The organism is Pantoea eucrina (assembly GCF_002095385.1).
GTDB classification, from domain to species: Bacteria; Pseudomonadota; Gammaproteobacteria; order Enterobacterales; family Enterobacteriaceae; genus Pantoea; species Pantoea eucrina.
Genome location: NZ_MIPP01000001.1, coordinates 230180 through 276365, shown reverse-complemented (window position 1 = coordinate 276365; position 46186 = coordinate 230180). Strand labels below are relative to the sequence as shown.

Here is a 46186-nt window from a genome sequence, read left to right as displayed (position 1 = left end):
CTGGCGTCGCTGCTGCGCGCTCAGGCGGCACGACACGGCTGCGCGCAGAGCGCACAGCCTTTTCATCCGCACGTTACCCTGCTGCGCCACGCCACACAGCGCATTGTGCTGCCGCCGCGCGGGTTTCACTGGCAGATGGAAGCGACCCGGTTTGCGCTCTGTTCATCGCTCTTTTCCCGCGGCCGTACGCGCTACAAAACCGTGGCGCGCTGGCCGCTCACTTCAGCCTGAGGATCCACCATGCAGTTTACTCTGCCGCTTAAGCCGGCTCGTCTGGTGGCGCGCTACAAGCGCTTTCTGGCTGACATCGTGACGCCTGAGGGCGACCTGCTGACCATCCACTGCGCCAACACCGGCGCCATGACCGGCTGCGCCACGCCCGGCGACACGGTGTGGTACTCCACGTCAGCCAGCACGACGCGCAAATATCCGCACAGCTGGGAGCTGACAGAGACGCAGTCGGGCCACTGGATCTGCGTTAATACGCTGCGCGCTAACCAGCTGGTGCAGGAGGCGCTGCAGCAGCATATTCCGGAATTATCCGGTTACACCCACTGCCGCAGCGAAGTGAAATATGGCACGGAAAAAAGCCGAATTGATTTCCTTCTGCAGGCAGAGGGCAGATCAAACTGCTATATTGAAGTCAAATCCGTCACCCTTTTACAGAATGGTAAAGGCTACTTTCCGGATGCGGTGACGGTCCGCGGACAGAAGCATCTGCGCGAACTCAGTGCAATCGCGGCAGAAGGTCATCGGGCCGTTTTGTTGTTTGCTGTTCTGCACACGGGGATTGAGGACGTTTCCCCGGCGCGCCATATCGACGCGCACTACGCAGAACTACTGGTACAGGCACAGCGCCGTGGCGTAGAAGTGTTTGCGTATCAGGCCACGCTTTCTCCTGAGCAGATGCAGCTCTCCCGACCGCTGCCGGTGGCAGCCTGCGCTGAGCTGTCATAATAGTGGCGATAAACTGTGTCAGGATGGAGCCGGAGGCGCGCTAAATACGCTTTTACTCACAGGCTTGTCAAGGTGTGTTCAGGAATAATTGCCAACCTTGATTGCTTCTGCTATTTATAGCGGCCTGTTTTTTTCCCTGATGGGAATCGATAAACCCAGAGCAGACAGGCCAGCCGTGCAGCAATCCTGCCGGGCAGTCTGAATCGCAACGGGTAGTGCGTGTTATCCAGGAGAAACAACATGCAAGAAGGGCAAAACCGTAAAACATCGTCCCTGAGTATCCTCGCCATCGCAGGTGTGGAGCCGTATCAGGAGAAACCGGGCGAAGAGTATATGAACGACGCCCAGTTAGGCCACTTCCGTAAGATTCTGGAAGCCTGGCGCAACCAACTCAGGGATGAAGTAGACCGTACTGTGTCACACATGCAGGACGAAGCTGCTAACTTCCCCGATCCGGTTGACCGTGCAGCGCAGGAAGAGGAGTTCAGCCTGGAACTGCGTAACCGCGATCGCGAGCGTAAGCTGATTAAGAAGATCGAGAAGACGCTGAAAAAAGTGGAAGATGACGACTTCGGCTACTGTGAATCCTGCGGTGTTGAAATCGGTATCCGCCGTCTGGAAGCGCGTCCGACTGCCGATCTTTGCATTGACTGCAAAACGCTGGCTGAGATCCGCGAGAAGCAGATGGCTGGCTGATGTCCATCCGCCTGTTCTCACCGCACAGCAGGGAAAATCAATCTTTCCCCGCCGTGCGGTGTATCTTCCAGTGACACCCTCTGCTATGTCCTCCTGTATTGGTCGCTTCGCCCCTTCGCCCTCCGGCGATCTTCATTTTGGTTCCCTGATTGCTGCACTCGGCAGTTATCTCAGCGCGCGTGCGCAGCAGGGCCGCTGGCTGGTGCGTATTGAAGATATCGATCCGCCACGTGAAGTACCGAGTGCTGCCACGCGCATTCTGCAGCAGCTGGAGCATTACGGGCTGGAGTGGGATGGTGAAGTGATGTGGCAGTCACAGCGGCATGATGCGTATCGGGCGGCGCTGGCCTGGTTGCGCACGCATCGTCAGAGCTATTTCTGCACCTGCAGTCGCCGGCGTATTCAGCAGCTGGGTGGGTATTACGATGGTTACTGTCGCGATCGCCAGCTCCCGCCGGATAACGCGGCGCTGCGCCTGCGCCAGCACGCGCCGGTCCGGCATTTTACCGATCGGCTGCGCGGGGAGCTGCTGGCGGATCCTCAGCTGGCGGAAGAGGATTTTATTATCCATCGCCGGGACGGGCTGTTCGCCTATAACCTGGCGGTGGTGGTCGACGATCATGACCAGGGCGTTACCGAAATTGTGCGCGGCGCGGATCTAATCGCCCCGACGGTGCGTCAGATTGCGCTCTATCAGCAGTTTGGCTGGACGCCGCCGGCATACCTGCATCTGCCGCTGGCGATCGCCGCTGACGGCAATAAACTCTCCAAGCAGAATCACGCCCCTGCCCTGCCCGCTGGCGATCCGCGTCCGCTGCTGGTGCAGGCGCTGCGCTTTCTCGGACAGCCGGCAGAAGAAGGCTGGCAGGATAGCCCGCTGGCGTTGCTGCTGAGCCAGGCCATTACGCGCTGGGCGCCGGCGCAGATCCCGTTACATGACGCGCTAAAGCCGGATGAAATGACAACGCCATTCCTAAATGGTTCGCAACAGGCTATGATTAGCCGCTGATTTTATTACCACCCATTTTTTGTCACTGTCGAGGTGTCCCATTTTTACCCGAGTCGCTAATTTTTGCCGGAGAGTCCTCAAGCGTGACGAGGAGGTGCCTGAAGAGGTGGAAGCTGAAAACCAGATGACCATCATTCCCCGGGAAAACCATAACATCTCACGCAAAGATATCAGCGAAAACGCCCTTAAGGTGCTCTATCGCCTGAATAAAGCAGGCTTTGAAGCTTACCTGGTCGGCGGGGGCGTACGCGACCTGCTACTGGGCAAAAAGCCGAAAGATTTCGACGTGACGACCAATGCCACGCCTGAGCAGATGCGCAAACTGTTCCGCAACTGCCGTCTGGTTGGCCGCCGTTTCCGTCTGGCGCACGTGATGTTTGGGCCGGAAGTGATCGAGGTGGCGACCTTCCGCGGCCATCATCAGGAAGAGAGCGAAGACGATCGCAACAGCTCGCAGCGCGGCCAGAACGGCATGCTGCTGCGCGACAATATTTTTGGCAGCATCGAAGATGATGCGCAGCGCCGCGATCTCACCATCAACAGCCTCTACTACAGCGTGGCAGATTTCACGGTCCGTGATTATGTGGGTGGCCTGCAGGATCTGCAGGAGGGCGTGGTACGCCTGATTGGCGATCCGGAGACGCGCTACCGTGAAGATCCGGTACGCATGCTGCGCGTGGTGCGCTTTGCCGCCAAACTCAATATGCAGATTGCGCCGGAAACCGCCGAGCCGATCCCGCGCCTGGCGACGCTGCTGAATGACGTTCCGCCCGCCCGCCTGTTTGAAGAGGCGCTGAAGCTGCTGCAGGCTGGCTATGGCTACCGCACCTGGCAGATGCTGTGTGAATATCAGCTCTTCCAGCCGCTGTTCCCGACCCTGGCGCGCCACTTTACCGAGCAAGGCGACAGCATGATGGAACGCATGCTGGCGCAGGTGCTGAAAAACACCGATACCCGGCTGCACAACGATTTGCGTGTCAATCCGGCGTTTCTGTTTGCCGCAATGTTCTGGTATCCGCAGCTGGAATCCGCTGAGCGTATCGCTCAGGAGAGCGGCCTGACCTACTATGACGCGTTTGCACTCTCCATGAATGATACGCTGGACGAGGCGTGCCGCGCGCTGGCGATCCCGAAACGCATTACCACCCTGGTCCGCGATATCTGGCAGCTGCAGCTGCGTATGTCGCGTCGCCACGGCAAACGCGCATGGAAGCTGATGGAGCATCCGAAATTCCGCGCCGCTTACGACCTGCTGGCGCTGCGTGCTGAAGTAGAAAAGAATCCGGAACTGCAGCGTCTCAGCCAGTGGTGGGGTGAATTCCAGGCCGCCGTTCCGGTCCAGCAGAAAACCATGCTGAACACGCTGGGGGACGATCCGCAGCCGCGCCGTAAACCGCGCCGTCCGCGCCGCCGCTCCACCGGTCCGCGTCGCGAACAGGGCAGCAGCAGCAACGCATCATGAATCGCGTCTATCTCGCCCTGGGCAGTAATCTTGCCGATCCGCTGCATCAGATTGATGCAGCGCTTGCGGCGCTCGATACGCTGCCGGAGACCTCCCGCGTGGCGACCTCATCGTTCTATCGTACGCCGCCCTATGGTCCGGCGGATCAGCCCGACTACCTGAACGCGGTAGTGGCGCTTGATACAGCGCTGCTGCCCGAGACGCTGCTGGATCACACCCAGCATATTGAGCTGGAACATGGCCGCGTGCGCAAAGCTGAGCGCTGGGGGCCGCGTACGCTCGATATCGATATCATGCTGTTTGGCAATCAGGTGATCCATACGCCGCGTTTAACCGTACCGCACTATGATATGCACAACCGGGCATTTATGCTGCTGCCGCTGCTGGAGATTGCGCCGGGTCTGCGCCTGCCCGATGGCCGTCCGCTGAGCGGCGTGCTCGCCACGCTGGACTGCAGCGAAATCACCCTCTGGTCCGTCTGACACGCGATAATTTCCTGCCGGTCATATCCCCCCTGCAAGCAATCCAGTACACTGCGCGCATCAGAAACGCCGGAGATTGCGATGAAACCAACCACTATCTCTCATCTGCGCCAGCTGAAAGCCAGCGGGCGCCGCTTTGCCACTCTTACCGCTTATGATTTCAGCTTTGCCCGCCTGTTTGCCGACGAAGGCATTCAGGTGATGCTGATTGGCGATTCACTGGGGATGACGGTGCAGGGGCATGACTCCACGCTGCCGGTCACGGTGGCTGATATCGCCTATCATACCGCCGCCGTGCGCCGTGGCGCGCCGCAGGCACTGATCATGGCTGACCTGCCCTTTATGAGCTATGCCACTCCGGAGCAGACTTTCGCCTCTGCCGCGCAGCTGATGCGCGCCGGTGCCAACATGGTCAAACTGGAAGGGGGTGCGTGGCTGGCGGAGAGTGTACGCATGCTGACCGAGCGCGCCGTACCGGTCTGTGGCCATCTGGGCCTGACGCCGCAGTCGGTAAATATTTTTGGCGGCTACAAAGTGCAGGGCCGTGATGAGGCGGACGCTGAACGCCTGCTGGCCGATGCCCTGGCGCTGGAAGCCGCTGGCGCACAGCTGATGGTACTGGAGTGCGTGCCGGTCGGGCTGGCGGCGCGCATCACCCAGGCGCTGACCATTCCGGTGATCGGCATCGGCGCAGGTAACGTCACCGATGGCCAGATTCTGGTGATGCATGACGCCTTTGGCATCACCGGTGGCCACATTCCAAAATTTGCCAAAAATTTCCTCGCCGAAACCGGCGACATTCGCGCGGCAATTCGCCAGTATATTGCCGACGTTGAGGCTGGCACCTATCCTGCCGCCGAACACAGCTTCTTCTGAATCCGGAGATTTATCGTGTTGATCATTGAAACGCTGCCGATGCTACGCCGCGAGATCCGTCGCTGGCGCCAGGCGGGCCAACGTATCGCCCTGGTGCCCACGATGGGCAATCTGCATGATGGCCACCTGACGCTGGTTGATGAAGCGCGCCAGCGGGCTGATGTGGTCGTGGTCTCGGTGTTTGTTAATCCGATGCAGTTTGACCGCGCGGATGACCTTGCACGCTATCCGCGCACGCTGCAGGACGATTGCGAAAAGCTTAACCGTCACGGTGTGGATTTGGTATTTGCACCGGCACCGCAGACGATCTATCCGCAGGGTACAGAGAACCAGACGTTTGTTGAGGTGCCGGTGCTCTCTGCGCTGCTGGAGGGTGCCAGCCGGCCGGGCCACTTCCGCGGTGTCGCCACGGTTGTCAGCAAACTGTTCAACCTGGTGCAGCCTGACGTCGCCTGTTTTGGCGAAAAGGACTTTCAGCAGCTGGCGATCATACGCAAACTGGTTGCGGATATGGGCTTTGATATCGACATCGTTGGCGTGCCCACCGTGCGGGCGAAAGATGGGCTGGCGCTGAGTTCGCGCAATGGCTATCTTACTGCCGATGAACGCAGGCTGGCACCGGGTCTGAGCCAGGTTATGCAGAGTATGGCGGAGCGCCTCAGCAACGGCGAACGCCACATTGATGAGATTATTGAACAGGCGAACGCCGCGCTGCAGGAAAAGGGGTTTCGTCCTGACGGGCTGGCAATCTGCGATGCCGTTACGCTGCAGCCGCTGACGGTGGAGAGCCAGCGCGCGGTGATCCTGATGGCCGCCTGGCTGGGCAACGCGCGTCTGATTGATAACCAGCAAGTGGATCTGATGGCGTAAGCCGTCGTTTAAACAGCACCTTAAGGGTATACCGCGATGATTCGTACTGTTCTGCAGGGCAAACTGCACCGCGTCAAAGTCACGCAGGCCGATCTGCACTATGAAGGCTCCTGCGCGATCGATCAGGATTTCCTGGATGCTGCCGGCATTCTGCAATATGAAGCGATCGATATTTACAACGTGACCAACGGCCAGCGTTTCTCCACCTACGCCATCTCCGCCGAGCGGGGATCAAAAATTATCTCCGTAAACGGTGCTGCCGCGCGCTGCGCCTGTGCCGGAGACATCATGATTATCTGCTCTTACGTGCAGGTAGAGGATGAAGTGGCGCGCAGCTGGCAGCCAAAGGTGGCCTATTTTGAGGGCGATAATGAGATGAAACGTCTTGCCCGGGCGCTGCCGGTTCAGGTTGCGTAGCGTTCAGCCATATTACGCTGAGCTGCCAGAAACAACAGGGGCGCCCTTCCGGCGCCCCTGTTTATTATCCTGCTAAATAAGATTCAGGTGCGTAAGCCGCGACCGCGCTGGATCAGCGTATACACCAGCACATAAAACACCACGATAAACGCTAACAGCACCGACAGCGTAAACACCAGCGGCACATCGTTAATGCCGAGGAAGCCGTACCGGAAGCCGCTGATCATATACACCACCGGATTCAGCTTCGAGACTGCCTGCCAGAATGGCGGCAGCAGCGCCAGCGAATAGAAGACGCCGCCCAGATAAGTCAGCGGCGTCAGCACAAAGGTCGGGATCAGGCTGATATCATCAAACGTGCGGGCGAACACCGCGTTGAGCAGACCCGCCAGCGAAAAGAGCACCGCGGTCAGCAGCAGAGTGATGGCAACCATTGGCCAGGAGAAAACGTGGAACGGCACAAAGAAGAGCGAGACCGCCGTCACCAGGATCCCCACGCAGACGCCACGCGCCACGCCGCCGCCGACATAGCCGGCAATGATGATGTGGGTCGGCACCGGTGCCACCAGCAGCTCTTCAATATTGCGCTGGAATTTTGCGCTGAAAAAAGAGGAGGCGACGTTAGCATAGGCGTTGGTGATCACCGACATCATAATCAGGCCCGGCACGATAAACTGCATATAGCTGAAGCCGTGCATGTCGCCAATGCGTGAACCAATCAGGTTACCGAAAATAATAAAGTAGAGCGTCATGGTGATCACCGGCGGGACCAGCGTCTGGATCCAGATGCGGGCAAACCGGTTAATCTCTTTGCTCCAGATACTCTTTAACGCGACCCAATAAAGATGCGTCATGCTCTGCCTCCTGCTTTACCCTGTGTCAGTCCCACAAACAGCTCTTCCAGCCGGTTTGCCTTGTTACGCATGCTCAGCACCTGTACGCCCTGCGCGCTCAGCTGACTGAATACGCTGTTAAGCCCCTGCTCACGCATCACTTCCACTTCCAGCGTCGAGGTATCCACCAGGCGATACTGAAAGCCCTCCAGCTGCGGCAGCGCGCTGCGCGGGGCGAGATCGAGAATAAAGGTTTCCGATTTCAGTTTAGAGAGCAGGCCTTTCATGGAGGTATTCTCCACCAGTTCGCCGCTCTGAATAATGCCGATATTGCGACACAGCATCTCTGCCTCTTCCAGATAGTGCGTGGTGAGGATAATCGTGGTGCCTTTCGCATTCAGCTCTTTCAGAAACACCCACATGGAGCGGCGCAGCTCAATATCCACACCGGCCGTTGGCTCATCCAGAATCAGCAGCTTGGGCTCATGCATCAGCGCACGCGCAATCATCAGGCGGCGCTTCATACCGCCTGAAAGCATGCGGGCGCGCTCATTGCGTTTGCCCCACAGATCGAGCTGGTTAAGATACTTCTCCGCACGTTTGTTCGCCTCTGCCCGCTCCACGCCGTAATAGCCTGCCTGGTTTACGACGATCTGCATCACGGTTTCAAACGGGTTAAAGTTGAACTCCTGCGGCACCAGCCCGAGCTGGCGCTTGGCATTGACCACATCTTTTTGCAGGTCGTAACCAAATACCCGAACGCTGCCGCCAGATTTATTGACCAGTGAGCTGATAATCCCAATGGTGGTCGATTTGCCGGCGCCGTTGGGTCCCAGCAGAGCGTAAAAATCGCCCGCTTCTACGTTCAGATCGAGACCTTTCAGCGCCTGTACGCCGCCGGGATAGGTCTTGGTCAGCCCGGAAAGTTCCAGTGCATAAGTCATTGCGAGTCCATATCCTGTTGTTGTGACATCAAAGCCTGATGAAAATGATAGTGCGCCCGCGCCAGACGTGCGGCGAATTCAGCAGAATTTGTGTTGAAATCAGACGTGGTGCGCCTGCGGGGAGCGCATGACGCGCTGTATCGTGCAGAAAAGTGCATCAGGCCCGCAAGTCAGTCACTTACGGGCGGCTGATTCTATCCCGGAACGGCCAAAATGACCCAGGTAGATTGTGCGGTTATGCGTCCTGCATGGTGACTTTGCCGATATAAGGCAGATGACGATAGCGCTGCGCGTAGTCGATGCCAAAGCCCACGACAAACTCATCGGGAATGGTAAAGCCGACATATTCGACCGGCACCTCAACTTCACGACGCTCGGGTTTATCCAGCAGCGTGCAGATGGCCAGCGATTTTGGCTCACGCAGGCGCAGGATCTCACGCACTTTGCTCAGCGTGTTGCCGGAGTCGATGATATCTTCCACGATCAGCACATCTTTACCGCGAATATCTTCATCGAGATCTTTCAGGATTTTGACGTCGCGTGACGACGACATGCCGCTGCCGTAGCTGGAGGCGGTCATAAAGTCGACCTCATGCGGAACATCAATCGCCCGACACAGATCGGCCATAAACATAAAGGAGCCGCGCAGCAGACCAACCAGCACCATCTCGCTGCCGCTGTCGCGGTAGGCTTCACTGATCTGTTTGCCCAGCTCGGCAATACGGGTTGCAATCTCCTCCCGGGAGATCATCACATCAACGGTGTGTTTCATTGCGTTCGCCTGGTTAAGGTTTTCAGAAAGCTCCGCAGTCTATCACAATGCGCCTGATGGCTAACCGCGCCCGCAAAACGCAAACGATTACGTAGCAAAATTTCCCGCGATGGCATTAACTCTATAGCAGGGTTTACGCGCTTTATCCTGATTCAGCCGGAGCTGCTATGGCAAACTCATCCAGCAATAAAGAACCTTCCGATCGGCGCACGCTGCATCCGGAAACGCAGATGCTCAATTACGGTTACGATCCGCGGCTGTCAGAAGGCGCGGTAAAACCGCCGGTGTTTCTTACCTCAACCTTTGTTTTCAACAGTGCCGAAGAGGGCAAAGATTTTTTTGATTATGTATCGGGTCGCCGTCAGCCGCCTGCTGGTCAGAGCGGCGGGCTGGTCTATTCACGCTTTAACCATCCCAACAGCGAAATCGTTGAAGATCGTCTGGCGATCTATGAAGGCGCTGAGAGCGCGGTGCTCTTCTCTTCCGGTATGTCAGCCATTGCCACTACGCTGCTTGCGTTTGCGCGGCCGGGCGAGATGATCCTGCATTCACAGCCGCTGTATGGCGGCACAGAAACGCTGCTGAGCAAGACGCTGCACGATCTGGAAATTAAAGCCGTAGGGTTCAGCGAGGGTACGGATGAAGATAAGGTTTATGAGGCGGCGAAGCTGGCGTGGCAGCGTGGCCGGGTCGCCCTGATCCTGATCGAGACGCCAGCCAACCCCACCAACAGCCTGGTGGATATCCGGCTTATTGCGCAGGTGGCGGATGTCATTGCACAGCAGCAGGGTTCGCGTCCGGTTATCGCCTGCGATAATACGCTGCTGGGGCCGCTGTTTCAGCATCCGCTGCAGCATGGCGCAGATATCTCGCTCTATTCGCTGACCAAATATGTGGGCGGCCACTCCGACCTTATCGCCGGCGCCGCGCTGGGCAGCCGGACGCTGATGAAATCTGTGCGCGCGCTGCGCAGCGCGATCGGCACGCAGCTCGACCCGCACTCAAGCTGGATGATTGGCCGTTCGCTGGAGACGCTGGCGCTGCGCATGGAGAAAGCCGCCGCAAATGCGGAACGGGTCGCCGCATTCCTGCGCGACCGGCCTCAGGTCGCGGCGCTGTTCTGGCTGCCCTATCTTGACGCACAGAGTGCGGCCGGAGAAACGTACCGGCGTCAGTGCAGCGGCGCCGGCTCGACCTTCTCCTTTGATATTCAGGGCGGTGAACCTGCGGCTTTCCGCTTTCTCAACGCGCTGACGCTGTTTAAGCTGGCGGTAAGCCTGGGCGGCACCGAGTCGCTCGCCAGCCATCCGGCCAGCACCACCCACTCTGGCGTGCCGCTGGCGGTACGTCAGCGCATTGGCATCAGCGACGCGACGGTGCGCCTGTCGATCGGGATTGAGCATCCGGACGACCTGATTGCGGATATCAGCCAGGCGCTGGAGGCGGCAGACGGCGGCTGACGCCGAGCGGCTCAGATGCCGCCCTTGCGGTCGTCTGGCTCGCTACGCGACCGTGAAGCCGAGCATCATGCCGGTATCTTCGTGCTCCAGCAGATGGCAGTGTGCCATATAGGCATGCTCCGCGCTGGCGGCATAGTCGAACCGCACTAAGACTTCGCTGCGCCAGCCGTTGACGTTAACCATATCTTTCCAGCCGGCACGATGCGCGGCAGGCGGCTTGCCGTTTTCTGACAGGATACGGAACTGTGCACCGTGAATATGGAACGGATGCAGCATCGCATCGCCCTCGCCTGAAATCGTCCACTTCTCGGTTTTACCCAGTGGCACGGCAAACATCGGCTTCTGCATGTTAAACGCTTCACCGTTGATCTTATTGCCGTGGTGAAAATCGTATGCGGCAGCGTCGTGCGCACCGTGATCCATCGGCATCGCGCCATGTTCGCTCTGTTCCATTGGCATGGCATCGTGTCCGCTGTGCGTCTCTGCCGCGCCATGGTCTGCCGCGCCCCCCATCGCCTGATGGCCATAACGATCCATCAGCGCCTGCATCCCCTGCTTATCCAGCTGCGGATCCATCATCAGCTGCAGCCAGCGGTTCTGTACGCCGTCACTGGCAGGCAGCGGCGGCAGATCCACCAGGGTGTCCGGCAGCGTCCCGCTCGCCATAATGCGCAGCGGCAGGATCTGCACCAGCGGCAGTGGCCGATCAAATGGCGGCAGCGTCATCCCCATCTGCGTCACCGGCAGCGTGACGATATCAAAAGGCTGCCCGTCAGAGGTATCGATCAGCACCTCAAAGCGCTCGCCCGGCAGCAGTGACAGCGACGTCACCTGTACCGGTTCAGCGAGCAGTCCGCCATCGCTGCCCACCACATAGACTGGTCGTTTATCGCTGGTGGCGATCTCCAGCGAGCGGGCGTTACAGCCGTTAAGCAGCCGCAGCCGCAGCCAGCCGCGCGGCACGGCGTGCTGCGGATACTGCACGCCGTTGGTCAGCATCATATCGCCAAACCAGCCTACCGCCGCGCGCATCACATCCAGCTGATAATCGATATGCGTGCCGGCGCTGTTAAGCTGTTTATCCTGGAAAATCAGCGGTACGTCATCGGCTCCCCACTGCATCGGCAGACGCAGCTTGCCGGACGCTTCATCCTCCAGCAGCACCAGCCCGGCTAATCCCTGCGCCACCTGATGACCGGTTTTGCCGTGCAGATGCGGATGAAACCAGCAGGTCGCCGCCGGCTGAGCGGGGGTAAAGCTCACCTGCCGCGTGGCACCGGGCGCGATAATCGCCTGCGGGCCTCCATCCACGTCCCCCGGGATAGCCAGGCCGTGCCAGTGTACGGTGGTCGCTTCCGGCAGCCGGTTATGAATATTGACCGTGACGCGCTTCTCCCGCTGCAGGCGCAGAACCGGCCCGAGCAGGCTGCCGTTATAGCCCCATGTCGGCACCGCTTTATCCTGCCACTGCGTGCTGCCCGTCATGGCGGTAAGGCTGTAGTGACCGCGCGCATCTGGCTCAAGCAGCGCAGGGATCGGCAGCAGCGGCCGCGTAGCCGCCATCAGTGAGCGGCTCCATAGCGGCAGTGCGCCTGCCGCGCTGAGCGCCGCGGTCAGTTTGAGAAAAGTGCGACGTTGCATACGCATATCCTTGTGATAATGAGGCACCCAGCCTAAACCCTGCCCCTGCGGGAGGGTCAAGTGCCGGGCAGCAAAATAGTAGCCTGCCCGTCGCCGGGGTAAAAGAAGCGGAATCCGGACGGTAACTGTGCTAACGTCAATGGATTGTCCTTTGCTGAGAACCATTATGACAAAAAGCATTAAGATCCTGCTGCTGGCGGGACTCTTTGGCTTCTCCACCAGCAGTTTTGCGCTGAGCGAGTCTGAAGCGGAAGATCTGGCTGACCTGACGGCGGTCTTTGTCTATCTGAAAAACGACTGCGGCTACCAGGCGCTGCCGGATGCACAAATTCGCAAAGCGCTGGTGTTTTTTGCCCAGCAGAACCGCTGGGATTTGAGCAACTACAGCAGCTACAACATGAAAGCGCTGGGCGAAGAGAGCTATAAAGATCTGAGCGGCATTGCAATCAATAACGATAAAAAGTGCAAATCGCTGGCGCGTGATTCACTGAGCCTGCTGGCCTACGTTAAGTAAGAATGGATCATGTGGCGCGGTGCCGGTTATCTGCCCGCCATAAACTGCCGGTAAGCCGCGATGACCGCCAGAAAGTCCTCCACGCCGCAGAACGAGAGACTCTCTTCATCGTAGTAGGCCATGCCCTCTTCCAGCCCCTCATCCTCAAGCGCCAGCTGGTTAGCGCGGATCATAACCTCTTCTTCATCCAGCCACAGCGTGTACTCATGTCCGATACGCTGCCACTGCTGATGGGTGCCTTTTACCGCACGCGCCGCCGCCTCCACTTCATCCAGCAGCCCGGCGTTGTCGCGGACCTCTTCGTTAAACCAGTGGCCTACCGCTTCGTGATCCATCGACATGCGCACCCTGACCTGGCCGGTGATATCGCGTAAAAATTCATACTCCATTGGGTTACCTCATACCAGTAGCGCGCCGGACTGCACGTTTATGTGCATTCTGAGCGCAGCGCGCGTAATAAAGTGGGATCGCGCTCGCATTATGCCGGGAGTGCCGCCGGTAAAAAAGGCATAAAAAAAGGGGGATGATTTGCATCATCCCCCCCGATTTACCCGTCGCGTTATACGGCGGTCTGGAAAATCACGCTGTCCGCTTTCGCGGTATATTGACCCAGCTGGTCAAAGTTGAGATAGCGATAGGTGTCGCCGGCCGTTTTATCCACCTGCACCATAAACTGCTGATACTCGTCCGGCGTTGGCAGTTTGCCAAGCAGCGAAGCGACGGCAGCCAGCTCGGCTGATGCCAGGAAGACGTTGGCGCCGTTACCCAGACGGTTCGGGAAGTTACGGGTCGACGTGGAGACCACCGTCGCACCGTCCTGCACGCGTGCCTGGTTACCCATGCAGAGCGAACAGCCCGGGATCTCAATACGCGCACCGCTTTTACCAAAGACGCTGTAGTAGCCCTCTTCGGTAAGCTGCGCCGCATCCATCTTGGTTGGCGGAGCCACCCAGAGACGCGTCGGCAGCTGGCCCTTATGCGCGTCCAGCAGCTTACCGGCCGCGCGGAAGTGACCGATATTGGTCATGCAGGAGCCGATAAACACTTCGTCAATCTTCTCGCCCTGCACGTCAGAGAGCCAGCGCGCATCATCCGGATCGTTTGGTGCACACAGAATCGGCTCTTTGATATCCGCCAGATCGATCTCGATCACCGCAGCGTATTCTGCATCTGCATCGCCTTCCAGCAGCTGCGGATCGGCCAGCCATTTCTCCATGCCCTCAACGCGGCGCTCCAGCGTACGGCGATCGCCGTAGCCTTCCGAGATCATCCACTTCAGCAGGACGATGTTGGAGTTCAGGTACTCGATGATCGGCGCTTTATCCAGCTTGATGGTACAACCGGCAGCAGAACGCTCAGCGGAGGCATCAGACAGCTCAAAAGCCTGCTCAACTTTCAGATCCGGCAGACCTTCGATCTCCAGAATACGGCCGGAGAAGATGTTTTTCTTGCCCTTCTTCTCTACCGTCAGCAGGCCCTGCTTAATCGCGTACAGCGGGATAGCGTGTACCAGATCGCGCAGCGTAATGCCCGGCTGCATGGTGCCCTTAAAGCGCACCAGCACCGATTCCGGCATATCGAGCGGCATCACGCCAGTCGCAGCGGCAAACGCCACCAGGCCGGAACCCGCCGGGAAAGAGATGCCAATCGGGAAGCGGGTGTGTGAGTCACCGCCGGTGCCAACGGTATCCGGCAGCAGCATACGGTTCAGCCAGCTGTGAATAATACCATCGCCCGGACGCAGCGAGACGCCACCGCGGTTCATGATGAAATCCGGCAGCGTATGGTGCGTGGTCACATCAACCGGCTTCGGATAGGCCGCGGTGTGGCAGAAGGATTGCATCACCAGATCGGCGGAGAAGCCGAGGCACGCCAGGTCCTTCAGCTCATCGCGCGTCATCGGACCGGTGGTATCCTGTGAACCCACAGAGGTCATCTTCGGCTCGCAGTACGCGCCCGGACGAATACCCTCAACGCCACAGGCGCGGCCCACCATCTTCTGCGCCAGCGAGTAGCCGCGCGTGCTGGTGGCGATATCTTTCGCCTGCACAAAGACGTCGCTTGCCGGCAGGCCGAGTGACTCGCGTGCTTTCGTCGTCAGGCCGCGACCGATAATCAGCGGAATACGGCCGCCGGCGCGGACTTCATCCAGCAGCACATCGGTTTTCAGTTCAAAGGTTGCCAGCAGTTCATTGGTTTCGTGACTGCGGACTTCGCCTTTATACGGGTAAACGTCAATCACATCGCCCATGTTCAGGCCCTCAACATCCAGTTCGATCGGCAGCGCGCCGGCATCTTCCATGGTGTTGAAGAAAATTGGGGCAATTTTACCGCCTAGGCAGAGACCGCCGCCCTTTTTGTTCGGCACGTACGGGATATCTTCACCCATAAACCACAGCACCGAGTTGGTGGCGGATTTACGTGATGAGCCGGTACCCACGACGTCGCCGACATACGTCAGCGGGAAGCCTTTCTGCTGCAGCGCCTGAATCTGTTTAATCGGGCCAATGTTGCCCGCCTCGTCTGGCTCAATACCATCACGCGGGTTTTTCAGCATCGCCAGCGCATGCAGTGGAATATCCGGGCGCGACCACGCATCCGGCGCCGGAGAGAGGTCGTCGGTGTTGGTTTCGCCGGTCACTTTGAACACGGTGGTGGTGATTTTTTCAGCCAGCTTAGGACGCTTCAGGAACCACTCGGCATCAGCCCAGGATTGCAGGATTTTTTTTGCGTGGGCGTTACCCGCTTTGGCTTTCTCTTCCACATCGTAGAAGTTGTCGAACATCAGCAGCGTATGGGACAGCGCTTCAGCGGCAATCGGTGCCAGTGCTTCGTCGTCGAGCGCTTCAATCAGCGCGTGGATATTATAGCCACCCTGCATGGTGCCCAGCAGTTCAACAGCTTTCTCGCGCGTAACCAGAGGAGAGTGGGCTTCGCCCGTTGCGACAGCAGCCAGGAAACCGGCTTTAACATAGGCGGCTTCATCAACGCCTGGCGGGACGCGGTTAACCAGCAGGTCAACCAGAAATTCTTCTTCACCCGCAGGCGGGCTTTTCAGCAGTTCAACCAGCGCGGCCATCTGGGAAGCATCTAACGGCTTAGGTACGATTCCCTGGGCAGCACGCTCGGCAACGTGCTTACGGTATTCTTCTAGCACGACGTTCTCCTCGCTCTCATTGTATAGCTTTCCGGTACACCTTGATGCTGTTAAACAGTAGGGTGAGGTGCCCGGTTCTGCGTCGGCCAGCATAGCAGGATTTCGCCTGATTGTTAATCTGTTTACAAAAAAGCAACATCCAGCCAATTTCCGGCATAACTGTCCGGGTATTCCCCTGCAGACGGAAAAAAAAGCGGCAGATATGCGGCAGGCGGTTTTCAGATCATAACTTTCAGCGTGGCAGAAAATGATCTGGCTAACCTTTAGTTATGCCTGCGGCTGTAACAGCAAAAAAAAACGGCCCCCGCAGGAGCCGTTGATCGCAGAAGTGAAACTTACTTCTTCTTCGCTTTCGCGTTTGGCAGATCGGTGATGCTGCCCTCAAAGATTTCAGCGGCAAGACCAACTGATTCATGCAGCGTCGGGTGCGCATGGATGGTGAGCGCGATATCTTCGGCATCACAACCCATTTCGATCGCCAGACCGATTTCACCCAGCAGCTCGCCGCCGTTGGTGCCGACTACAGCACCGCCGATAACGCGATGCGTCTCTTTGTCAAAGATCAGCTTGGTCATGCCGTCAGCGCAGTCAGAAGCGATAGCACGGCCTGAGGCCGCCCATGGGAAGGTGGAGACTTCGTAGCTGATGCCCTTCTCTTTGGCTTCTTTCTCAGTCAGACCTACCCATGCAACTTCCGGCTCGGTGTAGGCGATGGATGGGATCACTTTCGGATCGAAGTAGTGCTTCAGACCAGAGATGACCTCAGCGGCAACGTGGCCTTCGTGCACGCCTTTATGCGCCAGCATAGGCTGACCCACGATATCACCGATAGCGTAGATGTGCGGCACATTGGTACGCATCTGCTTATCGACACGGATAAAGCCGCGCTCGTCCACTTCCACGCCCGCTTTACCGGCGTCGAGGCCTTTACCGTTTGGCACGCGGCCAATGGCGACCAGCACCGCGTCATAGCGCTGCGCCTCAGCAGGCGCTTTTTTACCTTCCATCGACACATAGATACCGTCATCTTTCGCGTCAACCGCGGTGACTTTGGTTTCCAGCATCAGATTGAATTTCTTGCTGATACGCTTGGTAAAGACTTTAACCACGTCTTTATCCGCTGCCGGGATCACCTGGTCAAACATCTCAACCACGTCAATCTCTGAACCCAGCGCATGGTAAACTGTCGCCATCTCCAGACCGATGATGCCGCCGCCCATGACCAGCAGACGCTTCGGCACTTCACGCAGCTCCAGCGCTGACGTAGAGTCCCAGACGCGCGGATCGTGATGCGGGATAAACGGCAGCTCGATAGGGCGTGAGCCTGCGGCGATGATCGCGTTATCGAAGTTGATGGTGGTTGCGCCACCCTCACCTTCAACCACCAGGGTGTTGGCACCGGTGAATTTACCCAGACCGTTTACGACTTTGACCTTACGGCCTTTCGCCATTCCGGCCAGACCGCCGGTCAGCTGGTTGATCACCTTCTCTTTCCAGGTGCGGATTTTGTTAATGTCTGTCTGCGGCTGACCAAACACGATGCCGTGCTCTTCCAGCGCTTTCGCTTCTTCAATCACTTTCGCGACGTGCAGCAGCGCTTTTGACGGGATACAGCCCACGTTCAGACAAACACCACCGAGGGTGTTGTAGCGCTCAACCAGAACGGTCTCCAGACCTAAGTCAGCGCAACGGAAGGCTGCAGAGTAACCTGCAGGACCTGCCCCAAGTACCACGACTTGAGTTTTAATCTCTGTACTCATCATGACCTCTTGTTAGATTGCCGGCGGTCAGAGCGACCTTTCCCAGGCTCATGCTACCCTGTCGCCACCGGGACATTTCACCGCGAGAGTTTACAGAATTGTTAATAAACTGCCAACCGCGGTAACAACTGAATGCTTACAACAAGGCCGGCATTTGCCGGCCTTGATTAACTTCACATCACCAGACGGCGAATATCAGACAGCATATTGTTGATGATGGTGATGAAACGCGCACCATCAGCACCGTCGATCACGCGGTGGTCAAACGAGAGCGAGATCGGCATCATCAGACGCGGTGCAAACTCTTTACCGTTCCAGACCGGCTCCATGGCCGATTTGGAGACGCCAAGGATCGCCACTTCCGGCGCGTTGACGATAGGCGCGAAGTGCGTCGTGCCCAGGCCGCCAAGGCTGGAGATGGTGAAACAGCCGCCCTGCATATCGCTGGCGGTCAGTTTGCCATCGCGCGCTTTCTTCGAGGTTGCCATCAGCTCACGCGAGAGTTCAGTGATGCCTTTCTTATTAACATCCTTGAACACCGGAACCACCAGACCATTTGGCGTATCAACCGCCACGCCGATGTTGATGTATTTCTTCAGCGTCAGTTTCTGACCATCTTCAGACAGCGAGCTGTTGAAACGCGGCATCTGCTCCAGGGCCGCCGCAACCGCTTTCATGATGAACACCACCGGGGTGAACTTCACATCCAGCTTGCGCTTCTCAGCTTCCGCGTTCTGCTGCTTGCGGAACGCTTCCAGATCGGTGATATCGGTTTTATCGAAGTGCGTAACGTGCGGGATCATGACCCAGTTACGGCTCAGGTTAGCACCAGAGATTTTCTGGATACGGCCCAGCTCCACTTCTTCCACTTCACCAAACTTGCTGAAGTCTACCTTCGGCCATGGCAGCATGCCTGGCAGACCGCCGCCTGCAGCAGCAGCTGGCGCAGCCTCAGCGCGTTTCACCGCCTCTTTCACGTAAGTCTGCACATCCTCTTTCAGGATGCGGCCCTTACGCCCGGTGCCTTTCACCTTCGCCAGGTTAACGCCAAACTCGCGCGCCAGACGACGGATCACCGGCGTGGCGTGCACATAGGCGTCATTCTCAGCGAACTCACTTTTCGCTTCCGCTTTAGCCGGCGCAGGTGCTGCAGCGGGTTTAGCCTCCGCTTTCGCCGGCGCGGCGGCCGCTTCCGGTTTGGCTGCCGGTGCTGGCGATGGTGCGCCGCCTTCCACTTCAAAGATCATGATCAGTGAGCCGGTACTGACTTTGTCACCGGTGGCCACTTTCAGCTCTTTTACCGTACCGGCAAACGGCGCCGGCACTTCCATAGAGGCTTTATCGCCTTCAACCACAATCAGCGACTGCTCAGCGGTGACTTTATCGCCCGCTTTCACCAGTACCTCGGTCACTTCAACTTCATCACCGCCGATATCCGGTACGTTTACCTCTTTCGCGCCTGCAGCTGCAGCCGGGGCGGAGGTCGCCTCTTCTTTCATCTGTGGTTTCGCGTCGCAGCCGGTGCGTCGCCTTCTGCGTCAAAGATCATAATCAGTGAACCGGTGTTCACTTTATCGCCGGTAGCGATTTTGATCTCTTTCACTACGCCAGCAAACGGCGCAGGCACTTCCATTGAAGCTTTGTCGCCTTCAACGGTGATCAGCGACTGCTCAGCTTCAACCTTGTCGCCCACTTTAACCAGGATCTCTGTGACTTCGACTTCATCACCACCGATATCCGGTACGTTAACCTCTTTGCTGGCGGTTGCCGTTGCAGCAGCAGGAGCCGGCGCGGCTTCTGCTTTTTTCTCTTCGGCAGCCGGTGCAGCTTCTGGCGCACCTTCAGCGTCAAACACCATAATCAGCGAGCCGGTATTCACTTTGTCACCGACGGCGATTTTGATCTCTTTAACCACGCCCGCCTGCGGCGAAGGCACTTCCATCGAGCTTTATCGCCTTCCACAGAGATCAGCGACTGCTCAGCTTCAACGCTGTCGCCCACCTTCACCAGGATTTCGGTGACTTCAACTTCGTCCGACCCGATATCCGGTACGTTAATTTCGATAGCCATTACTCTTTACCTCTTAAGCCAGACGCGGGTTAACTTTATCAGCGTCGATATCGAATTTAGCGATAGCGTCCGCTACCACCTGCTTCTCGATTTCGCCGCGTTTAGCCAGCTCACCCAGCGCAGCCACTACCACATATGACGCATCCACTTCGAAGTGATGACGCAGATTTTCACGGCTGTCAGAACGACCGAAGCCATCGGTACCCAGCACGCGGTAGTCGCTGGCTGGCACGTAGCTGCGGACCTGTTCTGCGAACAGCTTCATGTAGTCGGTTGACGCTACGGCCGGCGCATCGTTCATCACCTGAGCGATGTAAGGCACGCGTGGCGTTTCAGTCGGATGCAGCATGTTCCAGCGTTCGCAATCCTGACCATCTCGCGCCAGCTCGGTGAACGAGGTTACGCTGTAGACATCAGAGCCGATACCGTACTCTTTCGCCAGAATCTGTGCCGCTTCGCGCACGTGGCGCAGAATAGAGCCTGAGCCCAGCAGCTGCACTTTGCCTTTCTTGCCTTCGACTTCTTCCAGCTTGTAGATACCCTTACGGATACCCTCTTCCGCACCCTGCGGCATCGCCGGCATGTGGTAGTTTTCGTTCAGCGTGGTGATGTAGTAGTAGATGTTTTCCTGCGCTTCACCATACATACGCACCAGGCCATCCTGCATGATCACCGCCACTTCATACGCGTAGGAAGGATCGTAGGAGATGCAGTTAGGGATGGTCAGCGACTGAATATGGCTGTGGCCATCTTCATGCTGCAGACCTTCGCCGTTCAGCGTTGTACGGCCCGACGTACCGCCAACCAGGAAGCCACGCGCCTGCTGATCGCCCGCCAGCCACATCAGATCGCCAATGCGCTGGAAGCCAAACATGGAGTAGTAGATGTAGAACGGGATCATCGGCAGGTTGTTGGTGCTGTAAGAGGTCGCCGCTGCCAGCCAGGATGAACCTGCGCCCAGCTCGTTGATCCCTTCCTGCAGAATCTGACCTTTCTCATCTTCTTTATAGTAAGCAACCTGCTCGCGGTCCTGCGGCGTATACTGCTGGCCGTTCGGGCTGTAGATACCGATCTGACGGAACAGGCCTTCCATACCAAAAGTACGGGCTTCATCCGCGAGGATTGGCACCAGACGATCTTTGATCGACTTGTTCTTCAGCATCACGTTCAGCGCACGCACGAAAGCGATCGTGGTAGAGATCTCTTTGCTCTGCTCTTCCAGCAGAGGTTTGAACTCTTCCAGCGTCGGCATTTCCAGCTTCTCAGTGAACTCCGCCTGACGGGTTGGCAGATAGCCACCCAGCTTCTCACGCTGGCCGTGCAGGTAGTTGTACTCTTCTGAGCCTTTTTCAAAGGTGACGTAAGGCAGCTCTTCGATTTTCTCATCAGCCACTGGCACATTGAAGCGATCGCGGATGTAGCGTACGCCATCCATGTTCATCTTCTTGACCTGGTGGGCGATATTTTTGCCTTCCGCGGTATCACCCATACCATAACCTTTAATGGTATGAGCCAGAATCAGCGTTGGCTGACCTTTGGTCTCCTGCGCCTTTTTCAGGGCAGCGTAGATTTTCTTCGGATCGTGGCCACCGCGGTTCAGCGCGAAAATCTCTTCGTCTGACCAGTCTTTCACCAGCGCAGCGGTCTCCGGGTATTTACCGAAGAAGTGCTCGCGCACATAGGCGCCGTCGCGTGATTTAAAGGTCTGATAGTCGCCGTCAACGGTTTCGTTCATCAGCTGAATCAGTTTGCCGCTGGTGTCTTTCTTCAGCAACTCATCCCAGCGTCCGCCCCAGATCACTTTGATCACGTTCCAGCCAGCACCGGCAAAGATGCCTTCCAGCTCGTTGATGATCTTACCGTTACCGGTGACCGGGCCATCCAGACGCTGCAGGTTACAGTTGATGATGAAGACCAGGTTATCCAGTTTCTCACGGGTCGCAATGGTGATAGCACCTTTGGATTCCGGTTCATCCATCTCGCCATCGCCAAGGAAAGCGTACACCGTCTGACCAGACGTATCTTTCAGGCCGCGATGCTCCAGGTACTTCAGGAACTTCGCCTGATAGATAGCGTTCAGCGGACCCAGACCCATTGAAACGGTCGGGAACTGCCAGAAGTCCGGCATCAGTTTTGGATGCGGATAGGATGACAGGCCGTTGCCGTGCACTTCCTGACGGAAGTTATTCATCTGCTCTTCAGTCAGACGTCCTTCAAGGAACGCACGTGAGTAGATGCCTGGAGAAATGTGACCCTGGAAGTAGACCAGATCGCCGCCATCTTTTTCGCTGCGTGCACGGAAGAAGTGGTTGAAGCACACTTCATAGATTGTGGCAGAGCTCTGGAAAGAAGAGAGGTGTCCCCCCAGCTCCAGATCTTTCTTCGACGCACGCAGAACTGAAACAATGGCGTTCCAGCGAATTGCGGAACGGATACGACGTTCGAGAGAGGTGTTGCCCGGATAGTCCGGCTCATCTTCTGTCGCAATGGTGTTGATATAGTTGCTGATCGCTGCAGCAGCACCGCCACCGCCAGCTACTTTTACACCACCTTTGCGGGCAGCGCTCAGGACCTGATCAATCAGATACTGCGCACGCTCAACACCTTCTTCACGGATGACCGATTCGATCGCCTGTAGCCAGTCACGAGTTTCGATCGGATCCACGTCATTCTGTAAACGTTCTGACATGGGGGGTATTCCTTATCTGTGTCTAATACGTTGAATTATCAGGAGCCTGTCTGCTTGTGTTGTGCTTCAGGTTCACAGCACAAGAAGACAGGCCCGTCGTTTATGTCGCACGTTCGTTGCCGTACGTTATTCCTTGCGTTGCTGTAAACGACGCAGGGAGCGTTCACGACGGCTCTGCTCCCGACTTCTGTCCAGCAAGATTTCCTCTATAAACGCCAGATGACGATGCGAGGCTTCGCGGGCCTGTTCCGGCTCGCGCGCCACAATCGCCGCAAAAATACTGGCGCGATGCTCGCTCACTTTCGCCAGCATTTCGCGGCGAGCGTAGAGCAATTCGAAATTCTGACGTACGTTTTGTTCCAGCATCGGGCTCATAGAGCGCAGCAGGTGCAGCAGCACCACATTATGCGCCGCTTCCGTGACCGCAATCTGATACTTCATGACGGCGTCCGCTTCGGCGTCGAGATCGCCGCTCTCCTGCGCCTGCTGAATCTGAAGATGGCAGTCGCGAATACGCTGGAGATCTTCATCGGTACCGCGCAGCGCTGCGTAGTAGGCAGCCACGCCTTCCAGCGCATGACGGGTTTCCAGCAGATCGAACTGAGATTCCGGATGCTGGGCCAGCAGCCCGACCAGGGGGTCGCTTAAGCTCTGCCAGAGGTTCTGCTGCACAAATGTGCCGCCACCCTGGCGACGCAGCAGTAAACCTTTGGCTTCCAGACTCTGAATCGCTTCGCGTAGCGATGGACGTGAGACATCAAACTGTTTGGCCAGTTCGCGCTCGGGGAGCAGTTTCTCACCCGGCTGAAGGGTCCCTTCCATAATCAGGGATTCCAGCTGCTGCTCTATCGCATCGGAGAGCTTGGGCTGGCGAATTTTACTATAAGCCATCTTCCCTTCTTATAAGCCAAACGTCTGGAGTAAATTGGTAATACCAATTGAAAAATGGTGCCCGTAAAGTAACAAAGTATTCACCTTGTGTCTATATGGCCACTCTCTTACTTCCAGCCCGATATAGCCCTGAACCCAGGCATCACGCCTTAAGCCGCCGTAGTAGCAGGAAAAAGAAACAACTGCGCGAAGTTGTTAACAGGTTTCACTTTTACCAAACCTTACACTGCAAAAGCGGTCATTTCTCTTATACGCCATAAGCGAAAGCTATTCGTGTTTAAGCATTATTCATGGCAGAAATAGCGCAAGGGAAATCACAGAGTAAATCGCTGCTTTTTCCATCACTCCTTAGCACAAAAAGCAAAAGCAGGTGCAAAGTCGCGCGCTTATCACTATTCTGGTCGCCTGAATAGCGTCTCGCTACAGAGAGCCAGTCTGAATTCGTAAAGAAAAGATTACACGCAGTATCACAGCCTTAAGTGCGGGCACTGCAGGCGCACAATAACAATACAAAGAGGTTTGTATGGAACAACAGCATGGCGAAGCGCTGCATCGCGGCCTGAAGAATCGCCATATCCAGCTGATCGCGCTGGGCGGTGCCGTCGGCACCGGCCTGTTTCTGGGTAGCGCATCGGTTATTAAATCTGCCGGCCCGGCCGTGATTCTGGGTTATGCCATTGCCGGATTTATCGCCTTTTTAATTATGCGCCAGCTGGGCGAAATGGTGGTTGAGGAGCCGGTTGCCGGCAGCTTCAGCCATTTTGCCTACAAATACTGGGGCAATTTTGCCGGCTTCGCCTCTGGCTGGAACTACTGGGTGCTCTATGTGCTGGTTGCGATGGCCGAGCTCAGCGCCGTCGGCAAATATATTCAGTTCTGGTATCCCGATTTCCCTGCCTGGGCCAGTGCCGCTATTTTCTTTGTCGTCATCAATGCTATTAACCTGACCAACGTCAAAGTATTTGGTGAGATGGAGTTCTGGTTCGCCATTATCAAAGTCGTGGCCGTTATCGGCATGATCCTGTTTGGCGGCTGGCTGCTGTTCAGCGGCAACGCCGGTCCGCAGGCAACCGTCAGCAACCTGTGGGCTCAGGGCGGCTTTCTGCCGCACGGCATGACCGGTCTGGTTATGATGATGGCAATTATTATGTTCTCCTTTGGCGGCCTGGAGCTGGTAGGCATTACCGCTGCAGAAGCGGACAACCCGGAAGAGAGCATTCCTAAAGCCACTAATCAGGTGCTGTGGCGCATTCTGATTTTTTACATTGGCTCACTGGCAGTGCTGCTGTCGCTGCTGCCCTGGACGCGCGTCACCGCTGACACCAGTCCGTTTGTCCTGATCTTCCATGAGCTGGGTGATGCGCTGGTCGCGAATGCGCTGAACGTCGTGATCCTGACGGCGGCGCTCTCGGTCTATAACAGCTGTGTTTACTGCAACAGTCGTATGCTGTTCGGCCTGGCCCAGCAGGGCAATGCGCCAAAAGCGCTGCTCAGGGTTGATCGTCGTGGCGTACCGGTTGCCACCATTATGGTCTCAGCGGTCGCTACCGCGCTGTGCGTGTTGATTAACTATCTTATGCCGGGAGAAGCCTTTGGCATCCTGATGTCTCTGGTGGTGTCGGCCCTGGTTATCAACTGGGCGATGATTAGCCTGGCACATATGAAATTCCGCCGTAAGAAAGATCAGCAGGGTGTCACTACGCGCTTCCGCGCGGTGCTCTACCCGGCCGGTAACTGGCTCTGCCTGCTGTTTATGGCCGCCGTGCTGGTGATCATGGCGATGACGCCTGGAATGGCGATCTCGGTATGGCTGATTCCGGTCTGGCTGGTTATTCTGGCGGTGGGTTACGCCATTAAAAACAAAACGCAGAAAGCCTGATAGTCCCGCGTGCCCGGTTCATCTGACCGGGCACCTCTGCCGATCGTCCTCACACTTTTTTTCCTGCACCCGTTTTGTCCATCTACGCGACTCATTGTTGATCACCTCTGCCTGCCGTTTGCGCTGATACTTTTCGCTCCACTTGTCGCAGGAGACGACGATGAAAAGTGCTGCACTCTCATTCAGAGAAAAACTGGGATATGGCATGGGCGATGCCGGCTGTAACATGATTGGTGGCGCGATCATGCTGTTTCTGAACTACTTCTACACCGATGTTTTTGGCCTGGCACCTGCGCTGGTCGGCGTACTGCTGCTTTCGGTACGCGTGCTGGATGCGGTAACAGACCCCATCATGGGCGCGATAGCGGATCGTACCCAGAGCCGATGGGGCCGCTTCCGTCCCTGGCTGCTCTGGGTCTCAGTGCCATATGTTCTGTTCAGCGTACTGATGTTTACCACGCCGGACTGGAGCTATGAAAACAAAGTTATCTGGGCCTTTGTCACCTATTTCCTGATGTCGCTGACCTATACCGCCATCAATATTCCCTACTGTTCACTGGGCGGCGTTATCACCAGCGATCCGGGCGAGCGCGTTTCCTGTCAGTCTTATCGCTTCGTGATGGTGGGTGTCGCCACGCTGATCCTCTCACTCTCACTGCTGCCTATGGCGGAGTGGTTTGGCGGTGACAACAAGGCGCGCGGCTATCAGCTGGCGATGAGCGTGCTGGCGCTGATTGGCCTGGCGATGTTTCTGTTCTGTTTTGCTAACGTCCGCGAACGAATCCGGCCTGCGGTGCCGACGCATGACGATCTGAAGAAAGACCTGCGCGATATCTGGAAAAACGATCAGTGGGTGCGCATTCTGCTGCTGACCTTCTGCAACGTCTGTCCCGGCTTTATCCGCATGGCGGCCACCATGTATTACGTGACCTGGGTCATGGGCCAGTCGACGCATTTTGCCACGCTGTTTATCAGCCTTGGCGTGATCGGCATGATGGGTGGCAGCACGTTGGCAAAATATCTCACCGACCGCTGGTGCAAGCTGAAGGTCTTTTTCTGGACCAATATCGCCCTGGCGCTCTTCTCCTGCGGGTTTTACTGGATCGATCCACACGCTACCGTCACGGTGGTGGTGGCCTATTTCCTGCTGAATATTCTGCATCAGATCCCCTCGCCGCTGCACTGGTCGCTGATGGCCGATGTGGATGACTATGGCGAGTGGAAAACCGGCAAGCGTATTACCGGTATGAGCTTTTCCGGCAATCTCTTTTTTCTCAAGGTCGGGCTGGCGGTTGCGGGTGCCATGGTCGGCTTTTTGCTGTCGGTTTACGGCTATGACGCGGGTGCAAAACAGCAGTCCGCCAGCGCCGTCAACGGCATTATGCTGCTCTTTACCGTAATACCCGGTGTCGGCTATCTGATCACCGCAGGCGTAGTGCGCCTGATGAAAGTGGATCGCAAGCTGATGCGCACGATTCAGGATGACCTGGCGCTGCGCCGCGCTAACTTTCGCGATTTGTCCGCTCCATCCCCGGCCGCAACCACTCAACCCGGAGAGATCAAATGACCTGGCCTAACCCTTTTATTACGCAGCGCGCCGATCCCTTTATTCTGCGGCACGGCGCTGGCTACTACTTTATCGCCTCAGTACCGGAATACGATCGGCTGGAGCTGCGCCACGCCAGCACGCTTGCGGGACTGCGTGAGGCACCCGCCGTTACCGTCTGGCGCAAGCCGGATCAGGGTGAATACAGTGAGCTGATCTGGGCGCCCGAGCTGCACCACATTAATGGTCAGTGGGTCATCTACTTTGCGGCGGCGCCGAGCCGGGAGATCAAAGAGGGACTGTTTCAGCATCGCATGTATGCGCTGGTCTGCGATAATGCCGATCCGCTGACCGGCTACTGGCAGCCCTGTCGCCGGGTCGAAACGCAGTTCGATAGCTTTGCGCTGGACGCCACCCATTTCGTCCATCAGGGTAAAAACTGGTATCTCTGGGCACAAAAAGATCCCGCTATTCCCGGTAATTCCAATCTTTATCTGGCCGAGCTGCTTAACCCCTGGACGCTTAAAGGCACGCCGGTGATGCTGAGCCGGCCTGAATATGAGTGGGAGTGTGCCGGCTTCAGCGTTAACGAAGGTCCGGCGGCGATCCGTCACGGCAACCGGCTGTTTGTGACCTACTCCGCCAGCGCGACCGATGAAAACTACTGTCTGGGTATGCTGAGTATTGACGTGCAGGCCGATCCGCGCGATCGCATCGCCTGGCAGAAGTCAGCGCGGCCGGTGTTTACCACCAGCTGGGAAAATCAGCAGTACGGGCCGGGACACAATAGTTTTACGACGGATGAAGCGGGACGCGACGTGCTGGTTTATCACGCCCGCAACTACACGGAAATTGAGGGCGATCCGCTGTGGGATCCCAATCGCCATACGCGCCTGAAATATTTCAGCTGGCGCGAGGATGGCACGCCCGATTTTGGCGTGCCTCCGGCAGATCACACCAGCGTGCCGTAGATAGTCAGGAGCGCCACCACCACCACCAGCACCAGCGAAGTGCGTTTTGCCAGCGCCACCGCCACGCGTGGGGTGGCGACTTTATCCGTGTGCGGATCGCGCGCCAGCGAGAACTGCGCCAGGCTGGTCAGCACCTGATACTGAGCGCGATGGAGGTCGCTCAGAGAAGCAAACCAGGCGGGCAGCGCGCGCTCGCCGTGACCCAGCAGCGCATAAGCGACGCCAGCCAGCCGCACCGGGATCCAGTCCAGCACGTGCAGCAGCGCATCAACACCTGAGGCAGCGCGTGCCTGATCTGATGCGTGTCGTGCCAGCCAGCTCTGCCAGGCGCGCAGAAAAGCGTACCCCACCAGCAGCACCGGCCCTCCGACCACGAACCAGAACAGCGGAGCGAGATAGAAACGGAAGTTGATCCAGATAAGCGCATTCTGCAGCTCGCGCAGGAACTCACGCTCGCTGCAGTTTGCCGGCACGCCATGAATGAGCGTCAGCTCTGCAGCCATCGCCTGGTGCGCCGCCTCATCATCACGGCTGGCAGCCTGCAGATAGTTATGATAATGCTGTCGCGCAGAACCGGCGCCGATACAGAGCAGTCCGGTCACAATCCAGAACAGCAGCTGCAGCAGCCCGAACAGCAGGCCATGCAGACTCCAGACCACCAGCCACACCAGCAGCATGGCTGCTGCGGTCATCAGAAGCGTGCGCGGCAGCGAAAAGCGCTGCCGGCCACGGAACAGCGGCTCCAGCCGGTGATCCAGCTGCCAGTGTTCGCCCATTTTAAACAGGCGTTCCCATCCCAGAACAAGTAACAAACTAAACAACGTCATAATGGCTCCTGCGGTGTCAGGTATTCTCCTGAGTAGTACCCTGTTTATAGCGTGACCAGTCAAACGCCGGGCCCGGATCGGTTTTACGCCCGGGTGCAATATCGCTATGGCCGGTAATACGATCGGCGGCCAGCGGATAGTGCTGCTGCAGCAGCGCGGTGACCTGCTGCAGCATGGCGTACTGGGCGTCGGTGTAAGGCAGCGTGTCGGTGCCTTCCAGCTCAATACCAATAGAAAAGTCGTTGCAGTTTTCCCGCCCGCTGAAAGCCGAAACGCCCGCATGCCAGGCGCGCTCGTTTAGTGAGACGTACTGTACCAGCTCACCGTCGCGGCGGATCAGGCAGTGCGCTGCCACGCGCAGCTGCGCGATATCAGCAAAATAGGGGTGTGCATCGGCAGGCAGCGAGCCGGTAAACAGACGATCGATCCACGGTCCGCCAAATTCGCCCGGTGGCAAACTGATGTTGTGGATCACCAGCAGCGACGGCGCTTCATTATCGGGGCGTGCATTAAAGTGGGGCGAGGGCACCTTACGGGCGCTGCTGATCCAGCCCTGTTCCAGTTTCATCTCTCTCATCCTTAGCAAAATCAGGCCGAGAATATCACGATTCAGAGCAGGGTTTAGCGTCTTCGTGCGATAGCGCGCTTTCTCATCCTCCGGTCATTGCCGCTGCCGCTGCAAAAACAGGCCAGCGTTATAACGCTTCCGGTGGCCCTGTTCTGCCCGGCGTTGTGAGCCCGCCCGGTACTGCAACTGTCGTTTGCTGCAATCGCTAAAAATGGCTGCGCGGCACGCTCCGTTTTTCAGGCGATACGCTTTCATCACCCGCGGGTGCTGCTTATCGTAGCGCTGCAGAACAAAGGAGCCCTGCTATGGAAAGACAACGCGGTTTTACCCTGATTGAACTGATGATCGTCATCGGCATCGTCGCTATTCTCAGCGCAATTGGCCTGCCTGCTTATCAAAATTACCTGCAGCGCGCAGCGCTGACTGACATGCTGCAAACCATGTTGCCCTATAAAACGGCGGTGGAACTCTGCGCCATTGAGCGCGGCGGTCCGGCACAGTGTCAGGCTGGTGAACACGGCATTCCGGCGGCCAGAGGCTCGCGCTATGTCGCCTCGCTCACCGTTACCGGTGGCGTGATTGCGCTTACCGGCCAGGAGAACCTCAGCGGGCTGAGCGTGGAGATGCAGCCCGTCTGGAACACGGCTGAAGGCATGCTTAACTGGCAGCGCAGCTGTACCAGCAGCAGCAGCAGCCTGCGCGATAACTGTCTGAACCAGTTCCGGTTTGCAGATAAGGATGAGACCAATGGCTGAGCATGATCCGACACTGCTGGCGCTGTGCGCCCGCTATCAGGCGCGGCTGCTGCAGCATGATGACACCCGGCTGCGCGTAGCCGTTACCGACTCTCCCCACCCGCAGCTGCTGGAGGCGCTGCAGTTCGCCTGCCAGCGTCAGGTAGAGATTGAGTGCTGGCCGGCTGCCCGCATGGAGCAGGCGCTGCACCCGTCACTATCCGATGAGCGGCTGCCTGAGCAGCGCAGCGCAGCCTCAGCAACCGAGGCGGTAAACCAGATTTTGCATCAGGCCGTACAGCGACGCGCTTCAGATGTGCATATTGAGCCTCAGCCGCAGGGATTGCGTATCCGGCTGCGCATCGACGGCGTGCTACATAATCTGCCGCGCTTGCCGGAGGTGCAGCCGGCAGCCGTGCTGGCGCGGCTGAAGGTGCTCGCCGGGCTTGATATTGCAGAGCGGCGTCTGCCGCAGGATGGGCAGTTTACCCAGGAGATAAACGGCAGCGATGCCGCCTTTCGCCTCGCCACGCTGCCGGTCAGCCACGGCGAAAAAGCCGTTGTACGCTTGCTGCAGGGTGAAAGCAGTGCGATTGCGCTGGATAAACTCGGTATGCCGCTGGCCCAGCTGCGTCTGCTGAAACAGGCTCTGGTTAAACCGCAGGGATTGATTCTGGTGACCGGCCCGACCGGCAGCGGCAAAACCTTTACGCTCTACAGCAGCCTCAGCGCACTGAACGTGCCGGAAAAAAATATCTGCAGCGTTGAAGACCCGATAGAGATCCCGCTGACCGGCATCAATCAGACTCAGGTGCGCCCCCGCAGCGGTCTCGACTTTAATCGCGTACTGCGTGCCCTGCTGCGTCAGGATCCGGATGTGATCATGGTCGGTGAAATCCGCGACAGTGAAACGGCCAGTATTGCGGTAAAAGCGGCACAAACCGGCCACCTGGTTCTCTCCACGCTGCATACAAACTCTACCGCTGAAACGCTGACGCGCCTCAGACAGATGGAGATCCCGGGCTATCTGCTGGGGCCAGCGCTGCAGCTGGTGATTGCACAGCGTCTGGTTCGTCGTCTCTGCCTGCACTGTCGCCAGCCAGCGCAGGCTATCGCTCATCTGCCTGCCACGCTCTGGCCCGGCACCCTGCAGACCTGGCGAGCGCCGGGCTGTGACCACTGTTTTTCCGGCTACTATGGGCGCCTTGCGCTGTTTGAAATCCTGCCGGTTAACAGCAGGCTGCAGAACGCCATCTCTTCAGATATGCCGCTGGAACATGTGCTGACGCTCGCCAGCGAGCAGGGAATGAAAACCCTGCTCAGCGCCGGTCTTGAAGCGGTAAGCCGCGGGGAGACATCGTTTGAAGAGATGCAGCGCGTGGTAGGGCTGGATAATGGCTAAACTCTATCACTACCGCTGGCAGGCGCTGGACACCATGGGCGAGCTGCAGGCAGGAGAGTCGCTGCTGCGCGATCGGGCCGCGCTGCTGAATCAGCTCGCCGATCGCGGCATGCTGATCGTGAGCTGGCAACGCGGCCGCTGCTGGCGCCGACGCGACTGGAAATGGCAGCAAAAAATTGAGCTGATGCATCAGCTGGCTACGCTGCTAAAAGCAGGGTTACCGCTGGCTGAAAGCCTGATGCTGCTGGCGCAGGGGCATCCGCATGCCGGCTGGCGCGTAGTGCTCGCGGGTCTGCAGCAGCAGGTGCTGGCCGGAGAGGCATTTTCGCAGGCGCTGCGCACGTGGCCCGATCTCTTTCCGCCCCTCTTTTCTGCGCTGATGCAGGTCGGTGAGACCACCGGACAGCTCGACAGCTGCTGCCTGCGGCTGGCGCAGCAGCAGACAAAGCAGCGCCTGCTACGCCAGAAGGTTGGCAAAGCGCTGCGCTATCCGCTCTTTATCCTGCTGGTGGCGCTGGCGGTCAGTGCCGGTATGCTGTTATTTGTGCTGCCGGAGTTTACTGCCGTCTATGCCAGCTTTGATGCACCGCTGCCCGCCTTTACCGCAGGCGTTGTCGCGCTGTCAGAAGGCATGCAGCAGACCGCACTGCCGCTGCTGTTGATCGCTGCCGGCTGCGCCATCGCAGCGTGCCAGATTGTATGCCGCTCCGCGCGCTGGCAGCGGCGCCTGCAGCATTTTATCCTGCGCCTGCCGCTGATCGCCCCGCTCTGGCGCGGTGCGCAGCTCAGCCAGATTTATGCCATTTTGCAGCTGACGCAGCAGGCAGGGCTTACGCTGCTGCACAGCCTGCAGACAGTGGAGATGACGCTGACGGCGCGCCTGTGGCGCGAAGCGATTATACAGCTGCAGGCGCATATCGCTGCCGGCGCCCCGCTGCACCAGGCACTGCAGCAGCATACGCTGTTTACGCCGCTCTGTGCCCAGCTGACAGGAGCCGGGGAAGAGGCTGGCGCGCTTGATATCATGCTGTCCCGGCTGGCAGAGTGGCATGAAACGGAAACCTCAAACCGGGCGGAGGCACTGGCTGCTGCGCTTGAACCGGCGATGATGCTGGTGATCGGTGCGATCGTGGGCACGCTGGTTATCGCCATGTATCTGCCGGTATTTGGTCTGGGAGAGGTAATACGTTAGCGGGCGCCTGCTGCGCCCGTCCGGAAGGTTTATCGGTTGAAAACGCGATTCTCCTGCTCTGCCACGCGGATAAACGTTGTACGCTTGGTCAGCTCTTTCAGACGTTCGGCGCCAACGTAGGTACAGGCTGAACGCAGGCCGCCCAGAATATCTTTGACGGTCTCTGCAACCGGCCCGCGCAACGGCAGCCGTACGGTCTTGCCCTCCGCCGCACGGTATTGCGCTACGCCGCCCACGTGGCGTTTCATCGCCGATTCAGAACTCATGCCATAAAACAGCATAAACTGCTCGCCCTGCTCTTCCACAAGCGTGCCTTCACACTCATCGTGCGCCGCCAGCATACCGCCCAGCATGACGAAATCAGCGCCGCCGCCAAACGCTTTGGCAATATCGCCCGGCACGGAACAGCCGCCGTCGCTGACAATCTGTCCGCCCAGACCGTGCGCGGCATCGGCGCACTCAATCACCGCCGACAGCTGCGGATAACCGACGCCGGTTTTGATGCGCGTTGTGCAGACCGATCCCGGGCCGATACCTACTTTGACAATATCCGCACCTGACAGGATCAGCTCTTCCACCATCTCTCCCGTCACGACGTTACCGGCGCAGATGGTCTTATCCGGAAAGCGTTCACGCGCACGCTGCAGAAACGCAACAAAGTGCTCTGAATAGCCGTTCGCCACGTCGATGCAGATAAACTGAAGCTGCGGCGAGAGAGCAAGAATCGCATTCAGTTTAGTGAAATCCGCTTCTGACGTCCCGGTTGACACCATGACGTACTTCAGCACGGAAGTGGGCACGCGCTGGATAAACGCCTGCCATGCATCAATACTATAGTGTTTATGAACTGCAGTAAGCACCTCAAAACCAGCCAGCGCTTCTGCCATGGTGAACGTGCCAACGGTATCCATATTTGCCGCGATAACCGGCACGCCGCGCCACTCCAGAGCGGAGTGCTTAAAGGTAAAGGTGCGTGCCAGTTCAACATCAGAACGGCTTTTGAGCGTTGAGCGTTTCGGGCGGATTAACACATCTTTAAAGCCCAGTTTGATATCTTCTTCAATACGCATAGCAGAGGGTCCTGGTTAGTGAAAACGAACCGCAGTTCGGGTAGCGCTCACGGCTCCAGTGTCGTTATCATACGCGCCATAACGGCGGTGGCAAGGGTGCGAATTTCACTTTACTTACGCTACAATCCGGTAAATTTAGCCGATCGCTAAGTATGTGATCGCCTTCTCACTTTTGTGACACTGCCGCCCTCTGATGCGCTGCATACCGGGAGAAAAATATGCTGTTTACCGTTGCGCTTACCGGCGGCATTGGTAGTGGTAAAAGCACCGTCGCTAACGCCTTTGCTGCTCTGGGCGTGGAGATCATTGATGCTGATGTGATCGCCCGCGAGGTGGTAGAGCCGGGCACGCCAGCGCTACAGGCGATTGTAAAACGCCATGGCGAATCCATTCTGACGGCAGAAGGCACGCTCTATCGCGCTCGTCTGCGGGAGATTATTTTCCAGCAGCCGCAGGAGAAAAACTGGCTTAATCAGCTGCTGCATCCGCTGATTAATGCCCGTACTCAACAGCTCAGGGCGCAGGCGTCATCCTCTTATGTTCTATGGGTGGTTCCCCTGCTGATTGAAAACAACCTGCAGCGCCAGGCCGATCGCGTGCTGGTGGTCGATGTAGATGAAGCGGTTCAGCTGCAGCGTACGCGTCAGCGCGACGGCGTGTCGCTGAGCCAGGCACAACGTATTCTTGCTGCGCAGGTGAGCCGCGAACAGCGCCTCGCCTGCGCCGATGATATTATTGATAATAGCGGCACACCCGAACAGGTGCTGCCGCGGGTTGCTGAACTTCACCAGCGTTATTTGCGCCTGGCAGCAACCGGACGGGATTAAGATAATGAGTACAGTTGTTCTGTTTGAGCATCCGCTGAATGAGAAGATGCGCACCTGGCTGCGCGTCGAGTTTTTACTCAATCAGCTGCATGAAACGGTACCGGTGAATCATTCCGTTGCCGCACTGGGCGTGTTTCGCATTCTTGCCGACCTGCTGGATATTTTTGAGCGCGGCGATATGCGGACCGAGCTGCTTAAAGAGCTGGAGCGTCAGCAGCAGAAACTGCGCGCCTGGCTGGATGTGCCCGGTGTTGATGAGCAGACGGTAAGCCAGCTCAGCAACCGCCTTAAACAGCTCTCCGCTGAGCTGCTGAGCGCACCGCGTATGGGCCAGCATCTGCGTGACGATCGGCTGATATCGCTGGTACGTCAGCGTCTCAGCATTCCCGGCGGCTGCTGCAGTTTTGATTTACCTGGCCTGCACATCTGGCTGCACCAGGAGCAGACGCTGCGCGATACGCAGGTAGCTGGCTGGCTGGCATCGCTTGAGCCGCTGCGTAACAGCCTGATGATGATCCTCGATCTTATCCGCCAGTCTGGCGTATTTCGTCATCAGACCAGCCTGAATGGATTTTATCAGGACGATGCTGAAGGAGCAGACCTGCTGCGGCTGCGGCTGACGCTGGAAGATGCGCTCTATCCGCAGATTTCAGGTCATAAAAGCCGTTACGCTATTCGTTTTTTGCCTCTGGATAGCGAACAGGGCGCGGTGCCTGCCCGCCTGAATTTTGAACTGGCCTGCTGTTAGAGGATATTATGCCGGAAGAGATGATTACCGTACCCTGCCCGAACTGCGGCAGAGATGTGATGTGGGATGAACTGAGCCCGTGGCGTCCGTTCTGCAGCAAACGCTGTCAGCTGATTGATCTAGGCGAATGGGCCGCAGAGGAAAAACGCATTCCCAGCAGTGGCGACCAGACCGACAGCGATGAGTGGAGTGAAGAGCAGCAATAAAACAGCAGGGGCATCGCGCCCCTGTTTCAGAGTTCGTCCGCCACCAGACGGGCAATCAGCGCATGGTTTGCAGCCGGAAACTCCTCTGCAATAAGATCGCGCTGCGCTACCCAGCGCTGCGGCTGCCCCTCGCGTCCCCATGGCTCACCCTGCCACGCTTCCACCAGAAAGAAATGCAGCGTGACGCGCAGGTCATCATAGGCGTGGTCAGCCTGGCCGATTGCGGTCGCACGGGTCACCTCAATACCGGTTTCCTCCATAAGCTCACGCTTCAGCGCCTGCTCCGCACTTTCATTCTGTTCAATTTTTCCGCCGGGGAACTCCCATTTGTTTGCCATATAAGAGCTGGCTGCGCGCTGCGCAAGGAAAATCTGGCGGCTGGCATTACGGATAATGCCGACTGCGACCTGCAGGTGCTTCATAGAGTTGATCCCGCTTTATTATCAAAGTGCGCAAAGTGTAAAACAGCGCGGCGCGGATGTTAATAACCCGGCCTGAACGGCGTCATAACCGTAAAAAAAAGGAGCCCGCAGGCTCCTTTTCAGGGTCAGGCCAGACGGCCGTGACACTGCTTATACTTTTTGCCCGAGCCACACGGGCAGGGATCGTTACGCCCGGTTTTACGTTCACCACCCTGGGCGGCAAGCGCCTCGGCGGCGGCGGTTTCATCATCCACGTGACTCAGCTGCTGCTGCTGTGCCAGACGTTCAGCTTCTTCGCGACGCTGCTGCTCCATCGCTTCAACTTCTTCCGGCATCCGCACCTGAACCTTGCTCAGCGTGCTGATCACTTCATACTTCAGTGACTCCAGCATTGCCGCAAACATGGCAAAGGATTCGCGCTTATATTCCTGCTTGGGATCTTTCTGGGCATAGCCGCGCAGATGGATCCCCTGACGCAGATAGTCCATCGCCGCCAGATGCTCTTTCCACAGCGAATCCAGCGTCTGCAGCATCACGCCTTTTTCGAAGTTGCGCATCATTTCGGTGCCGACAACCTCTTCTTTCGCCGCATAGCTTTCGCGCGCGCGGGTCATGATCCGTTCACGCAGCGTCTCTTCATGCAGATCCGGCTCTTTATCCAGCCACTCAGCAACCGGCAGATCGAGATCAAAATCGGTGCGCAGACGCTCTTCCAGGCCCGGCACGTCCCACATCTCTTCCAGCGACTGCGGCGGAATATAGGTGTCGATTGTCGCCTTAAACACATCCTCACGAATGCTATTGATGGTGTCAGACACATCAGAGACATCCAGCAGTTCATTACGCTGGCTGTAGATAGCACGACGCTGGTCGTTTGCGACGTCATCATACTCCAGCAGCTGCTTACGAATATCGAAGTTGCGGCTCTCAACCTTGCGCTGCGCGTTTGCGATCGCTTTGGTCACCCATGGATGCTCAATCGCCTCACCTGGCTTCATGCCAAGTTTGCGCATCATGTTCGAAACGCGATCGGAGGCGAAGATACGCATCAGTGCATCTTCCATAGAGAGGTAGAAGCGAGAAGAGCCGGCATCGCCCTGACGACCGGCACGGCCGCGCAACTGGTTATCGATACGACGTGATTCATGACGCTCAGTACCGATGATATGCAGACCGCCTGAGGCCAGTACGGCATCGTGACGCAGTTTCCACGCCTCTTTAATCGCCTGCACCTGCTCTTCAGACGGCGCTTCCAGCGCGGCCACTTCAGCCTGCCAGCTGCCACCCAGCACGATGTCGGTACCACGACCCGCCATGTTGGTCGCGATAGTCACCGCTCCCGGCTGGCCTGCCTGCGCTACAATATCGGCTTCGCTGGCGTGGAATTTGGCGTTCAGCACGCTGTGTTTAATACCGGCGCGCGTCAGTTCATTAGAGACCACTTCTGATTTCTCAATCGAAATAGTCCCCACCAGCACCGGCTGGCCTTTTGCCGTACAGGTACGAATATCTTCAATGATGGCATCGATCTTCTCTTTCTCGGTCATGTAGACCAGATCGGCCATGTCTTTACGCACCATCGGACGGTTAGTTGGCACCACGATAGTGTCGAGCTTGTAAATCGAGCTGAATTCAAACGCTTCGGTGTCCGCCGTACCGGTCATACCGGCCAGCTTCTCATACAGACGGAAGTAGTTCTGGAAGGTGATGGACGCCAGCGTCTGGTTCTCATTCTGGATATCCGCTCCCTCTTTGGCTTCAATAGCCTGATGCAGACCATCAGACCAGCGGCGCCCCTGCATGGTACGGCCGGTGTGCTCATCAACAATGATGACCTCACCCTCTTTAACGATATAGTCGACGTCACGCGTGAAGAGCGCGTGCGCACGCAGCGCAGCGGTGACGTGATGCATCAGCATAATATTGGTTGGCGAGTAGAGCGACTCGCCCTCTTCCATAATGCCCTGGCTGACCAGCAGCTCTTCAACCTTGACCAGGCCGCGCTCAGTCATGTGCGCCTGACGCGCTTTCTCATCGACCCAGAAGTCGCCTTCTCCCTGGAAGTTGTCAGAATCTTCTTTTTCCTGACGAACCAGGTGCGGGATGATTTTATTGACCTTGATATAGAGATCGGAGCTATCTTCCGCCGGACCCGAAATAATCAGCGGCGTACGCGCTTCATCAATCAGAATGGAGTCGACTTCATCCACCAGCGCATAGTGCAGCTTACGCTGTACGCGCTCTTCCGGGCTGAATGCCATGTTGTCGCGCAGGTAGTCAAAGCCATATTCGTTATTGGTGCCGTAGGTGATATCAGCCGCGTAAGCTTCACGCTTGGCAACCGCAGGCATGCCTGGCAGGTTGATACCGATACTCAGGCCCAGAAACTCAAACAGCGCGCGGTTGTTCTCTGCATCACGTTGTGCCAGATAGTCGTTGACGGTAACTACGTGCACGCCTTTGCCGCTCAGCGCGTTCAGGTAAGCGGGCAGCGTGGCGGTCAGCGTTTTACCTTCACCAGTACGCATCTCCGCAATGCACCGCTCATTCAGCACCATACCGCCAATCAGCTGCACATCGAAGTGGCGCATGCCAAATACGCGCTTACTCGCTTCGCGTACGGTGGCGAACGCTTCCGGGATCAGGCTCTCCAGCGCTTCGCCCTTTTCCAGACGCGCGCGGAATTCATTGGTTTTGGCTTTCAGTTCATCATCTGACAGTTTGACGAACTCAGGTTCCATCTTATTGATGACATCTACAGCTTTGCGCATGCGGCGCAGCGTACGATCGTTGCTGCTGCCAAACACTTTCGTTAACAGTTTGATTAACATGTTCAATTTTTCTCTTATCAGCCGGGATATCGCGGCCGGTTAACTCTTAAAAAGGGGAAAAGGGGGGCGTAATCAGGCAACGAAAGGTCCGGCGCGGATACCATCGCTGGTAGCCTGCCAGTCAGCAACGGCATGAGCTATCGGAGAGTGATAGCAGGCGTACGGCAGTTTCAGATGCGCGGGCTGCGGCTGCACAGGCGATGTCAGCAGCGCCTGCAGCGAATCAATCAGCGCCAGCTTCTGTACGGCAAGCGGCAGCGCGATTTCAGCTTCAGCTTCGGTGGCCGGTGACAGACTGAATGAGAGGTGGCGGATCACCGTGCGGATAGCGTGCTGATGCCAGTAATCGACATTAGCGCCAGGCCGGCGGGCGCTCTCCTGCAGCCGGATCAGGTGATCAAAGTGAACCACATTGCCGGTGAACAGGCTGCTGACCGGGGAGTCGCTGGCGGAAGGCTCGGCGTTTTGCGCGCAGGCAGGCAGGCCCAGACTGGCCGCCACCATCCCCAGCAGGAGATGTGGCCAGAAATAGCGCCTGCCTAATTGTCGCCAGCGTGAAAAGAGTCCGATCACAATCCGTCCGCAACGTTAATAACACATCCATGCGGCTGACATGCTGTCAGCCCGCTTATATGAGCGCCAGATAATAGCACTTATGTACGGCTTCCACAGCAGAGATCGGGCGGCTTACGGCGGATTTCACGCTTTTCGTACAGCATTTCACCAGACAGGCGGGCATTTTGCGGGCGGGCTTCCACGCCATCAGAGAGGCGAAAAAAACGGCGGATACCGCTGACCGGAGAGAGTGTCAGGGTATCCGCCGTTCTTATGACCGGCTGTTAAGCCAGGACTAAATTAGGTGCTTTAAACGCCAGCGGCAGCTCAGCTTCATCTTCGAAGGTGGCCCACTCCCAGGCTTCCTGTTTCGCCAGGACAGCCTGCAGCAGCTTGTTGTTTAACGCATGGCCTGATTTAAACGCCGAAAAGGCACCAATCACGTTGTGACCACACATAAACAGATCGCCGATAGCATCCAGCATTTTGTGCCGTACAAACTCATCTTCAAAGCGCAGGCCATCTTCATTCAGCACGCGGAAATCATCAAGGCCAATCGCACAATCTAAACTACCGCCCAGGCACAGGCCTTTAGACTGCAGATATTCAATTTCACGCATAAAGCCAAAGGTGCGCGCACGGCTGATCTGGCGGACAAATGCCTCAGCCGAGAAGTTGAGCTGGTAACGCTGCGAGCTTGAATCGATAGCCGGATGTTTGAAATCGATAGTGAAATCGAGCGAGAAACCGTTATACGGTTTGATCTCAGCCCACTTATCACCATCTTCTACCCGTACCGCCTGCTTAACGCGTACAAATTTTTTCGCGCTGTTAAGCTCTTCCACACCTGCGTCCATCAGCAGGTAGACGAAAGGTGCTGCGCTGCCATCCATAATTGGAATTTCTGGTGCATCGACTTCCACAATAATGTTATCGATACCCAGACCCGCCAGCGCGGCGTTCAGGTGTTCTACCGTTGAAATACGTACGCCTTCATCGTTCACCAGGCAGGTACTCAGCATGGTGTCGCGCACGTATTTTGCATCAGCCGGGAAATCAACCGGTGGATTCAAGTCGGTGCGACGATAGATGACCCCGGTGTTAGCCGACGCAGGGCGTAAAGTCAGCGTGACTTTTTTGCCGGTATGTAAACCGACGCCAGTCGCCTGAACAATACGTTTTAGTGTCCTTTGTTTGATCATCGCATTATCTCGCAATATTACCATCCGACCGCCAGTATAAATTACCGGCGGGCGAAGACTTTAGCACAAAGAGCGGGAAATCCCAATTATCAGCTTATTCTTAATCTGCCTGTTTACGCAGGAACGCTGGAATATCAAGATAGTCAGGCTCTTTACCGGAAGCGGCCGGCTGTTCGTTAACAACTTTCGCAGCAGGTTTCTGCTCCTGCGGCAGCGGCGCCATGCCGTGCTGCTGATAGCGGTGATCCATAACCGGTTGCGAAGCAGGTTTATTGGTCACCAGAGTGATTTCCGGACGCTTATCCATACCGATGCCGGTGGCCACGACGGTGACACGCAGCTCATCATTCATCTCTGGATCCAGTGAGGTACCGATAACCACGGTCGCATTGTCAGAAGCGAATGCGCGGATAGTATTACCGACGGTTTCAAACTCATCCAGACGCAGATCGAAGCCGGCAGTGATGTTGACCAGCACGCCACGTGCGCCAGAGAGGTCGATATCTTCCAGCAGCGGACTGGAAATTGCCATTTCAGCAGCTTCTTCAGCACGATCTTCACCGCACGCCACGCCAGAGCCCATCATGGCATAACCCATTTCTGACATCACGGTACGCACGTCTGCAAAGTCGACGTTCATCAGACCCGGACGGGTAATCAGTTCAGCAATACCCTGAACCGCACCTTTCAGTACATCGTTTGCTGCGCCAAAAGCGTCCAGCAGCGAGATACCGCGGCCCAGCACTTTGAGCAGTTTGTCATTCGGGATGGTGATCAGGGAGTCAACGTGCTTGGAGAGCTCAGCAATACCCTGCTCAGCAAACGCCATACGTTTTTTGCCTTCAAAGTTGAACGGCTTGGTCACGACAGCAACGGTCAGAATCCCGAGATCTTTAGCCACTTCAGCGACAACAGGCGCAGCACCGGTACCGGTACCGCCGCCCATACCGGCTGCGATAAACACCATGTCTGCCCCATCCAGCGCAGAACGCAGTGCTTCGCGATCTTCTTCCGCTGAGGTACGACCGACTTCCGGGTTAGCCCCTGCGCCAAGACCTTTGGTGATATTGGTCCCGATCTGGATCGTCTGGCCGACCGCTGTTTTACGTAACGCCTGAGCGTCCGTGTTTACAGCAAAGAATTCCACACCTTCGATACGCTCGCGCACCATGTGCTCTACGGCGTTGCCACCGCCACCGCCGACGCCGATGACTTTAATCACCGCGTCATTGGTTAATTCCATAGGTTCAAACATGATTTCTCTCCGTTATGTGCCTGTTCGCCTGGAGATCATAAACATTGCCAGCATGATCTCCTTTTATCAAAATTAAAACTCTTTCTTCAGCCAGCTGTTGATTCGTTTAAACCAATTGCCAACTGAAGCACGTTTTTCTGTTTCTGCGTCACCGTTCAGGTGTGACTCTTTACCATAGTGCAGCAGGCCCACCGCCGTGGAGTAGTAAGACTCCTGAGCGTAGTCGGTCAGGCCCGTAATATTCAGCGGCTGGCCGATACGCACCTGCGTATGAAACACGCGTTGTGCGCAGGCTGCCAGACCTTCAATTTGCGCCGCGCCGCCGGTTAATACAATACCGGCAGCAAGATGATGCTTCACACCCTGCTGGCGCAGCTGCTCCTGCAGTTGCAGAATCTCGTCGTTCACCAGATTCAGCAGCTCGGTGTAGCGCGGCTCAATGACTTCAGCCAGCGTCTGACGCTGCAGACTGCGCGGCGGACGTCCGCCTACGCTTGGCACTTCTACATTCTCATCTTTGCCGACAATCGATCCCAGCGCGCAGCCGTGGCGTACTTTGATCGCCTCAGCGTCAGTAGGCGGTGTACCAAATGCATAGGCGATATCGCTGGTCACAACGTTCCCGGCATAGGGGATCACCTTGGTATGACGCAGCGCGCCGCCGGTATACACCGCGATATCCATTGTACCGCCACCGATGTCGACAACACAGACGCCCAGCTCACGTTCGTCTTCTGTCAGGACAGAAAAGCTGGAAGCCAGTCCGGCAAAAATCAATTGGTCAACTTTAAGTCCGCAACGTTCAACTGCTTTTACGATATTTTTCGCCATATCGTTGTGACAGGTGATTAAATGTACTTTGGCCTGCATACGGACGCCGGATAAGCCCACCGGATTCTTGATGCCTTCCTGGTAGTCAATGGCATACTCCTGCGGAATGACATGCAGAATGCGATGCTCATCACGTACGCGCACTGATTTAGCCGTATGGACAACGTTTTCCACATCATCCTGAGTCACTTCCTCTTCGGAAATCGGAACCATCCCGATTTCGTTCTGACAGCTGATGTGTTTGCCCGATAAAGCAAGGTAGACCGACGAAATCTGGCAATCCGCCATCAGTTCCGCCTGATCGATGGCGCGCTGTACGCACTTCACCACCGACTCCAGATCGTTTACGCCGCCTTTGTCCATACCCCGCGACGGGCAGCTGCCCACCCCGATAATATTGACCATACCATCAGGCAGAATTTCTCCAACCAGGGCGGCAACCTTCGCGGTGCCAATTTCAAGTCCTACTACCAGTTTTCTGTCCGTTGCCTTGATCATTATGGTTTAGCCTGTGCCTGGTTCTGTTGCTGATTACTGTCCTGTGGCTCAATCGGTGCCGGAACCCAGCCTACTGCGGCGCCAGAGTCATAGCGTAGATCAACATAATCAACACGCTTGCTTTCATTCTGGCCCTGCAGCTGCAGCTCCGGATAGAGCTCAATAAAACGGTTCAGACGCTTCATGGTATCGCTCCGTCCCAGTTCGATGCGGATATCGTCCCCGGTGACCAGCTGCCATGAGCGACGCGCCGTCATCGACGCGACCTTCAGGGTAAACTTGCTGGCCTGGAGCACATCCCGCAGGGAGTGATAACCCGCCAGCACCTCTTTTTCACTGCCTTCCGGTCCATAGAGCATCGGCAGATTCTCTTTGCCGACATGACTGGCCGGAACGCTGAAGGAGACGCCATCGGCATCTACCATGTGCGAGTCGTTCCAGCGTGCAACCGGAACATACTCCACCAGATTTATCTTCAGCTCATCAGGCCACTGCTTGCGCACGCTGACCTGTTTAATCCAGGGTAATCGTTCAATCTGTTGCTGAATGATATCCACATTCTGCGACATAAAGGTCCCCGGGGCGCCCAGTGACAGAATCGCCTGGCGAATATCATCATGCGTGGTGTAGTGGGTTTGCCCCGTTACGACCAGCTTTGATAGCGGCAGACGTGAAGCGTCATTCATCCACTTCAGGACCACCAGGCCACCGGCTATCATGGTGCCCAGCACCAGCAGCAGAAACACAATGCCAAACAGCCGTGCGCCGTTGCTGCGCCCGGTGCGGGCTCGCTCCTGAGGTTCGCGGTTGCGTACGCGTAGCGCTGCCTGAGACATATCAGTCAGCCAGCGCCAGGATACGCGTTACCAGCTGCGGAAAGCTGTAACCCGCCTGCCGTGCCGCCATCGGAACCAGACTATGGCTGGTCATGCCCGGCGACGTATTGACCTCCAGCAGCTGAAAACGGCCTTCGCTATCGGTCATGACATCCACGCGTCCCCAGCCACTGCAGCCCAGCGACTGCCAGGCAGCCAGCACCAGCTTTTGCAGTTCAGCTTCTTTTTCTGCACTCAGACCGCTGGGACAGAAGTACTGAGTATCGTCAGAAATGTATTTTGCTTCATAGTCATAGAAAGCGCTGGCTGTTTTAATTTTAATGGATGGCAGGATTTCTTCCCCGACAATTGCCACGGTATACTCATCACCGCTTAAAAAAGCTTCAATCAGTACATCGTTGTCGTGGCGAAACGCTTCATCCAGTGCCGCTGGCAGATCGTCAGCGCGCTCAACCCGGCTGATGCCTACGCTGGAGCCTTCACAGCTCGGCTTAACAAACAGCGGTAAACTCAGCGCGTCAATAGCGGTAGCGGTCTGCGCATCGATTCCCTGCTGATACTGCTCCCGGGTCAGCCAGATAAACTTGCCTGACGGCAGTCCCCTGCCCTGCCACAGTAGCTTGCTGCGCAATTTATCCATGGTGATAGCAGAGGCCATCACGCCGCTGCCCGTGTAGGGTAGCTGCATAAAGTCCAGCACGCCCTGCAGCGTACCATCCTCACCACCGCGCCCGTGCAGCGCAATAAAGACTTTGTTAAACCCCTGCTCTTTGAGCGTCAGCACCGATACATCACGAGTATCCACACCGTGCGCATCAACGCCCATTTCCTGCAGGCCAGCCAGCACTGCGCTGCCTGAATTCAGTGACACCTCGCGCTCTGCTGAGGTGCCGCCCATTAATACGGCGACTTTATCAGCCATGACGCGCCTCCTGGTTCGGTGCAGCCTGCAGCTGGCTTTCAGCCAGCCGGCGCGCGATTTTGCCGATGTTGCCTGCGCCCTGCACAATCACTAAATCGTCACCTGACAGCAGGGGAGCCAGCGCATCCGGCAGGGCGTCATGCTCAGTCACCAGAATCGGATCGACTTTGCCGCGACTGCGGATTGCCCGGCAGAGCGAACGGCTGTCGGCACCCGGAATCGGTGCCTCTCCGGCCGGATAGACCTCCAGCATCAGCAGTACATCCACCTGGGAGAGCACGCTGGCGAAATCGTCAAACAGATCGCGGGTGCGGGTATAGCGATGCGGCTGGAACACCATCATCAGCTTTTTATCCGGCCAGCCGGCGCGCGCTGCCTTGATCGTGACATCCACTTCGGTCGGATGATGACCATAGTCGTCAACCAGCATCGCGCTGCCCGGCTTGCCGTTTACGGCAGCAGTATCAAACTCACCCAGCACGTCAAAGCGGCGACCAGTGCCCTGGAAACTCTCCAGCGCCGCGAGAATGGCCGCATCCTCAATGCCTTCCTCACTGGCGACCGCTACGGCTGCCGCCGCGTTAAGGGCGTTATGGCGGCTGGTGCATTCAGAGTAACCTGCAGCAGCGGTTTATCATGCCGGCGCAGGGTAAAATGCCCCTGCGCACCGCGCTGCTCATAGTTCTCTACCCGTACGTCCGCATCGTCGCTAAAGCCGTAGGTGGTAATCTGGCGACCCACGCGCGGGATCAGGTCGCGGATCACGACATCATCCACACAGAGCACCGCGCGACCGTAGAACGGCAGATTGTGCAGGAAATTGATAAAGGTCTGTTTCAGGTTCTCAAAATCGCCCTGATAGGTATCCATGTGATCCGCTTCGATGTTGGTCACAATGGCGACCATCGGCTGCAGATGCAGGAAAGAGGCGTCGCTCTCATCCGCCTCAGCAATCAGGTAGCGGCTGGTACCCAGCCGCGCATGCGTGCCTGCTGCTTTTACCAGGCCGCCGTTCACAAAGGTCGGATCCAGGCCACCTTCCGCGTAGATACTGGTGACCATGGCGGTGGTGGTGGTTTTACCGTGCGTACCGGCAATGGCGATGCCGTGGCGGAAACGCATCAGCTCGGCCAGCATCTCTGCGCGGCGGATCACCGGAATACGCTGCTCGCGCGCCGCCACCAGCTCGGGATTATCCTGCGCCACCGCGGTTGACACCACGACCACGCTCGCGTCGGTGACGTTCTCCGGACGATGGTTAAAATAGATAGTCGCCCCCAGCGAAGCAAGATGCTGGGTCACCGCGTTGGGCGCCAGATCGGATCCGCTGATGTGATATCCTTCATTCGCCAACACTTCGGCAA

Annotated in this window: 40 protein-coding genes and 2 pseudogenes (1 of these 42 only partly in view); 20 read left to right on the top strand and 22 right to left on the bottom strand. The window is 57.2% G+C overall.

Annotated elements, in window-relative coordinates; translation table 11 throughout:
- From HA43_RS01270 to panD, 9 genes are all read left to right on the top strand, one after another.
- The coding region (locus HA43_RS01270) for a 2'-5' RNA ligase family protein (RefSeq protein WP_483243722.1) at window positions 1-231 on the top strand (231 nt) is incomplete at its 5' end.
- Window positions 232-240: 9 nt separating this feature from the next.
- Window positions 241-957, top strand: coding sequence for a DNA/RNA nuclease SfsA (gene sfsA, locus HA43_RS01265; protein WP_094110748.1), 717 nt, complete (start codon window positions 241-243; stop codon window positions 955-957).
- Between the two features lie 240 nt (window positions 958-1197).
- Complete coding sequence (gene dksA / locus HA43_RS01260; RefSeq protein ID WP_039382663.1) at window positions 1198-1653, top strand: RNA polymerase-binding protein DksA; 456 nt, start codon at window positions 1198-1200, stop codon at window positions 1651-1653.
- 85 nt (window positions 1654-1738) lie between these two features.
- On the top strand, window positions 1739-2662 hold the full coding sequence (gluQRS, locus tag HA43_RS01255) for a tRNA glutamyl-Q(34) synthetase GluQRS (protein ID WP_094110747.1): 924 nt from the start codon (window positions 1739-1741) through the stop codon (window positions 2660-2662).
- A gap of 40 nt (window positions 2663-2702) precedes the next feature.
- On the top strand, window positions 2703-4124 hold the full coding sequence (pcnB, locus tag HA43_RS01250) for a polynucleotide adenylyltransferase PcnB (protein ID WP_211279566.1): 1422 nt from the start codon (window positions 2703-2705) through the stop codon (window positions 4122-4124).
- Window positions 4121-4606 (top strand): 2-amino-4-hydroxy-6-hydroxymethyldihydropteridine diphosphokinase, encoded by a 486-nt coding sequence (folK, locus tag HA43_RS01245; protein ID WP_039382657.1) that lies wholly within the window; start codon window positions 4121-4123, stop codon window positions 4604-4606. Before pcnB ends, folK begins: the two co-directional genes overlap by 4 nt.
- 81 nt (window positions 4607-4687) lie before the next feature.
- Window positions 4688-5482, top strand: coding sequence for a 3-methyl-2-oxobutanoate hydroxymethyltransferase (gene panB, locus HA43_RS01240; protein ID WP_094110746.1), 795 nt, complete (start codon window positions 4688-4690; stop codon window positions 5480-5482).
- A gap of 15 nt (window positions 5483-5497) precedes the next feature.
- Window positions 5498-6352: a pantoate--beta-alanine ligase gene (panC, locus tag HA43_RS01235; RefSeq protein WP_094110745.1), complete on the top strand. Its 855-nt coding sequence runs from the start codon at window positions 5498-5500 to the stop codon at window positions 6350-6352.
- Window positions 6353-6388: 36 nt separating this feature from the next.
- Window positions 6389-6769: an aspartate 1-decarboxylase gene (gene panD / locus HA43_RS01230; protein ID WP_094110744.1), complete on the top strand. Its 381-nt coding sequence runs from the start codon at window positions 6389-6391 to the stop codon at window positions 6767-6769.
- A gap of 83 nt (window positions 6770-6852) precedes the next feature.
- Here panD and HA43_RS01225 read toward each other — a convergent pair whose 3' ends face one another.
- The 3 genes from HA43_RS01225 to hpt form a co-directional block, all read right to left on the bottom strand.
- On the bottom strand, window positions 6853-7623 hold the full coding sequence (locus HA43_RS01225; protein ID WP_039382646.1) for an ABC transporter permease: 771 nt from the start codon (window positions 7621-7623) through the stop codon (window positions 6853-6855).
- Window positions 7620-8546: an ABC transporter ATP-binding protein gene (locus HA43_RS01220; RefSeq protein ID WP_039382642.1), complete on the bottom strand. Its 927-nt coding sequence runs from the start codon at window positions 8544-8546 to the stop codon at window positions 7620-7622. The genes HA43_RS01225 and HA43_RS01220 overlap by 4 nt, the downstream gene beginning before the upstream one ends.
- Before the next feature lie 235 nt (window positions 8547-8781).
- On the bottom strand, window positions 8782-9318 hold the full coding sequence (gene hpt / locus HA43_RS01215) for a hypoxanthine phosphoribosyltransferase (protein ID WP_094110743.1): 537 nt from the start codon (window positions 9316-9318) through the stop codon (window positions 8782-8784).
- Window positions 9319-9485: 167 nt separating this feature from the next.
- Here hpt and HA43_RS01210 point away from each other — a divergent pair, with 167 nt between their 5' ends.
- A complete protein-coding gene (locus tag HA43_RS01210) occupies window positions 9486-10778 on the top strand; it encodes a cystathionine gamma-synthase family protein (protein ID WP_094110742.1) in 1293 nt (430 codons plus the stop codon).
- A gap of 42 nt (window positions 10779-10820) precedes the next feature.
- Here the strand turns inward: HA43_RS01210 and cueO are convergent, their stop codons facing one another.
- Window positions 10821-12419, bottom strand: coding sequence for a multicopper oxidase CueO (gene cueO, locus HA43_RS01205; RefSeq protein ID WP_094110741.1), 1599 nt, complete (start codon window positions 12417-12419; stop codon window positions 10821-10823).
- A gap of 166 nt (window positions 12420-12585) precedes the next feature.
- Between cueO and HA43_RS01200 the strand changes: the two genes are divergently transcribed.
- On the top strand, window positions 12586-12933 hold the full coding sequence (locus HA43_RS01200; RefSeq protein ID WP_039382635.1) for a YacC family pilotin-like protein: 348 nt from the start codon (window positions 12586-12588) through the stop codon (window positions 12931-12933).
- Window positions 12934-12959: 26 nt separating this feature from the next.
- On the opposite strand, the gene yacL is transcribed toward HA43_RS01200, so the two are convergent.
- The 6 genes and pseudogenes from yacL to pdhR form a co-directional block, all read right to left on the bottom strand.
- Window positions 12960-13322 carry a protein YacL gene (yacL, locus tag HA43_RS01195; RefSeq protein ID WP_094110740.1) on the bottom strand — a complete coding sequence of 121 codons (363 nt, stop codon included), beginning with the start codon at window positions 13320-13322 and terminating at the stop codon, window positions 12960-12962.
- Window positions 13323-13492: 170 nt separating this feature from the next.
- Window positions 13493-16090 carry a bifunctional aconitate hydratase 2/2-methylisocitrate dehydratase gene (gene acnB, locus HA43_RS01190; RefSeq protein WP_094110739.1) on the bottom strand — a complete coding sequence of 866 codons (2598 nt, stop codon included), beginning with the start codon at window positions 16088-16090 and terminating at the stop codon, window positions 13493-13495.
- Window positions 16091-16425: 335 nt separating this feature from the next.
- Complete coding sequence (lpdA, locus tag HA43_RS01185) at window positions 16426-17850, bottom strand: dihydrolipoyl dehydrogenase (RefSeq protein ID WP_039385712.1); 1425 nt, start codon at window positions 17848-17850, stop codon at window positions 16426-16428.
- 173 nt (window positions 17851-18023) lie between these two features.
- Window positions 18024-19920: pseudogene (aceF, locus tag HA43_RS01180) on the bottom strand (pyruvate dehydrogenase complex dihydrolipoyllysine-residue acetyltransferase).
- A 13-nt stretch (window positions 19921-19933) separates the two neighbouring features.
- Window positions 19934-22609: a pyruvate dehydrogenase (acetyl-transferring), homodimeric type gene (gene aceE / locus HA43_RS01175; RefSeq protein ID WP_039382627.1), complete on the bottom strand. Its 2676-nt coding sequence runs from the start codon at window positions 22607-22609 to the stop codon at window positions 19934-19936.
- Between the two features lie 126 nt (window positions 22610-22735).
- Window positions 22736-23500, bottom strand: a complete 765-nt coding sequence (gene pdhR / locus HA43_RS01170) for a pyruvate dehydrogenase complex transcriptional repressor PdhR (RefSeq protein ID WP_039382625.1) — start codon at window positions 23498-23500, stop codon at window positions 22736-22738.
- Window positions 23501-24023: 523 nt separating this feature from the next.
- On the opposite strand from pdhR, the gene aroP reads away from it, so the two are divergent.
- The 3 genes from aroP (at window position 24024) to HA43_RS01155 (ending at window position 27896) form a co-directional block, all read left to right on the top strand.
- Entirely contained in the window at window positions 24024-25379 is a 1356-nt protein-coding gene (gene aroP, locus HA43_RS01165; RefSeq protein ID WP_094110738.1) for an aromatic amino acid transporter AroP, read from the top strand.
- Between the two features lie 160 nt (window positions 25380-25539).
- Complete coding sequence (locus HA43_RS01160) at window positions 25540-26946, top strand: glycoside-pentoside-hexuronide (GPH):cation symporter (RefSeq protein WP_039382621.1); 1407 nt, start codon at window positions 25540-25542, stop codon at window positions 26944-26946.
- Complete coding sequence (locus HA43_RS01155) at window positions 26943-27896, top strand: glycoside hydrolase family 43 protein (protein WP_094110737.1); 954 nt, start codon at window positions 26943-26945, stop codon at window positions 27894-27896. The genes HA43_RS01160 and HA43_RS01155 overlap by 4 nt, the downstream gene beginning before the upstream one ends.
- Here the strand turns inward: HA43_RS01155 and ampE are convergent.
- The gene (gene ampE, locus HA43_RS01150) at window positions 27878-28723 is read right to left on the bottom strand and encodes a beta-lactamase regulator AmpE (RefSeq protein WP_039382616.1); all 846 of its coding nucleotides are present in this window, start codon (window positions 28721-28723) and stop codon (window positions 27878-27880) included. The two genes, HA43_RS01155 and ampE, sit on opposite strands and share 19 nt — an antisense overlap.
- 16 nt (window positions 28724-28739) lie before the next feature.
- A complete protein-coding gene (gene ampD, locus HA43_RS01145; protein WP_039382614.1) occupies window positions 28740-29291 on the bottom strand; it encodes a 1,6-anhydro-N-acetylmuramyl-L-alanine amidase AmpD in 552 nt (183 codons plus the stop codon).
- A 305-nt stretch (window positions 29292-29596) separates the two neighbouring features.
- Between ampD and ppdD the strand changes: the two genes are divergently transcribed.
- Genes ppdD through hofC form a run of 3 tightly spaced genes read left to right on the top strand, consistent with a single transcriptional unit; the run spans window position 29597 to window position 32619 of the window.
- Window positions 29597-30046, top strand: coding sequence for a prepilin peptidase-dependent pilin (ppdD, locus tag HA43_RS01140; protein WP_039382612.1), 450 nt, complete (start codon window positions 29597-29599; stop codon window positions 30044-30046).
- Window positions 30039-31427 carry a type II secretion system protein GspE gene (gspE, locus tag HA43_RS01135; protein ID WP_071669070.1) on the top strand — a complete coding sequence of 463 codons (1389 nt, stop codon included), beginning with the start codon at window positions 30039-30041 and terminating at the stop codon, window positions 31425-31427. Before ppdD ends, gspE begins: the two co-directional genes overlap by 8 nt.
- Window positions 31420-32619, top strand: coding sequence for a protein transport protein HofC (gene hofC, locus HA43_RS01130; RefSeq protein WP_094110736.1), 1200 nt, complete (start codon window positions 31420-31422; stop codon window positions 32617-32619). The genes gspE and hofC overlap by 8 nt, the downstream gene beginning before the upstream one ends.
- A 29-nt stretch (window positions 32620-32648) precedes the next feature.
- Here the strand turns inward: hofC and HA43_RS01125 are convergent, their stop codons facing one another.
- The gene (locus tag HA43_RS01125) at window positions 32649-33689 is read right to left on the bottom strand and encodes a GMP reductase (protein WP_094110735.1); all 1041 of its coding nucleotides are present in this window, start codon (window positions 33687-33689) and stop codon (window positions 32649-32651) included.
- A 218-nt stretch (window positions 33690-33907) separates the two neighbouring features.
- Here HA43_RS01125 and coaE point away from each other — a divergent pair, with 218 nt between their 5' ends.
- The 3 genes from coaE to yacG are packed head-to-tail and all read left to right on the top strand — an operon-like array spanning window position 33908 to window position 35470.
- Entirely contained in the window at window positions 33908-34516 is a 609-nt protein-coding gene (coaE, locus tag HA43_RS01120) for a dephospho-CoA kinase (RefSeq protein WP_039382604.1), read from the top strand.
- Between the two features lie 4 nt (window positions 34517-34520).
- Window positions 34521-35264: a cell division protein ZapD gene (gene zapD / locus HA43_RS01115; protein ID WP_094110734.1), complete on the top strand. Its 744-nt coding sequence runs from the start codon at window positions 34521-34523 to the stop codon at window positions 35262-35264.
- A gap of 8 nt (window positions 35265-35272) precedes the next feature.
- Window positions 35273-35470 (top strand): DNA gyrase inhibitor YacG, encoded by a 198-nt coding sequence (yacG, locus tag HA43_RS01110; RefSeq protein WP_039382601.1) that lies wholly within the window; start codon window positions 35273-35275, stop codon window positions 35468-35470.
- Between the two features lie 26 nt (window positions 35471-35496).
- Here the strand turns inward: yacG and mutT are convergent, their stop codons facing one another.
- The 9 genes and pseudogenes from mutT to murC form a co-directional block, all read right to left on the bottom strand.
- Window positions 35497-35892 (bottom strand): 8-oxo-dGTP diphosphatase MutT, encoded by a 396-nt coding sequence (gene mutT / locus HA43_RS01105; protein ID WP_039382599.1) that lies wholly within the window; start codon window positions 35890-35892, stop codon window positions 35497-35499.
- Between the two features lie 125 nt (window positions 35893-36017).
- The gene (secA, locus tag HA43_RS01100) at window positions 36018-38723 is read right to left on the bottom strand and encodes a preprotein translocase subunit SecA (RefSeq protein WP_071669073.1); all 2706 of its coding nucleotides are present in this window, start codon (window positions 38721-38723) and stop codon (window positions 36018-36020) included.
- A 72-nt stretch (window positions 38724-38795) separates the two neighbouring features.
- The gene (gene secM / locus HA43_RS01095; RefSeq protein WP_094110733.1) at window positions 38796-39296 is read right to left on the bottom strand and encodes a secA translation cis-regulator SecM; all 501 of its coding nucleotides are present in this window, start codon (window positions 39294-39296) and stop codon (window positions 38796-38798) included.
- A gap of 266 nt (window positions 39297-39562) precedes the next feature.
- Window positions 39563-40480, bottom strand: a complete 918-nt coding sequence (gene lpxC, locus HA43_RS01090; protein WP_039382593.1) for a UDP-3-O-acyl-N-acetylglucosamine deacetylase — start codon at window positions 40478-40480, stop codon at window positions 39563-39565.
- 100 nt (window positions 40481-40580) lie between these two features.
- Complete coding sequence (ftsZ, locus tag HA43_RS01085) at window positions 40581-41735, bottom strand: cell division protein FtsZ (RefSeq protein ID WP_039382590.1); 1155 nt, start codon at window positions 41733-41735, stop codon at window positions 40581-40583.
- A gap of 72 nt (window positions 41736-41807) precedes the next feature.
- Complete coding sequence (gene ftsA, locus HA43_RS01080; RefSeq protein WP_039382588.1) at window positions 41808-43064, bottom strand: cell division protein FtsA; 1257 nt, start codon at window positions 43062-43064, stop codon at window positions 41808-41810.
- On the bottom strand, window positions 43064-43900 hold the full coding sequence (gene ftsQ, locus HA43_RS01075; protein WP_071669074.1) for a cell division protein FtsQ: 837 nt from the start codon (window positions 43898-43900) through the stop codon (window positions 43064-43066). The genes ftsA and ftsQ overlap by 1 nt, the downstream gene beginning before the upstream one ends.
- Window position 43901: 1 nt before the next feature.
- The gene (locus HA43_RS01070) at window positions 43902-44822 is read right to left on the bottom strand and encodes a D-alanine--D-alanine ligase (RefSeq protein WP_039382584.1); all 921 of its coding nucleotides are present in this window, start codon (window positions 44820-44822) and stop codon (window positions 43902-43904) included.
- Window positions 44815-46186, bottom strand: a pseudogene (murC, locus tag HA43_RS01065) (UDP-N-acetylmuramate--L-alanine ligase); it runs 103 nt beyond the window's last position. Before murC ends, HA43_RS01070 begins: the two are co-directional and overlap by 8 nt.

What these genes read in the sequence shown, in the direction of transcription:
- sfsA (WP_094110748.1), top strand. Translation starts at nt 241, where the DNA reads ATGCAGTTTACTCTGCCGCTTAAGCCGGCTCGTCTGGTGGCGCGCTAC.
- secA (WP_071669073.1), bottom strand. Translation starts at nt 38,723, where the DNA reads ATGTTAATCAAACTGTTAACGAAAGTGTTTGGCAGCAGCAACGATCGT.
- aceE (WP_039382627.1), bottom strand. Translation starts at nt 22,609, where the DNA reads ATGTCAGAACGTTTACAGAATGACGTGGATCCGATCGAAACTCGTGAC.
- gluQRS (WP_094110747.1), top strand. Translation starts at nt 1,739, where the DNA reads ATGTCCTCCTGTATTGGTCGCTTCGCCCCTTCGCCCTCCGGCGATCTT.
- ftsQ (WP_071669074.1), bottom strand. Translation starts at nt 43,900, where the DNA reads ATGTCTCAGGCAGCGCTACGCGTACGCAACCGCGAACCTCAGGAGCGA.
- HA43_RS01200 (WP_039382635.1), top strand. Translation starts at nt 12,586, where the DNA reads ATGACAAAAAGCATTAAGATCCTGCTGCTGGCGGGACTCTTTGGCTTC.
- hpt (WP_094110743.1), bottom strand. Translation starts at nt 9,318, where the DNA reads ATGAAACACACCGTTGATGTGATGATCTCCCGGGAGGAGATTGCAACC.
- HA43_RS01125 (WP_094110735.1), bottom strand. Translation starts at nt 33,689, where the DNA reads ATGCGTATTGAAGAAGATATCAAACTGGGCTTTAAAGATGTGTTAATC.
- pdhR (WP_039382625.1), bottom strand. Translation starts at nt 23,500, where the DNA reads ATGGCTTATAGTAAAATTCGCCAGCCCAAGCTCTCCGATGCGATAGAG.
- yacL (WP_094110740.1), bottom strand. Translation starts at nt 13,322, where the DNA reads ATGGAGTATGAATTTTTACGCGATATCACCGGCCAGGTCAGGGTGCGC.
- HA43_RS01220 (WP_039382642.1), bottom strand. Translation starts at nt 8,546, where the DNA reads ATGACTTATGCACTGGAACTTTCCGGGCTGACCAAGACCTATCCCGGC.
- lpxC (WP_039382593.1), bottom strand. Translation starts at nt 40,480, where the DNA reads ATGATCAAACAAAGGACACTAAAACGTATTGTTCAGGCGACTGGCGTC.
- HA43_RS01210 (WP_094110742.1), top strand. Translation starts at nt 9,486, where the DNA reads ATGGCAAACTCATCCAGCAATAAAGAACCTTCCGATCGGCGCACGCTG.
- panD (WP_094110744.1), top strand. Translation starts at nt 6,389, where the DNA reads ATGATTCGTACTGTTCTGCAGGGCAAACTGCACCGCGTCAAAGTCACG.
- mutT (WP_039382599.1), bottom strand. Translation starts at nt 35,892, where the DNA reads ATGAAGCACCTGCAGGTCGCAGTCGGCATTATCCGTAATGCCAGCCGC.
- HA43_RS01225 (WP_039382646.1), bottom strand. Translation starts at nt 7,623, where the DNA reads ATGACGCATCTTTATTGGGTCGCGTTAAAGAGTATCTGGAGCAAAGAG.
- lpdA (WP_039385712.1), bottom strand. Translation starts at nt 17,850, where the DNA reads ATGAGTACAGAGATTAAAACTCAAGTCGTGGTACTTGGGGCAGGTCCT.
- dksA (WP_039382663.1), top strand. Translation starts at nt 1,198, where the DNA reads ATGCAAGAAGGGCAAAACCGTAAAACATCGTCCCTGAGTATCCTCGCC.
- ampE (WP_039382616.1), bottom strand. Translation starts at nt 28,723, where the DNA reads ATGACGTTGTTTAGTTTGTTACTTGTTCTGGGATGGGAACGCCTGTTT.
- cueO (WP_094110741.1), bottom strand. Translation starts at nt 12,419, where the DNA reads ATGCAACGTCGCACTTTTCTCAAACTGACCGCGGCGCTCAGCGCGGCA.
- aroP (WP_094110738.1), top strand. Translation starts at nt 24,024, where the DNA reads ATGGAACAACAGCATGGCGAAGCGCTGCATCGCGGCCTGAAGAATCGC.
- ftsZ (WP_039382590.1), bottom strand. Translation starts at nt 41,735, where the DNA reads ATGTTTGAACCTATGGAATTAACCAATGACGCGGTGATTAAAGTCATC.
- HA43_RS01160 (WP_039382621.1), top strand. Translation starts at nt 25,540, where the DNA reads ATGAAAAGTGCTGCACTCTCATTCAGAGAAAAACTGGGATATGGCATG.
- folK (WP_039382657.1), top strand. Translation starts at nt 4,121, where the DNA reads ATGAATCGCGTCTATCTCGCCCTGGGCAGTAATCTTGCCGATCCGCTG.
- ftsA (WP_039382588.1), bottom strand. Translation starts at nt 43,064, where the DNA reads ATGATCAAGGCAACGGACAGAAAACTGGTAGTAGGACTTGAAATTGGC.
- zapD (WP_094110734.1), top strand. Translation starts at nt 34,521, where the DNA reads ATGAGTACAGTTGTTCTGTTTGAGCATCCGCTGAATGAGAAGATGCGC.
- gspE (WP_071669070.1), top strand. Translation starts at nt 30,039, where the DNA reads ATGGCTGAGCATGATCCGACACTGCTGGCGCTGTGCGCCCGCTATCAG.
- yacG (WP_039382601.1), top strand. Translation starts at nt 35,273, where the DNA reads ATGCCGGAAGAGATGATTACCGTACCCTGCCCGAACTGCGGCAGAGAT.
- panB (WP_094110746.1), top strand. Translation starts at nt 4,688, where the DNA reads ATGAAACCAACCACTATCTCTCATCTGCGCCAGCTGAAAGCCAGCGGG.
- HA43_RS01155 (WP_094110737.1), top strand. Translation starts at nt 26,943, where the DNA reads ATGACCTGGCCTAACCCTTTTATTACGCAGCGCGCCGATCCCTTTATT.
- ppdD (WP_039382612.1), top strand. Translation starts at nt 29,597, where the DNA reads ATGGAAAGACAACGCGGTTTTACCCTGATTGAACTGATGATCGTCATC.
- hofC (WP_094110736.1), top strand. Translation starts at nt 31,420, where the DNA reads ATGGCTAAACTCTATCACTACCGCTGGCAGGCGCTGGACACCATGGGC.
- ampD (WP_039382614.1), bottom strand. Translation starts at nt 29,291, where the DNA reads ATGAAACTGGAACAGGGCTGGATCAGCAGCGCCCGTAAGGTGCCCTCG.
- coaE (WP_039382604.1), top strand. Translation starts at nt 33,908, where the DNA reads ATGCTGTTTACCGTTGCGCTTACCGGCGGCATTGGTAGTGGTAAAAGC.
- HA43_RS01070 (WP_039382584.1), bottom strand. Translation starts at nt 44,822, where the DNA reads ATGGCTGATAAAGTCGCCGTATTAATGGGCGGCACCTCAGCAGAGCGC.